The sequence below is a fragment of the Mycobacterium gastri genome, from assembly GCF_002102175.1.
Lineage (GTDB): Bacteria > Actinomycetota > Actinomycetes > Mycobacteriales > Mycobacteriaceae > Mycobacterium > Mycobacterium gastri.
In genome coordinates, this window is record NZ_LQOX01000111.1 from 1 (window position 1) to 57671 (window position 57671).

At 65.9% G+C, this 57671-nt stretch carries 51 protein-coding genes and 3 pseudogenes; 28 read left to right on the forward strand and 26 right to left on the reverse strand.

Going from position 1 to position 57671, the window contains the following annotated elements; genetic code table 11:
* From AWC07_RS13795 to AWC07_RS13815, 5 genes are all read right to left on the reverse strand, one after another.
* A partial coding sequence (locus AWC07_RS13795; protein WP_085105107.1) for a PPE family protein occupies positions 1 to 666 on the reverse strand: 666 nt, incomplete at its 3' end.
* Between the two features lie 262 nt (positions 667 to 928).
* A complete protein-coding gene (locus tag AWC07_RS13800) occupies positions 929 to 3316 on the reverse strand; it encodes a cation-translocating P-type ATPase (RefSeq protein WP_036415589.1) in 2388 nt (795 codons plus the stop codon).
* Positions 3313 to 4905 (reverse strand): serine hydrolase, encoded by a 1593-nt coding sequence (locus AWC07_RS13805; RefSeq protein ID WP_036415586.1) that lies wholly within the window; start codon positions 4903 to 4905, stop codon positions 3313 to 3315. The genes AWC07_RS13800 and AWC07_RS13805 overlap by 4 nt, the downstream gene beginning before the upstream one ends.
* A 76-nt stretch (positions 4906 to 4981) precedes the next feature.
* Positions 4982 to 6100 (reverse strand): MBL fold metallo-hydrolase, encoded by a 1119-nt coding sequence (locus AWC07_RS13810; RefSeq protein WP_139829695.1) that lies wholly within the window; start codon positions 6098 to 6100, stop codon positions 4982 to 4984.
* A gap of 5 nt (positions 6101 to 6105) precedes the next feature.
* A complete protein-coding gene (locus tag AWC07_RS13815; RefSeq protein WP_036415583.1) occupies positions 6106 to 6837 on the reverse strand; it encodes an enoyl-CoA hydratase in 732 nt (243 codons plus the stop codon).
* 26 nt (positions 6838 to 6863) lie between these two features.
* On the opposite strand from AWC07_RS13815, the gene AWC07_RS13820 reads away from it, so the two are divergent.
* Positions 6864 to 8390 (forward strand): carboxyl transferase domain-containing protein, encoded by a 1527-nt coding sequence (locus tag AWC07_RS13820; protein WP_051508085.1) that lies wholly within the window; start codon positions 6864 to 6866, stop codon positions 8388 to 8390.
* Between the two features lie 140 nt (positions 8391 to 8530).
* Here AWC07_RS13820 and AWC07_RS28750 read toward each other — a convergent pair.
* Positions 8531 to 8698 (reverse strand): annotated as a pseudogene (locus tag AWC07_RS28750) (ABC transporter transmembrane domain-containing protein); the annotation flags it as partial.
* A gap of 445 nt (positions 8699 to 9143) precedes the next feature.
* On the opposite strand from AWC07_RS28750, the gene prrA reads away from it, so the two are divergent.
* Together prrA and prrB are read left to right on the forward strand one after the other, a co-directional pair.
* Positions 9144 to 9854 carry a two-component system response regulator PrrA gene (gene prrA / locus AWC07_RS13830; protein ID WP_084293606.1) on the forward strand — a complete coding sequence of 237 codons (711 nt, stop codon included), beginning with the start codon at positions 9144 to 9146 and terminating at the stop codon, positions 9852 to 9854.
* Entirely contained in the window at positions 9855 to 11195 is a 1341-nt protein-coding gene (gene prrB / locus AWC07_RS13835; RefSeq protein ID WP_036415577.1) for a two-component system sensor histidine kinase PrrB, read from the forward strand.
* Between the two features lie 13 nt (positions 11196 to 11208).
* Here the strand turns inward: prrB and arfC are convergent, their stop codons facing one another.
* The 3 genes from arfC to arfA are packed head-to-tail and all read right to left on the reverse strand — an operon-like array spanning position 11209 to position 12965.
* Positions 11209 to 11802: a channel accessory protein ArfC, sunset domain variant gene (gene arfC / locus AWC07_RS13840; protein WP_036415574.1), complete on the reverse strand. Its 594-nt coding sequence runs from the start codon at positions 11800 to 11802 to the stop codon at positions 11209 to 11211.
* Complete coding sequence (arfB, locus tag AWC07_RS27605; protein ID WP_167380074.1) at positions 11799 to 11954, reverse strand: channel accessory protein ArfB; 156 nt, start codon at positions 11952 to 11954, stop codon at positions 11799 to 11801. Before arfB ends, arfC begins: the two co-directional genes overlap by 4 nt.
* A 12-nt stretch (positions 11955 to 11966) precedes the next feature.
* On the reverse strand, positions 11967 to 12965 hold the full coding sequence (gene arfA / locus AWC07_RS13845; protein ID WP_084293605.1) for a channel-forming protein ArfA/OmpATb: 999 nt from the start codon (positions 12963 to 12965) through the stop codon (positions 11967 to 11969).
* 104 nt (positions 12966 to 13069) lie between these two features.
* On the opposite strand from arfA, the gene AWC07_RS13850 reads away from it, so the two are divergent.
* Together AWC07_RS13850 and AWC07_RS13855 are read left to right on the forward strand one after the other, a co-directional pair.
* Entirely contained in the window at positions 13070 to 13333 is a 264-nt protein-coding gene (locus AWC07_RS13850; RefSeq protein ID WP_036415571.1) for a DUF2630 family protein, read from the forward strand.
* Positions 13334 to 13363: 30 nt separating this feature from the next.
* The gene (locus tag AWC07_RS13855; protein ID WP_036420249.1) at positions 13364 to 14929 is read left to right on the forward strand and encodes a phytoene desaturase family protein; all 1566 of its coding nucleotides are present in this window, start codon (positions 13364 to 13366) and stop codon (positions 14927 to 14929) included.
* Between the two features lie 39 nt (positions 14930 to 14968).
* On the opposite strand, the gene AWC07_RS13860 is transcribed toward AWC07_RS13855, so the two are convergent.
* The gene (locus tag AWC07_RS13860; protein ID WP_036420243.1) at positions 14969 to 16264 is read right to left on the reverse strand and encodes a citrate synthase; all 1296 of its coding nucleotides are present in this window, start codon (positions 16262 to 16264) and stop codon (positions 14969 to 14971) included.
* A 464-nt stretch (positions 16265 to 16728) separates the two neighbouring features.
* Entirely contained in the window at positions 16729 to 17355 is a 627-nt protein-coding gene (gene pdxH, locus AWC07_RS13865) for a pyridoxamine 5'-phosphate oxidase (protein WP_139829697.1), read from the reverse strand.
* Positions 17356 to 17446: 91 nt separating this feature from the next.
* Between pdxH and AWC07_RS13870 the strand changes: the two genes are divergently transcribed.
* Positions 17447 to 18568, forward strand: a complete 1122-nt coding sequence (locus AWC07_RS13870) for a citrate synthase 2 (protein WP_036420246.1) — start codon at positions 17447 to 17449, stop codon at positions 18566 to 18568.
* A 112-nt stretch (positions 18569 to 18680) separates the two neighbouring features.
* Here the strand turns inward: AWC07_RS13870 and AWC07_RS13875 are convergent, their stop codons facing one another.
* Positions 18681 to 20210 (reverse strand): Ig-like domain-containing protein, encoded by a 1530-nt coding sequence (locus AWC07_RS13875; RefSeq protein WP_036412090.1) that lies wholly within the window; start codon positions 20208 to 20210, stop codon positions 18681 to 18683.
* A gap of 1034 nt (positions 20211 to 21244) precedes the next feature.
* Positions 21245 to 21424, reverse strand: a complete 180-nt coding sequence (locus tag AWC07_RS13880; protein ID WP_036412088.1) for a hypothetical protein — start codon at positions 21422 to 21424, stop codon at positions 21245 to 21247.
* Between the two features lie 253 nt (positions 21425 to 21677).
* On the opposite strand from AWC07_RS13880, the gene AWC07_RS13885 reads away from it, so the two are divergent.
* Entirely contained in the window at positions 21678 to 22136 is a 459-nt protein-coding gene (locus AWC07_RS13885; protein WP_085105108.1) for a VOC family protein, read from the forward strand.
* 1 nt (position 22137) lies between these two features.
* Here AWC07_RS13885 and AWC07_RS13890 read toward each other — a convergent pair whose 3' ends face one another.
* Complete coding sequence (locus AWC07_RS13890; protein WP_036415366.1) at positions 22138 to 23832, reverse strand: 4Fe-4S binding protein; 1695 nt, start codon at positions 23830 to 23832, stop codon at positions 22138 to 22140.
* A gap of 6 nt (positions 23833 to 23838) precedes the next feature.
* Positions 23839 to 24864, reverse strand: a complete 1026-nt coding sequence (locus AWC07_RS13895; RefSeq protein WP_036415369.1) for an AurF N-oxygenase family protein — start codon at positions 24862 to 24864, stop codon at positions 23839 to 23841.
* Between the two features lie 219 nt (positions 24865 to 25083).
* On the opposite strand from AWC07_RS13895, the gene serC reads away from it, so the two are divergent.
* Both serC and sepH read left to right on the forward strand, forming a co-directional pair.
* Complete coding sequence (gene serC, locus AWC07_RS13900) at positions 25084 to 26214, forward strand: phosphoserine transaminase (protein ID WP_036415372.1); 1131 nt, start codon at positions 25084 to 25086, stop codon at positions 26212 to 26214.
* A 120-nt stretch (positions 26215 to 26334) separates the two neighbouring features.
* Positions 26335 to 27090 carry a septation protein SepH gene (gene sepH / locus AWC07_RS13905; RefSeq protein ID WP_036415375.1) on the forward strand — a complete coding sequence of 252 codons (756 nt, stop codon included), beginning with the start codon at positions 26335 to 26337 and terminating at the stop codon, positions 27088 to 27090.
* Here sepH and AWC07_RS13910 read toward each other — a convergent pair.
* The 3 genes from AWC07_RS13910 to AWC07_RS13920 are packed head-to-tail and all read right to left on the reverse strand — an operon-like array spanning position 27087 to position 28635.
* On the reverse strand, positions 27087 to 27383 hold the full coding sequence (locus AWC07_RS13910) for a DUF2537 domain-containing protein (protein WP_036415377.1): 297 nt from the start codon (positions 27381 to 27383) through the stop codon (positions 27087 to 27089). The two genes, sepH and AWC07_RS13910, sit on opposite strands and share 4 nt — an antisense overlap.
* Positions 27380 to 28207 carry a TrmH family RNA methyltransferase gene (locus tag AWC07_RS13915; RefSeq protein WP_036415379.1) on the reverse strand — a complete coding sequence of 276 codons (828 nt, stop codon included), beginning with the start codon at positions 28205 to 28207 and terminating at the stop codon, positions 27380 to 27382. Before AWC07_RS13915 ends, AWC07_RS13910 begins: the two co-directional genes overlap by 4 nt.
* Positions 28204 to 28635, reverse strand: coding sequence for an Rv0880 family HTH-type transcriptional regulator (locus tag AWC07_RS13920; protein ID WP_036415381.1), 432 nt, complete (start codon positions 28633 to 28635; stop codon positions 28204 to 28206). Before AWC07_RS13920 ends, AWC07_RS13915 begins: the two co-directional genes overlap by 4 nt.
* 222 nt (positions 28636 to 28857) lie before the next feature.
* Between AWC07_RS13920 and AWC07_RS13925 the strand changes: the two genes are divergently transcribed.
* Both AWC07_RS13925 and AWC07_RS13930 read left to right on the forward strand, forming a co-directional pair.
* Complete coding sequence (locus AWC07_RS13925) at positions 28858 to 29133, forward strand: DUF2530 domain-containing protein (protein WP_036415386.1); 276 nt, start codon at positions 28858 to 28860, stop codon at positions 29131 to 29133.
* A gap of 40 nt (positions 29134 to 29173) precedes the next feature.
* Positions 29174 to 29629 (forward strand): SRPBCC family protein, encoded by a 456-nt coding sequence (locus AWC07_RS13930; RefSeq protein ID WP_036415383.1) that lies wholly within the window; start codon positions 29174 to 29176, stop codon positions 29627 to 29629.
* A 467-nt stretch (positions 29630 to 30096) separates the two neighbouring features.
* Here the strand turns inward: AWC07_RS13930 and AWC07_RS13935 are convergent, their stop codons facing one another.
* Both AWC07_RS13935 and AWC07_RS13940 read right to left on the reverse strand, forming a co-directional pair.
* Positions 30097 to 31179, reverse strand: a complete 1083-nt coding sequence (locus AWC07_RS13935; RefSeq protein WP_084293498.1) for an IS110 family RNA-guided transposase — start codon at positions 31177 to 31179, stop codon at positions 30097 to 30099.
* A 124-nt stretch (positions 31180 to 31303) separates the two neighbouring features.
* A complete protein-coding gene (locus AWC07_RS13940; RefSeq protein WP_036412778.1) occupies positions 31304 to 32107 on the reverse strand; it encodes a DUF3027 domain-containing protein in 804 nt (267 codons plus the stop codon).
* Positions 32108 to 32301: 194 nt separating this feature from the next.
* On the opposite strand from AWC07_RS13940, the gene AWC07_RS13945 reads away from it, so the two are divergent.
* The 5 genes from AWC07_RS13945 to AWC07_RS13965 all read left to right on the forward strand — a co-directional run bounded on the left by AWC07_RS13945 (position 32302) and on the right by AWC07_RS13965 (position 36400).
* Entirely contained in the window at positions 32302 to 33897 is a 1596-nt protein-coding gene (locus tag AWC07_RS13945) for an MFS transporter (RefSeq protein WP_036417615.1), read from the forward strand.
* Positions 33894 to 34385 carry a DUF2771 domain-containing protein gene (locus AWC07_RS13950; protein ID WP_036417611.1) on the forward strand — a complete coding sequence of 164 codons (492 nt, stop codon included), beginning with the start codon at positions 33894 to 33896 and terminating at the stop codon, positions 34383 to 34385. Before AWC07_RS13945 ends, AWC07_RS13950 begins: the two co-directional genes overlap by 4 nt.
* Before the next feature lie 42 nt (positions 34386 to 34427).
* Positions 34428 to 34727: a hypothetical protein gene (locus tag AWC07_RS13955; RefSeq protein ID WP_036417613.1), complete on the forward strand. Its 300-nt coding sequence runs from the start codon at positions 34428 to 34430 to the stop codon at positions 34725 to 34727.
* A gap of 3 nt (positions 34728 to 34730) precedes the next feature.
* Positions 34731 to 35912, forward strand: coding sequence for a hypothetical protein (locus AWC07_RS28760; RefSeq protein ID WP_051508189.1), 1182 nt, complete (start codon positions 34731 to 34733; stop codon positions 35910 to 35912).
* Positions 35913 to 35983: 71 nt separating this feature from the next.
* On the forward strand, positions 35984 to 36400 hold the full coding sequence (locus tag AWC07_RS13965) for a hypothetical protein (protein ID WP_051508190.1): 417 nt from the start codon (positions 35984 to 35986) through the stop codon (positions 36398 to 36400).
* 353 nt (positions 36401 to 36753) lie between these two features.
* Here AWC07_RS13965 and ltrA read toward each other — a convergent pair whose 3' ends face one another.
* The gene (ltrA, locus tag AWC07_RS13970) at positions 36754 to 38004 is read right to left on the reverse strand and encodes a group II intron reverse transcriptase/maturase (RefSeq protein WP_036417621.1); all 1251 of its coding nucleotides are present in this window, start codon (positions 38002 to 38004) and stop codon (positions 36754 to 36756) included.
* A gap of 657 nt (positions 38005 to 38661) precedes the next feature.
* On the opposite strand from ltrA, the gene AWC07_RS13975 reads away from it, so the two are divergent.
* The 6 genes and pseudogenes from AWC07_RS13975 (at position 38662) to AWC07_RS14000 (ending at position 42924) form a co-directional block, all read left to right on the forward strand.
* A complete protein-coding gene (locus AWC07_RS13975) occupies positions 38662 to 39774 on the forward strand; it encodes a CDP-glycerol glycerophosphotransferase family protein (RefSeq protein WP_139829693.1) in 1113 nt (370 codons plus the stop codon).
* Between the two features lie 55 nt (positions 39775 to 39829).
* On the forward strand, positions 39830 to 40549 hold the full coding sequence (locus tag AWC07_RS13980; RefSeq protein WP_036410076.1) for a phosphocholine cytidylyltransferase family protein: 720 nt from the start codon (positions 39830 to 39832) through the stop codon (positions 40547 to 40549).
* Positions 40550 to 40605: 56 nt separating this feature from the next.
* On the forward strand, positions 40606 to 41409 hold the full coding sequence (locus tag AWC07_RS13985) for a glycerophosphodiester phosphodiesterase (protein WP_051507807.1): 804 nt from the start codon (positions 40606 to 40608) through the stop codon (positions 41407 to 41409).
* 164 nt (positions 41410 to 41573) lie between these two features.
* Positions 41574 to 41720 (forward strand): annotated as a pseudogene (locus AWC07_RS13990) (ISNCY family transposase); the annotation flags it as partial.
* Between the two features lie 95 nt (positions 41721 to 41815).
* On the forward strand, positions 41816 to 42016 hold the full coding sequence (locus AWC07_RS29820) for a hypothetical protein (protein WP_036410078.1): 201 nt from the start codon (positions 41816 to 41818) through the stop codon (positions 42014 to 42016).
* 35 nt (positions 42017 to 42051) lie between these two features.
* Complete coding sequence (locus AWC07_RS14000) at positions 42052 to 42924, forward strand: 5-oxoprolinase/urea amidolyase family protein (RefSeq protein WP_036410097.1); 873 nt, start codon at positions 42052 to 42054, stop codon at positions 42922 to 42924.
* Positions 42925 to 43262: 338 nt separating this feature from the next.
* On the opposite strand, the gene AWC07_RS14005 is transcribed toward AWC07_RS14000, so the two are convergent.
* Both AWC07_RS14005 and AWC07_RS14010 read right to left on the reverse strand, forming a co-directional pair.
* Positions 43263 to 46856 (reverse strand): hydantoinase B/oxoprolinase family protein, encoded by a 3594-nt coding sequence (locus AWC07_RS14005; RefSeq protein ID WP_036410079.1) that lies wholly within the window; start codon positions 46854 to 46856, stop codon positions 43263 to 43265.
* 196 nt (positions 46857 to 47052) lie between these two features.
* Positions 47053 to 47949 (reverse strand): phosphate uptake regulator PhoU, encoded by an 897-nt coding sequence (locus AWC07_RS14010; protein ID WP_208622418.1) that lies wholly within the window; start codon positions 47947 to 47949, stop codon positions 47053 to 47055.
* A 23-nt stretch (positions 47950 to 47972) separates the two neighbouring features.
* Here AWC07_RS14010 and AWC07_RS14020 point away from each other — a divergent pair, with 23 nt between their 5' ends.
* Both AWC07_RS14020 and AWC07_RS29825 read left to right on the forward strand, forming a co-directional pair.
* Positions 47973 to 48116 (forward strand): integrase, encoded by a 144-nt coding sequence (locus AWC07_RS14020; protein WP_084293353.1) that lies wholly within the window; start codon positions 47973 to 47975, stop codon positions 48114 to 48116.
* Positions 48113 to 48472: a hypothetical protein gene (locus tag AWC07_RS29825; RefSeq protein ID WP_084293354.1), complete on the forward strand. Its 360-nt coding sequence runs from the start codon at positions 48113 to 48115 to the stop codon at positions 48470 to 48472. Before AWC07_RS14020 ends, AWC07_RS29825 begins: the two co-directional genes overlap by 4 nt.
* 73 nt (positions 48473 to 48545) lie before the next feature.
* On the opposite strand, the gene AWC07_RS14030 is transcribed toward AWC07_RS29825, so the two are convergent.
* Positions 48546 to 49550 carry a glutathione S-transferase family protein gene (locus AWC07_RS14030; protein WP_036410098.1) on the reverse strand — a complete coding sequence of 335 codons (1005 nt, stop codon included), beginning with the start codon at positions 49548 to 49550 and terminating at the stop codon, positions 48546 to 48548.
* A gap of 250 nt (positions 49551 to 49800) precedes the next feature.
* On the opposite strand from AWC07_RS14030, the gene AWC07_RS27610 reads away from it, so the two are divergent.
* The 3 genes from AWC07_RS27610 to AWC07_RS14045 all read left to right on the forward strand — a co-directional run bounded on the left by AWC07_RS27610 (position 49801) and on the right by AWC07_RS14045 (position 53972).
* Positions 49801 to 51204 (forward strand): PPE family protein, encoded by a 1404-nt coding sequence (locus tag AWC07_RS27610; RefSeq protein WP_084293355.1) that lies wholly within the window; start codon positions 49801 to 49803, stop codon positions 51202 to 51204.
* A 109-nt stretch (positions 51205 to 51313) separates the two neighbouring features.
* Positions 51314 to 52501 carry a PPE family protein gene (locus tag AWC07_RS14040; RefSeq protein WP_036410100.1) on the forward strand — a complete coding sequence of 396 codons (1188 nt, stop codon included), beginning with the start codon at positions 51314 to 51316 and terminating at the stop codon, positions 52499 to 52501.
* Positions 52502 to 52505: 4 nt separating this feature from the next.
* A complete protein-coding gene (locus AWC07_RS14045) occupies positions 52506 to 53972 on the forward strand; it encodes an amino acid permease (RefSeq protein WP_051507810.1) in 1467 nt (488 codons plus the stop codon).
* A gap of 15 nt (positions 53973 to 53987) precedes the next feature.
* Here the strand turns inward: AWC07_RS14045 and AWC07_RS14050 are convergent, their stop codons facing one another.
* Positions 53988 to 55952, reverse strand: a complete 1965-nt coding sequence (locus tag AWC07_RS14050) for an acyl-CoA dehydrogenase family protein (protein ID WP_036410083.1) — start codon at positions 55950 to 55952, stop codon at positions 53988 to 53990.
* A 288-nt stretch (positions 55953 to 56240) separates the two neighbouring features.
* Here AWC07_RS14050 and AWC07_RS27615 point away from each other — a divergent pair.
* Positions 56241 to 57086: pseudogene (locus AWC07_RS27615) on the forward strand (transposase family protein).
* Between the two features lie 79 nt (positions 57087 to 57165).
* Here AWC07_RS27615 and AWC07_RS14060 read toward each other — a convergent pair.
* Complete coding sequence (locus tag AWC07_RS14060) at positions 57166 to 57570, reverse strand: cold-shock protein (protein ID WP_036410085.1); 405 nt, start codon at positions 57568 to 57570, stop codon at positions 57166 to 57168.
* Between the last annotated feature and the right edge of the window lie 101 nt (positions 57571 to 57671).

Sequence of the window (57671 nt, forward strand, 5' to 3'; positions counted from 1 at the left end):
CACATTCCCATCACCCACACTCCCAAAACCAACATTACCCACCCCCACATCCGCCAACCCCGCATTAAAAACACTCACCCGGCCGGCGGGAGGGTAGACGGCTGCTTGCAGGGCCGCGACGAGCGCCTCGCCGGCGGCGACGGGGTTCTGCACCAATTGGATGAACGGCGTCAACGCCGACGCGGCCGCCGAAGCACCGGCGTGATACCCGAACATGGCCGCCACATCCTGGGCCCACATCTGCTCATATGCGGCCTCGACGGCGGCGATCGCGGGCGCGTTGAAGCCGAGCAGGTTGGAGGCGACCAGCGAAACCAGCTGAGAACGGTTGGCCCAAACCGCTGCCGGGTGCACCGTGGCTGCGCGGGTCGCCTCGAATGCGGCCGCGGCGATCCGAGCCTGACCACCCGCCTGCACCGCTTGCGCCCCGGCCGAGGACAACCATCCGAGATAGCTTCCGGCGACGCTTGCCATCGCCGCCGACGCCGGGCCCTGCCAGGAAGAACCCACCAGCGCCGAGGTCACTGACGAGAATTGGGATGCGGCCGATCCCAGCTCGCCGGCCAGCTGGTCCCAGGCCGCCGCCGCGGCCAGCATCGGGCCTGGTCCGGCACCGCTGAATATGCGGGCCGAATTGATCTCCGGTGGCGAGACCGAAAAATTCATTCGCGGCAACCTCTCCCAGGTGGCCGTCGCATCGGGGCCACCCATCGATCACTGCCTGCGACAATCCGGCGGTCACCGGGATTCAGCCGGTTGCCGTCAAGCGGATTTTCCCGTCAGCATACGGCGAGCGCGGCAAGAATTTCGCGTTTCCGGCAAAATAGACGTCGACAAAGAACATTTTTGGATAGCCCCGAAATGTAAAGTCTTTATACACCCGTCATGCCACGCCTTTGACGTCCGTCCATATTGACGTGCCCGTCGCTTACTTTTCCGGTCGCCGCCATACCTGCGGTTTGATACCAAGCACCCTGGCCCGAATCCACCACGTCGCCTCGATCGCCCCGGCCCCCAGCACGCCGATACCCAAGGCAATCGACGTCACAACGAGATTCGACGGGTCCAGGAAAAACTTCTGCTGCGCCAGCGGAAGGCTGAAGATCACCAAATAGGCCGCGCCCGAGGCCACAACCAGTCCCAGACGCCACCATTGGTAGGGCCGTGCCACCACGGCGAGTACCCATAGCGCGGTCACGAGCAGCGTGATCAGGGCCGCGGTTGAGGCTTGCGTCCGTTCAGGCCATGTCGAGTGACGGCCAGGATAGGCCACGAGGTAGGAAACGAAAGTCGCCGTGCCCACGACAAGTCCGGACGGCAGCGCAGAGGTCAACACGCGTCGAACGAAGCCGGGATAGGCGCGCTCGTTGTTGGGCGCCAGGGACAGGATGAACGACGGAATGCCGATGGTGAACCACGCCGCGATGGTCACATGGATCGGCTGGAACGGATACAACAGCGGATCGGCCCCCAGTGGCTTGGCAAGCAAGCACTCGATCCCCACCAGCAAGGCCAGCAGCGCCGAATACACCGTTTTGGCCAGAAACAGATTCGCGACCCGTTCGATATTGCCGATCACCCGGCGGCCTTCGGCGACAACGTAAGGCAGGGTGGCAAACCTGTTGTCCAGCAAGACGATCTGCGCTACCGCGCGCGATGCCGGGCTACCCGCCCCCATCGCCACCGCGATGTCGGCGTCCTTGAGGGCCAGCACGTCGTTGACGCCGTCGCCGGTCATCGCCACGGTGTGCCCGTGCGACTGCAGGGCATGCACAATGGCTCGCTTCTGGTCGGGACGCACCCTGCCGAACGTGGTGAAGGATTCCAACGCATCGGCCAGTTCCGCGGGCTCGGTGGGGAGTTGACGCGCATCCAGCACTTCGCCGCGCAGCCCGAGCTTGCCGGCGACCGCCCCGACCGACACGGCGTTATCGCCGGAGATCACCTTCACTGAAATGCCTTGGTCGGCAAAGTATTCAAGCGTTTTGCGGGCGTCGGGCCGGATCTTCTGCTCGAGCACCACGAGAGCGACCGGGGTGACCCGTCCGGGTGCATCGGGGTGGTCCACGGCGACGTCGGATGCACCCAGCAGCAGCACCCGCAACCCCTGCGCCCCAATGCGCTCCGCCTGCTCAGCCGCCGCCGATCCCGAGTCGAGCAGCACATCGGGCGCGCCGATCACCCAGTTGCCGTGGTCGCGATACGAGGCACCGCTCCATTTGGTCGCAGACTTGAAAGACGCGGTCGCAGTCAGGATCCAGCCGGGCGGCGACTGGCAGGCCGCCGCGATCGCCTGCATGCTGGCGTTGGGTCGGGCGTCAGCGACAGCCAGCGAAGCCAGCACGTCCCCCAAACAGTCCTCAGCGCCGCCCAGTCCACGGACCTCCGATACCCGCATACCGGTCTCGGTCAGCGTGCCGGTCTTGTCGGCACACACCACGTCGACCCGGGCCAGCCCCTCGATGGCGGGCAATTCCTGCACCAGGCATCGGCGTTGGCCCAACCGGATGACGCCGACCGCGAACGCAATCGACGTCATCAACACCAGACCTTCGGGCACCATCGGCACCAGGGCGCCAACCGTCCGCAACACCGATTCCCGCCACCCGGCCTTCGTGGTGAACAGCTGCGTGTAGACGGTCAGCAGTCCCGCCGGCACCAACAGATAGGTGATGAACTGCAGAATCCGGTTGATACCGTTGCGCAGTTCGGATTTCACCAAAGTGAATTTGCTGGCCTCGGCGGCCAACTTGGCCGCGTACGCCTCCCGGCCCACCTTGGTCGCGCGGTAGGCCCCGGTGCCGGAGACGACGAAACTGCCCGACATCACCGTGTCACCGGGATCTTTGGCGATCGGGTCCGCCTCACCGGTCAGCAGTGATTCGTCAACCTCGAGGTTGCTGTCCTCGACGACCTCACCGTCGACGACAATCTGGTCTCCCGGACCGAGTTCGATGATGTCGTCCAGCACGACTTCGCTTGGCAACCGGCTCTGAGTACCGGATCGCCTGCGCACCAAGGGTTTCGCCTGCCCCAGGATCGCCAGGCTGTCCAGCGTCTGCTTCGCCCGGAGCTCCTGGATCATGCCGATGATGCTGTTGGCGATGATGAGCAGACCGAACAGCCCGTTGATCACCGAGCCCGTCGCCAACACGATCACCAGCAGCACGCCCAGGATCGCATTGATCCGGGTGAACACGTTGGCCCGGATGATCTGCGCGACGCTGCGGGTGGTCCGTTCCGGGATGTCGTTGCTCTTGCCCTCGGCTAACCGTTGCGCTACTTCGGCATCGGTCAAGCCGGGCGCGGCACTCATCGGGTAAACGTTCCCAGCTTGTCGGCGTCGTAGTATTCGAGGTTCAGGGCGGCCACGGGAAAGCCGGAAAAGACAGCCTTGGAAATGGATCCGGGTAAGGCGTTTTCGGTCGACAGCGGGAAAGCGAAAGTGTCGGCGTCCCAATGCGTCAACGTGAATGTTTGGTCCTTCGGCCCCAGCGCCAGCTGCAGCTGGCCGTCATGTTCGGTCACGGTGGCCGGACCCCAGTAGTCGTTGGCATAGACCCCGACGTAGTCGCTCAACGGCCGCGCCGGCGCGGGGCTGACCGGAGGCTGTTTGCCGACCAGCGCCCCCTCCGGGTTGTTCAGCGGGGCAAGTTGCTGCCGGTACAGGTTCGCCCAATCCTCGCGCACCTGCCCGTACTGCAGCAGGTCCATGAATTCGGCCGTCAGCGTTTCCGGCACTCCGTACGGCGCGGCATTGGTCAGGGCGATGATGCCGACGTCTTCAGAAGGCATCACCGTGAAATTAGTCGCGGCCCCCAACCCGAATCCGCCGGAATGACCGTACTGGGTGCGACCCGACGAGTTCACCGACACATTGAATCCGTAACCGTAGGTGCCCGCCCGCGCCTTCGGCAGCCGCGCGGGCGTCGAGATCACTTGCGGTGTGATGGCCGGCAAGAGCGCCTCCGGCGACGTGATCTGCTGGCCGTTGTAGGTGCCGTTGGCCAGCACCATGGTCAGCCAGCGAGTCATGTCGTTGAGCGAGGAGCTGACCCCGCCCGCGGGCGTTTGGGCATCGGGATCCCGCTGGAAACGGGCCTCCCATTTGTCGCCGACCTTGATGTGGGTGACCGCGTGGTTGGGTCTGGCCAGGAAATCGGCGAACCGCGAGCTGGTGGACGTCATTCCCAGCGGCCGGTAGAGCACCTCGTCGGACAGCTCCGCCCAGGATTTGCCGGCCGCAGCCGCGACCGCGTCGGCCGCGGCGGTCACGCCGAAGTTGGTGTAGGCGTAGCTGATCCGAAATGGGGCCAGCGGCAGGTACTTTAGCCGCTCCAGCACCTGCTGCCCGTCGTAACCCAGATCCTCCAGCGGGTCACCGGCATGGTCCGGCAATCCGGAGCGATGGGAGTAGAGGTCGGCGATGGTCACCTGGCTGGTGACATAGGGATCGCCGAGTTCGAACCACGGCAGTTTGGCGACGACGGGCGTATCCCAGCTGACCACGTTGCTGCTGACTTCGTGTGCCACCACCGTCGCACCCACCGACTTGGACACCGATGCCAGCTGGAAGACGGTGTCGGCGTCCACCCGGTTGTCTTGCCCGTCGGCCTTGCTGGCATCCTTGATACCGAAACCCTTCGCGTACAACGTCTTTCCACCGTGGACAACGGCCACGGCCATACCGGGGATGCCGCTGGTCTTCATCAGCTCGCCGATCAGGCCGTCGAGCTTGGCTACCGCCTCATCGATGCGCCCGGCCGGAATGTCCAGGCCCGAAACCTCATTGGGCGGGACTTCCGACAGCGCCGACGTCGGGCCGGATGCCCGCTGCGCGGGCCCGCATGCCACCAGCGCCAGCAACATCCCAACTAATGCGGCCGTCGCCGCGCGTCTCGTCATGGCCGCTCACTCTAACCCGGTGCCGAATCGCGCCGCGGGAGCGACGTGACACGCGGCCGGGCGCAACGCGCTCGAGCTAAAGCCGCCACCACGGGTTGGATCTCAACGGCCCGGCCGGATCTACCCGCTGACCCGGCAGCGGCACCGCCACCTTGACCCGCTCGGGCTCGGCAGCCGCCAATAGCCGCTCGACCGGCTCTGACCACGGGTGCGGAGCCAGCCGGAAGGTGCCCCAGTGCACCGGCACCAACAGCCCCGCGCCGGAATCGGTGACGTCCAGATGCGCCCGGATCGCCTCCTCGGGGTTCATGTGGATATCCGGCCATGCGGTGTTGTAGGCGCCGATCGGCATCAGCGTCAGGTCGAACGGCCCGTGGTCCGCGCCGATCTGGGCGAAGCTCTTGGTGTAGCCGGTATCACCGCCGAAGTAGGCGCGATGGCTGGGACCGATGAACGCCCACGACGCCCACAAGGTGTTATCCCGGCTCAGGAAGCGTCCCGAAAAGTGCCGTGCCGGCATACAGACGATCCTGAGCTGGTCAACCTGGCCGCTCTGCTGCCAATCGAGTTCGACGATGCGCTGCTCGGGAATGCCCCACGCCCGCAGATGGGCACCCACCCCGAGCGGCACGAAGAACGGCGCGCGCTGGGTGCGGGTCAGCGCGATGACGGTGTCGATATCGAGATGGTCGTAATGGTCATGGCTGATCACCACCGCATCGACAGCCGGAAGGCCCTCCACTTGCACCGGTGGCGGATGCAGCCGCTGGGGCCCGACGAGATCCGAGGGCGAGCACCGGTTGCTCCACACCGGATCGGTCAGCACCCGGTATCCGTCGATTTCCACCAGAGCCGTCGAGTGACCGAACCAGCTGACGGCGAGCCGGCTGGCGTCACCTTTGTAGACCTCCGGGGCGGCCAGCGGGATCGGTTTGGCGGGCCGGCTGCCAGCGCGATTACCCACGAACTCCCAAATGATGAGCCGCAGTTCCTCACGACCCATGACGTAGATGGACCCCGGGTCGAGGTTGACGAAGCTGCCGTCCCGGTAGTGTGGCGACCCCTCCGAAACAGCGCGGATGGTCGCGGGGTTTGCCCCCAGCGCAGCCGGCGCGCCGTGCAAGGCCCGTACCAGCCAGCCACCGGCCGCCAGCGAGGCCGCGCCGGCGGCCAGTCGCAGCGCTCGGCGCACCACCACGACTATTCCCCCTGAAACCTCGGCGGGCGCTTCTCCACGCGCGCGACCTGCGCCTCGATCACATCTTGACTTCCCCAGGCCTTGTCGAACAATTCCTTGTGCTCCGGCCAGGGCTCCTCGATGGAGCCGTCGTCGTTGAGCACCCGCTTGGCGTGCTGAATTGCCAGCGGCGCCAGGCCGGCGATCTCGGCGGCCCAGGCCTGCGCGTCGGCCAGCATCCCGATCCGGTTGGCCATTCCGGTGTGCAACGCCATCTCCGCGGTCAGCTTCTCCGCGGCCAGCAGCATCGCGCGGGCGCGTCCGTGACCGACCAGCGAGGAGAGCCGGCGGATGCTCCAGTTGTCCAGCGCCAGACCATATTTGGACGTCGGAAACTGAAAGAACGCCTCCGGCGCGACAACCCTCAGGTCGCACTGCATGGCCAGCTGCAGGCCCGCGCCGATGGCCGGACCGTTGATGGCGCCGATCACCGGTATCAGAGTTGCGTCCATGACCCGGTGCAGCTCGATGAGCCGGTCGGGGTAGTCGGCGGCGAATGCGTCTCCGGACAGGTCTGCTCCGGCGCAGAATGCCGTGCCCTGGCCGGTGAGCACAATTACGCGGATCGACCCGTCACCGGCTTTGAGAATGGCCTCGCGCAACTCCTCCACCAGTTGGGAATTCAGGGCGTTGCGGCGCTCCGGGCGCTGCAACTCAATTGTCATCACGGCCTCGGCCAGGGTGATACCGATCATGGCGCCAGCCTATATAGCCTCATCGGGTGAGTCGTATCACGACCGATCAACTGCGCGACGCGGTGCTGGACGAGGGCTCGTTCACCAGTTGGGATGCCGACCCGCTGCCGGTGCCGGTGTCGGAGTCTTACGCACGTGATCTGGCCCGGGCCCGGGCCGCCACCGGCCGCGACGAATCGGTGCTGACCGGCGAGGGACGTATCTTCGGGCGCCGGGTCGCGGTGGTGGTGTGCGAGTTCGACTTCCTCGCCGGATCGATCGGGGTTGCCGCGGCGGAACGGATTACCGCCGCCGTCGAGCGAGCCACCGCCGAGCGCCTGCCGCTGCTGGCGTCGCCGAGTTCCGGCGGCACCCGGATGCAGGAGGGCACGGTCGCCTTCCTGCAGATGGTGAAGATCGCCGCGGCCGTCAGGCTGCACAAGCAGGCGCACCTGCCCTACCTCGTCTACCTGCGCAATCCGACCACCGGCGGGGTTTTCGCGTCGTGGGGCTCGCTGGGTCATATCACCGTCGCCGAACCGGGAGCCCTGATCGGTTTCCTGGGTCCCAGGGTGTACCAGCTGCTCTACGGCGAACCCTTTCCCTCCGGTGTCCAGACCGCGGAGAATCTGCAACGCCATGGCGTGATCGACGGCGTCGTCGCGCTCGACGAGCTGCGCCGCACGGTGGATCGGGCGCTGACGGTGCTCACCGATGCTCCCGAGCCGCCGCCGGCGCTGGCGCAGCCCGAGCCGGTGCCCGACGTGCCCACCTGGGACTCGGTGGTGGCGTCACGACGGCCCGACCGGCCGGGTGTGGCGCGGTTGTTGCGCGATGGAGCCACCGACCGGGTGCTGCTCTCGGGTACCGGTTATGGCGAAGCGGCGACGACGCTGCTGGCGTTGGCTCGCTTCTGCGGCCAGCCGGCGGTGGTTCTGGGCCAGCAACGAGTCGTCGGCGGTCTCGTCGGTCCCGCGTCGCTGCGCGAAGCCCGGCGAGGCATGGCGCTGGCCGCCGAGTTGCGGTTGCCGCTGGTCCTGGTGATCGACACCGCCGGACCCGCGTTGTCGGCCGAAGCCGAGCAAGGTGGCCTGGCCGGACAGATCGCCCAGAGCCTTGCCGACCTCGTCACACTGGACACCCCGACGGTGTCGGTGCTGTTGGGCCAGGGCAGCGGTGGACCGGCGCTGGCGATGGTGCCCGCCGACCGGGTGCTGGCCGCGCTGCACGGCTGGCTGGCCCCGCTGCCGCCGGAGGGTGCCAGCGCGATCGTGTTCCGCGACACCGCACACGCCGCCGAGCTCGCTGCGGCCCAAGGTGTCCGGTCGGCAGACCTGCTGGCCGCCGGCATTGTCGACGTCATCGTGCCGGAGTATCCCGACGCCGCAGCGGAGCCGGTCGAGTTCGCCCGAAGGCTGTCGCGCGCCATCGCGGCCGAGATCTATGCGCTGCGGTCGGTTCCCGACGCCGAACGCATGGCCGCCCGGTTGGCGCGCTATCGGCGCATCGGGTTGCCGCCGCGACACGTAAGCCACGCACCCGACACACCGCCGCACAACGACGCCGTGGTATGAGTCTCGGCGCCGGGTACCAGCTATCTCGGGTGGCCGTGCCCCACGACATTGCCCGGCACGTCGTCGGCGACGATCCGGCCCGATTCGTCGAGTAACAGCACCCGGTCGGCGCCCTCGGCCGCGTCGAGCCGATGCGAGATGATCGGCCAGTACATCACCAGCAGACACACCGTCGCCACGGTGATCTGGAGCAGGTTGAGCATCATGAATACCGCGCCGAATGACAGCAAATCGCGAATTGTGCTGAGATCGTTCATAATCCGCGCCACCAACTGGCCGGACTGCCGTCGCTGGTGAAACGACATGGCGATGGCGGGCGACGAACGCCGCACCGCCGCCCCCGGCGCGCACCTCACTTCAGCCACGACGAATTCGTCTACCGATCCCGGTGCGAAAAGATGGCGCCGAAATGTCGAACCTGCAACGACAAATGCCGGTTAGTGCCGGTTAGGACGCCGAATGTCCCAACCTGCCACGTGGTTTCGATGATGACATGCCGGCACTTCGCCCAGCCGGTCAGGTGTCACCCGATCCCACAGCGCGATGAACCGTGCCGCCGTTGCGGATTCGCCCGCGCCCAGCACGGTGACCCGGTGTCCGCGGGCGACGAGAGTGTCGGCGAGGTCGGCGGCACCGCCGCCGCGGATCGGCGTCGTCGTCGAGGTGAGTCGAGCAGGCTGGCGGTAAGCCGCCGGACCGGCTCAAGCGACCCGGCGGGCGGCGTCCCACCGCCACGCGCAACAATCAGGCAAAATGAGCGGCATGGAGACTGGTGTGAGCTCACCTCGGGTCTTGGTGGTCGACGACGACTCCGATGTCCTGGCCTCGTTGGAACGCGGCCTGCGGCTGTCGGGGTTCGAGGTCTCGACCGCCGTCGACGGCGCCGAGGCCCTGCGCAGCGCCACCGAGACCCGCCCGGACGCGATCGTGCTCGACATCAACATGCCCGTGCTGGACGGCGTCAGCGTGGTCACGGCGCTGCGCGCGATGGACAACGACGTGCCGGTCTGCGTGCTGTCGGCGCGCAGCTCGGTCGACGACCGAGTGGCCGGCCTGGAGGCCGGTGCCGACGATTACCTGGTCAAGCCGTTCGTGCTGGCAGAACTGGTGGCACGGGTGAAGGCGCTGCTGCGCCGCCGCGGCTCCACCGCCACGTCCTCCTCGGAAACCATCACGGTAGGCCCGCTGGAGGTGGACATCCCCGGCCGCCGGGCCCGGGTCAACGGCGTCGATGTCGACCTGACCAAACGCGAGTTCGACCTGTTGGCGGTCCTGGCCGAGCACAAGACCGCGGTGCTGTCCCGCGCGCAGCTGCTGGAGCTGGTGTGGGGCTACGACTTCGCGGCCGACACCAACGTCGTCGACGTGTTCATCGGCTACCTGCGCCGCAAGCTGGAGGCCCACGGCGGGCCCCGGCTGCTGCACACCGTGCGCGGCGTCGGCTTCGTGCTCAGGATGCAGTGAGTGAACATCCTGTCGCGGATCTTTGCCCGTACGCCTTCGTTGCGGACGCGGGTGGTGGTCGCGACGGCGATCGGCGCCGCGATCCCGGTGCTCATCGTCGGAACGGTGGTCTGGGTGGGGATCACCAACGACCGCAAAGAGCGGCTGGACCGCCGCCTGGACGAGGCGGCGGGCTTCGCGATCCCCTTCGTGCCGCGCGGCCTCGACGAAATCCCGCGCTCCCCCAACGACCGCGACGCCCTCATCACGGTCCGCCGCGGTGACCTGGTCAAGTCGAATTCCGACATCACCTTGCCCAAACTGCAAAAGGACTACGCCGACACCTACATCGGCGGAGTGCGCTACCGGGTGCGGACGGTGGAGATCCCGGGGCCCGAGCCGACGTCGGTGGCGGTGGGCGCGACCTATGACGCCACCATCGCCGAGACCAACAACCTGCACCGCCGGGTGCTGTTGATCTGTGCCTTCGCCATCGGCGCGGCAGCGGTGTTCGCCTGGCTGCTGGCCGTGTTCGCGGTGCGGCCGTTCAAACAGCTGGCCGAACAAACGCGGTCGATCGACGCCGGGGACGAGGCGCCGCGGGTCGAGGTGCACGGCGCCAGCGAAGCCATCGAGATCGCCGAGGCGATGAGAGGCATGCTGCAGCGCATTTGGAACGAGCAAATCCGCACCAAGGAGGCACTGGCGTCGGCTCGCGACTTCGCCGCGGTGTCCTCCCACGAACTGCGCACTCCGTTGACCGCGATGCGGACCAATCTCGAGGTGCTGTCCACCCTCGACCTGCCCGAAGACCAACGCAAAGAAGTGCTCAACGACGTGATCCGCACCCAGTCGCGCATCGAAGCCACCCTCAGCGCACTCGAGCGGCTGGCTCAAGGGGAATTGTCCACTTCGGAAGACCATGTGCCGGTCGACATCACCGAATTGCTCGACCGCGCGGCCCACGATGCGATGCGCATCTACCCGGACCTCGACGTGTCGCTGGTGCCGTCACCGACCTGCATCATCGTGGGGCTGCCGGCCGGGCTGCGGCTGGCCGTCGACAACGCCATCGCCAACGCCGTCAAACACGGCGGCGCCACCCGGGTGCAGCTGTCGGCCGTCAGTTCCCGGGCCGGCGTCGAGATCGCCATCGACGACAACGGCAGCGGAATACCCGAAGAAGAGCGCGAAGTGGTATTCGAGCGGTTCTCCCGCGGATCGACGGCGTCCCACTCGGGATCCGGTCTCGGGCTGGCGCTGGTGGCGCAGCAGGCTCAGCTGCACGGCGGGACCGCATCTTTGGAGGACAGCCCACTCGGCGGCGCGCGCCTGCTGCTGAAGCTTCCCGGCCCGAGCTGAACGGACGCCGATTTCACTCCCGTCGCGCGCTCTTGCGCCACGGCGTGAAAAAGGCCCGTGCCGCGGCGCCCTCGTCCTGGAACCAGACCTGGGCCACGGTCGCGTCGTAGTCGGGATCGTCGGAGGTGTAATAGAGCCTGGTATCCGTGCGGCCCTTGACCAGCCATCCCTTCGGTCCGCTGCCGTCGGCGCCGGCGCGCGCGGAACCCGGGCCATAGGGGGCAAACCGCGCCGGGGATTGCGGCGAAGATTCCCCGATTACCACGGCCTGCTCGGCCGACGACTCCGCCGCGTCCGGGACCTGCTGCGCCGGGGAGACTTTCGCAGCTGCGATCTCTTGCATTGCCGCCTTTTCCGCATCGGCGGTCTCGGGTCTTGGCACCTTCTTGGCGGTCGGGACCTTCTTCGCCGGTGCGCCTTTGCGGGCGACTGCCTTTTTTGACGGCGCTTCGGCGCCAGCGGCCTTCTTCGCCGGCCGTTGCGGCATGATGCCCGACTTGTGTTGTGGCTGTTGGTCTTTGACGGGACCGACCATCAGTGTGAAAGTCAGCAGCATGCCGAGGGCGAAAGCCAGGCCCACCAGCCACCAGTGCACGTGGGCCGTCACGGCGCCGCCTCCGTCTCATGGGGCTCGTGTACTTGCCGTTCTTGCTGTTCTTGGCCGACGGGCTTGAGGAAGACGGTGGCGATCACCCATGCCAGAGCCGAACCTGCCACGAAGGCAGCCAGGTAGTACAACCATTGGATCACGAAATCCACGCTGGATTCTCCTTAGCTGACCACGATTTCGACGCGGCGATTCTTGGCGCGGCCCTCAGGTGTGTCGTTACTAGCTATGGGATTGGCGGAACCGTAGCCCTGGGCGGTGATGTGATCGCGGGCAACTCCCTGGGCAGCGAGGAAGTCGGCGACGGTGGTGGCTCGCTGAACACTCAACGGAAAGTTGATGCCCTCGCCGCCGCCGTTGTCGGAGTAGCCGTTGACGGTCACGTGTGCGTCCGGACAGACCTTGAGTTTGGCGGCTACCTGGCTCAGGATCTGGTTGTCGGCGGGGGTCAGGCTGACCCCATCGTTCTTGAAGGCAATCGCGCCGCCAGTCAGAGCATTGATGACCGCCGGCAAGTCGGTACAAGGGCCGGGGGCGCCGGAGGCTGGCGGTGGACTGGCGCCTGGCGTCGGAGCCGGCGCCTTGACCTCGATGTTGTTCGCGACATTGACTCCGGGCCAAGCGGTTTTGGCCGCACGCTCCACCGCGTCTTTCTGGTCGGGCGACGCGGCGGTTCCCGACAAGGTCACGGTGTTGCCCCCGACCTTGACGCTGAAGTCCGGGATAGCGGCACCGGCGGTGAAAACCGGTTCTGCGTTTGCGAAATCGAGGGCATGGACCAGGGGATCGATACGGATTTGGTCGATGACGGTGACGCCCGGTGTCAGCACGTTTCTGAGCGCCGCCAGTAGCGCCGCCTTGGAATTGTCGTCGGGAAAATCGCCGATAAGCGTAATGGTGTTGCCGCTGCGGCTGATTGAAAGCAGCGACCATGACACGTCGGAGGCGCTGGACGTGCTACTGGTCGTTGTCAGGGTGGGCAGGTCACCGGCCGGCCCGGTGACCGACGTGGGGCGCTCGAATGCGCCGTAACCGATTGCCGCGATCAGCAACGGAATAACCGCCAGCGCGATCAGCCAGGCGACACCGAGCGGGCGCCGACGCAATCTCCGCGCGTGGGTGGGTGCGGGCGGTATGTCTGAGACCGGCTGGGTACCCACCATCGCCCTGCCTCTCGCCGTTGAAAAGTATCTGTCCCGCCCTCAGGCGATATGCAGCCTACCGACTGTCCAGCGGCGAAACTGCCAATGTCAGGCACACTGGAGCAATGGCTGGCGGGAGCAAACCAACGGACAGCGAGACCCTGGCGCAGATCCGCGACCTGGTCGCCGAGGAGAAAGCGCTGCGTGCACGGCTGCAGCAGGGTGACATCACCGAGTCCGATGAGCATCAGCAACTGCGCCGCATCGGAATCGAACTCGACCAGTGCTGGGACCTGCTGCGGCAGCGGCGGGCATTGCGCGAAACCGGTGGTGACCCGCGCGAGGCACACCTGCGGCCCGGCGGCCAGGTCGAGGGCTACCTCGGCTAGCACCGATCCGTGCTGCCTGTCGACACCACCATGCGGCAATTCGATGTCGTCGTCGTCGGCGGCGGTCACAACGGCCTGGTCGCGGCCGGTTACCTGGCCCGGGCGGGGCTTTCGGTGCGGGTGCTGGAGCGGCTGTCCCACACCGGCGGGGCCGCGGTGTCGGCGCAGGCCTTCGCGGGCGTCGAGGTCCGACTATCGCGGTATTCGTACCTGGTCAGCCTGTTGCCGAAGCGCATCATCGACGACCTGGGCGCGCCCGTGCGGTTGGCCCGTCGACCCTATTCGTCGTATACGCCGGACCCGGCTATAGCCGGGCGTTCCGGTCTGCTCGTCGGGCCGAACGGCGCGCGCACATTCGCTGCGATCGGCGCCGCGGCTGATGAGCATGGCTTTGCCGCCTTCTACCGCCGTTGCCGACTGGTAACCGAACGGCTCTGGCCGACGCTGATCGAGCCGTTGCGCACCCGCGAGCAGGCACGCCGCGACGTCGTGGACCGCGGCGGCCGTGTAGCGGCGAGCGCCTGGCAGGCCATGATCGACGAGCCGATCGGGCACGCCATTACCGACACGGTGGCTCACGACCTGGTCCGGGGGGTGATTGCGACCGACGCGCTGATCGGCACCTTCGCCCGACTGGATGACCCGTCGCTGACGCAGAACATCTGCTTCCTGTATCACGTGCTGGGCGGGGGGACCGGAGACTGGGACGTTCCGGTCGGCGGCATGGGTTCGGTGACGTCGGCCCTGGCCGCTGCGGCCGCCCGACACGGTGCCGAAATAACCACTGGCGCAGAGGTTTTCGCGGTGGAGCCCACCGGGGAGGTGCGCTACCGCGCGGGCGGCGACGAGCATGCGATCCGGGGCCGGTTCGTGCTTTCCGGCGTCACACCGGCAGTGCTCGCCGACCTCCTGGGCGAACCGGAGCCCTCGCTGGCCCCCGGCGCACAGGTCAAGGTGAACATGGTGGTACGCCGACTACCCCGGTTGCGGGACCCCAGCGTCACCTCGGATCAGGCCTTCGCCGGGACCTTGCACGTCAACGAGACCTTGACCCAGCTGGGCACCGCGTATTCACACGCAGCCGGCGGGCGGTTGCCCGACCCGTTGCCGTGCGAGGCGTACTGCCATTCGCTGACCGATCGCAGCATCCTGTCGGACCGGCTGCGCGACGCGGGAGTGCACACCATGACCGTGTTCGGCTTGCATACGCCACATTCGCTGTGCTCCGGCGCCGACCCGGACACCGTCCGCGGCCAGCTGACGCGGTCCGTGCTCGCGTCACTGAATTCGGTTCTGGCCGAACCTATTCAGGATCTCCTGCTGGCCGACGCGGACGGCCGGCCATGCATCGAGACCACCACCACGCTGGACCTGCAGCACACGCTGCACATGACCGGCGGCAACATCTTCCACGGCGCCCTGTCGTGGCCGTTCGCCGAGGACGACGAGCCGCTGGACACACCGGCCCGGCAATGGGGGGTGGCCACCGGCCACGAACGGATCATGCTGTGCGGCTCGGGTGCCCGCCGCGGCGGCGCGGTGTCGGGCATCGGCGGGCACAACGCCGCCATGGCGGTGTTGGCATCACTCGACTAGCACTCGACTAGCACTCGACTAGCACTCGACTAGCGGCACTTACCGCCCGTCGATGGCCACGTAATCGCGCGCCGTATAGCCGGTGTAGATCTGACGTGGGCGACCGATCTTGCTGTCGCCCTCGTCGTGCATCTCCCGCCAGTGCGCGATCCAACCCGGGAGCCGGCCGAGCGCGAACAGCACGGTGAACATCCGAGTCGGGAAACCGAGTGCGCGGTAGATCAGGCCGGTGTAGAAGTCGACGTTCGGGTAGAGCTTGCGCTCGATGAAGTAGTCGTCGGTCAGCGCCGCCTCTTCGAGCTCCTTGGCGATGCCCAGCAGTGAGTCGTCGCCGCCCAGCTTGGACAGGATCTTGTCGGCCTGTTCCTTGACGATCCGGGCGCGTGGGTCGTAGTTCTTGTAGACGCGGTGGCCGAAGCCCATGAGTTTGACGCCGGCCTCGCGGTTCTTCACCTTGCGGACGAATTCGCTCACGTCGTCGCCGCTCTCGCGAATCTGCTCGAGCATTTCCAGCACCGCTTGGTTGGCGCCGCCGTGCAGCGGGCCCCACAGCGCGTTGATGCCGCCGGAGATAGAGGTGAACAGGTTGGCCCGCGACGAGCCCACCAGCCGCACCGTCGATGTCGAACAGTTCTGCTCGTGGTCGGCGTGCAGGATGAACAGCATGTCCAGCGCCCGCACCACCTCGGGGTCGGCCTGGTAGGGCTCGGCCGGCAAGCCGAACGTCATCCGCAGGAAGTTCTCCACCAGCGTCAGCGAGTTCTCCGGGTAGAGGAAGGGCTGGCCGACCGACTTCTTGTAGGCGTAGGCAGCAATGGTGGGCAGCTTGGCCAGTAAGCGGATGGTCGACAGCTCAACCTGGTTGTTGTCCATCGGGTCCAGGGCATCCTGGTAGTACGCCGAGAGCGCGTTGACCACACTGGACAACACCGGCATCGGGTGCGCGTTGCGCGGGAAGCCGTCGAAGAACCGCTTGAGGTCCTCATGCAGCATCGTGTGCCGCTGGATGCGGCCGGTGAACTCGGCCAGCTGGTGGGGGGTGGGCAGTTCGCCGTAGATCAGTAGGTAGGAGACCTCGATGAAGGTCGATTTCTCCGCCAGTTGGTCAATCGGGTAACCGCGGTAGCGCAGAATGCCGGCGTCCCCATCGATGTAGGTGATGGAGCTCTTGCAGGCGGCGGTGTTGACGAAGCCGACGTCAAATGTCGTGTGTCCCGTCTTGGCGAGCAGCGGACCGAGCGCAATACCGTCCGCACCTTCGGTGGCATGGACGACCTGCAGGTCGATCTCGCCACCCTGGTACTTCAGAGTTGCGGTGTCATCGGTGTCGGCCACGAGAACCCCTTTGCGCTCTGGCTGATATGGCAGCCCCACTCGGTGCGTATAGGTGAAGGTAGCCGTTAACACGACGGTGCGCCTGCCCGGGGTCGAATCTACCGGTCACGCGGCGCTTGTCGGGTCTTTCCGGGCTTGTCCGCGCATGCGGGTAGGCCTTCGCGCACTTGCGGCGTCTCGAGCATGCGGTCACGGCGGCGAGCGTGCGCTTGCGACGACGAGTGCGCTTGCGACGACGAGTGTGCACCTACGGCCTCGAGTGTGCATCCATGGCGTCGAGTGTGCGCTCCGGGCGACCCTGAGGCCCTTGGGCCACCGTCAGCTCACAGTCAAAACCACCAGTGCACACTCGGCCCGCCAGCGGCTTGATTATGAGAGCTATCCGCCCCTATGCCGCTTCGCGGGTCGCGTCGTCGGCGCGCATCGCACACCTCGCCGCTGCGCCGCGCGCATCGTCCGGCCCGCTAGGGCTGCAGCCGCTCGATATGACCGCCAGTGACCCGGATCCTGTTGTGTACCCGGTTTTCCCGGCCCTGCCAGAACTCCACCACCTCAGGACCAATGAGGTAACCGCCCCAGTTCGGCGGAACCGGAATGCGCTCCACATCGGCGAACCGCGCAGTCACTTCCGCAAGTTGATCGAGCAGCGCCGCGCGCGACGCGATCGGCTGCGACTGGTGCGACGCCCATGCTCCCAGCTGCGACCCGCGCGGCCGCTCGGACCAGTACTCCTCGCTCACTCGGGGATCAACCCGACTCACCGGGCCGCGGATGTGGACCTGTCGGCCCAGCTGAAACCAGGGAAACGTCACCGACGCATAAGGCACAGCCGCCAGCTCGGCGCCCTTGGCCGACTCGTAGCTGGTGAAAAAGGTGACCCCCATCTCGTCCACGCCCTTGCACAGCACCGATCGGCTGACCGGGCGGCCCGCTGCGACGGTAGCCAGCACCATGGCATTCGGCTCGGCGACGCCGGCGCGTTCAGCCTCGGCAAGCCAGGTGCGGAACAAAGCCAGCCATCCGTCGGCAAGCCAGGCTTCATCCAGGTCGGGACTTCCGTCCTTCTCCACGGACCCGTACTCCACCCGCATTCCAGCCAGATGACCTGTCATCGTGTCAACGCTACCGGTGTCGTTACCAGCCGGTAGCGTCCGCTGGGAGGTGGGGTGCAAGAATTTGCCTATGACTGTGGTCCCGGAAGATTTTATCCCTGGTCTTGATGGCGTGGTGGCCTTTACCACCGAGATTGCCGAGCCGGATAAAGACGGCGGCGCGTTGCGCTACCGCGGCGTCGACATCCAAGATCTGGTGAGTCAACGGGTCGCATTCGGCGACGTGTGGGCACTGCTGGTGGACGGCGAATTCGGCCGTGGGCTGCCGCCCGCCGAACCGTTCCCGTTGCCCATCCACACCGGCGATGTGCGGGTCGATGTGCAAGCGGGACTGGCAATGCTGGCCCCCATCTGGGGGTACGCGCCATTGCTCGACATCGACGATCGCACGGCCCGCGAACAGCTGGCCCGTGCGTCGGTGATGGCGTTGTCCTACGTCGCACAGTCCGCGCGGGGCATCTACCAACCGGCCGTGCCGCAGCGAGTCATCGACGAATGCTCAACTGTGACAGCGCGTTTCATGACCCGGTGGCAAGGCGAGCCGGACCCCAGGCATATCGAAGCCATCGACGCCTACTGGGTGTCGGCGGCCGAGCATGGTATGAACGCCTCGACGTTCACCGCACGCGTGATCGCCTCCACCGGTGCAGACGTCGCAGCAGCGCTGTCCGGAGCGATCGGCGCGATGAGCGGACCGCTGCACGGCGGGGCGCCGGCGCGGGTCCTGCCGATGCTCGAAGAAGTCGAGCGCACCGGCGACGCACGCGGTCTGGTGAAGAAGATCTTGGATCGTGGCGACAAGCTGATGGGCTTCGGGCACCGGGTCTACCGCGCCGAGGACCCGCGGGCGCGGGTGTTGCGAGCAACGGCCGAGCGGTTAGGCGCACCGCGCCACGAAGTCGCCATGGCGCTGGAGCAGGCTGCGCTGGCCGAGCTGCGGGAACGCCGCCCGGACCGGGCGATCGAGACCAATGTGGAGTTCTGGGCCGCCGTCATCCTAGACTTCGCCCGGGTGCCGGCCAACATGATGCCGGCAATGTTCACCTGCGGGCGCACCGCGGGCTGGTGTGCGCACATCCTCGAGCAGAAGCGACTCGGCAAGCTGGTCCGGCCGTCGGCCATTTATGTCGGGCCGGGCCCGCGCAGCCCGGAATCTGTCGCAGGGTGGGACCAGGTTCTCACCAGCGCCTGATTCGACGCCTGATTCGACGCGAAGGGCCGCCCTCACACCTCGCAGCCGCTCCCCCGGTTGCCCGCTGTCGTCAGGCGCCGAAAGTCACCAGCCGCCACCGACAGTTGCGTCGCTAGGGACCCACGTTGTCCGCGGTGTACTGGAAGGTGACCATGGGCGGACTGTGATCCGACAGCGGCTGTCCGTTGGAATTAAAGAACTTCGGCGCCTCGTTGCTGTAACCGATCGCCTTCAACGTCACTCCCTGACCGCTTCGATAGAAGATCTTGTCCAGCAACTCGCACTCGTTCCCCACCAGGCACGTGGGCGCGAAGGGTGGGCTGGTGGGGCCACCCTGCACCAGCACCCACGCGTCGGTGAGGGAGTTGTTCGCGGCGAATTGCAGAAGGGCACTTTGGTCGTCGGAGTACAGGGCGTTGAAGTCGCCTGTGACGATGACCGCGCGGCCCGCCGAATTCTGCTGGATGTAGTTGGTGATCTGATCGAGGCTGGCATTGGTGAACGCGCCGCCGCCGGTGTTTGTATGCATGTTGTAGAGGTCGATAGTCTCACCGCCCGGAAGCTGCAGCTGGCTGTAGCTGAAGCCTTTTGCGGTGAGGCAGTTGTCGGCGCTGCACTGCCACCACGTCTGCCGGTCGAGCCTTTTCACCTTGAACTGCGCGAGGGTGTTAAGTCCGTCAGAGAAGGGCACTCCGATAGGCCACAGCAACGTGGGCGGGCTGGGCGGTGTCTGGCTGGGCATATCCGATTTCTTGACCAGGAAATCGTGGTAGGCGAAGTCTTCCTGGACGTTGGCGACATAGTAGGAATTGAGCCGCTGCCCAATCTGTTTGGTGTACAGAAAGCGCGGCAAGATTGCGCTGGACAGCGGGAAGGGCAGCCCGGCAATGTTGTACGTGAGCATGCTGAAGACACCGCTTATCGTCGTGGTCGGGATGCCACCCACGAAGACGGTCACGGTCGCGACGTCGTCGTGCCCGTGGAAGGGACCCAGGTATCCCGCCAGACCATGCACGTGCAGGCTGGTGTCGTCACTGACGGCGACGGTGAAGGTGTCGTCGCCGACGAAACCCGGATCGGCCGTATAGGTGAAGCTGGCTGTTTGTTGGTTGATGCTGACAACGCCGTGCTGCGGTCCGCCGGGTGTACCCCGCGGATTGACCTTGAAGGTCATCCTGTTGCCGTCGGGGTCAAAGGCCGTGAATGCGACGGGGCCGGTGCTGCCGTTCAGGGGAATACTGACCTGTTGGGGGGTCGCGACCGGAGTCCGGTTGAACAGGACGGGCACCACCCCGTTACGAATCGCGGCCAGAAAATCGATCACGGCGTTGAGCAGGTCATCGGGAATGCTGCCGGGGTCGACCGGTTGCGCACTGACGCCTGGCAGGGCCGCGCCCGGCACCGCAGCCGCCGCGCCCGGCACCCCGGCTGTCGCGCCCGGCACCCCGGCTATCGCGCCCGGCAGCGCAGCCGCCGAGGTGTCCGACCCGGCTGGCGGTGACGGCACGTCGGCCCACTCGCCCGCTGATGAACCCGAATCCGTTGGCGCAGCGTAGCCGACCGTAGGATTGGTCGGCGTGGTGCCAGCCAGCAGAACAGCGGTTATCGCCCCGACGCCGCCGATACGCCTGGCATAACCCATGGATTCTCCTCGTGCATCCATTAGTGAGCCGGTGATTGTTGAACTGCCAGTGGATAATTCGGGTGCTCGTGGTCGCTTGCCGTAGCATTTCGGGTCGCATTTCGCATCGGACATCAGCGGTGTTTGACCCCTAGGTGCGAATGCCGAGCGAAGTTTGCCGCGCCGCGAGAGCTATTGTCAATATCCGACTTTGGGTTAGCTGACCTAATCGCCTTCGGGTGTCCCGCCGGCACTTTCAATCAGTTTCCGAGTTCGACGAGGCACCCGCTCGGAGGCGAGGCGATGCGTCCCGCGCCGCGAACGGCGCACCGTCGCAACTGCCTGCCTTCGATGATCTCGGCGCCAGGACCAACCCTCCACTCTTTCGACGAGCCCTTTGAAAGGTGACCGAGAAATCGTTATGCCTTCGCCAAAGGTGTTGACATGCAACGGCATTTCTATCGTACGTTTGAAGAGAGCGGACCGCGCACGCATTCGAACCTGCCGCTTATTCACTCGGGGCGATCAACGGTGGACAGCTGTCGATTGGCTCCCCGCAATCCGAAACTCCGTGGCGAGCAGCTGATATCGCTGCGCACTCCGTCGAGAGCCAGCGTTTTCACAGGCGATGAGCATCGTTTCAATGGAAGCCTCCGCCTATGTAGGTGAACCCGTGCCCGGTGGACGTGCCAAGTGTGAACAGTGGCCGAGGTACTCAGCCGCACAATGAGTTTCGCTGCGCTACCGTTCTGGTAGCCCGTGGTTGTTCGACATTCTTTTCAGCATTGCCCAACCAGGCACGGAGCCGGCCCGGGTTGCCGATTCGTGGTAGCCGTCCAGTCTTGGCGGAACACTCCTGTCGAGCATTGGCCAGGGGGCCGGTTGGTCGCTCACAAAGACGATGTGAGGCAGGACCGTCGGGGTATTCAGCACGGCTTGTGGTGTCGCTCGACCCGACGTTGTGATGCAAAAGTATTCGTGTTGACACCGAAAAGCACCCGTGTCGAGATCCAATAGTGCTCATGGTGATACCAAAAGTATCCGTAATCAACTGATCACGCGCCGTCGGTCAACCAGGTATCCGCCGCCGACATGAGTCGCAAAGACCGGCAGCGTCGGCGCGGCAGCGGGACGGCGGCCGTCCAGACGTGGAACATGGCGTGCAGCACGAACAGCACAACGGCCGCGCCGACGGCCGCCTTGGCCGAAATCCGCCGGTAGTTCGCGACAGCCACTATCGAAAGGCCGAGTCCACTCCTTGTGGTGGCGAGTAGTGCCAGTCAGTAAGCGCTGCGCCGCCGTCCGCAGTTCCTCGATGCACTGCTCGACGCTGATATCGCCGACACCCATGCTTCCCCCACCGCCTGGGCTCGTGACGGCAGGCGCTCCTGCCGTCGCCGACGCTGCGCGATGAAAATCGCCGCCACGTTCGGTCAGTACCTGTGAGCCCCGCGCGGGCGATACCAACTATCCAAAGGAGCGAACAAAGTGGCAATCACCGTGGAACCCGCATTGTCCCCCCACCTCGTCGTCGACGACGCCGCGGCGGCGATCGACTTTTACGTCAAGGCCTTTGACGCCGTCGAGCTGGGTCGGGTACCAGGCCCCGATGGCACGCTCATCCATGCCGCGCTGCGCATCAACGGCTTCGTGGTGATGCTCAACGACGACTTCCCGGAAAGCTGCGGTGGCAAGTCGACGACACCGAGGTCACTGGGCGGAACCCCGGTCACCATCCACCTGACTGTCACCGAGGTCGATGCCAAGTTCCAGCGGGCAGTGGACGCCGGTGCCACCGTGGTAATCCCGTTGGCAGACCAGTTCTGGGGCGATCGATACGGAGTAGTCGCCGACCCGTTCGGCCACCACTGGTCACTGGGGCAACCCGTCCGGGAGCTCAGCATGGCGGAGATTCAAGAGGCCATGTCCGCGCAGGCAACCGGCTAGTTCAGGCCAGCTCACGCAGCCGCGTCAGCAGGCGCCGTCGCAGTGGCGCCGTCTGCTGTTCGCCGGTCGCCGCCGCAAGCATGTCGGTGACGTCGGTGAATTTGTTGCGCGGCCGCCCGTCGCGGCTGCCGCGGGCGACCTCGGCGGCATCGATGGCACACCAGCCCGCGGCGTCGATGACGTCGGGCTGACGCGTGGTCACCAGGTGGTCCAGCGCCGCCGGCTTGCCCACCGGATCGGTGAGCTTGCCCGCATTGAAGTCGGCCACCAACCCCTGAACGGTTTGCCAGGAACAGGATTTGTTCGTACCGATGAACCCGGTCGGCCCGCGCTTGATCCAGCCCGCGACATAGGCACCCGGCACCGGCTGCCCGGTACCCGGATCGACGACCCGGCCACCGTCGTTGGGCACGACGGCCGCCGCCTCGTCGAACGGCAGATCACGAATCCGCTTGCCGCGGTAACCGATCGACGTCAGCACCAGACCCGCGTCAAGCCGGCGCATCTCGTCGGTGCCGGTGACGGCGAACTCGACGCCGGTGGCCCGTTGGGATCCCAGGACGCGGCGGGGTGTGAGCTGATAGGCCAGCCGGATTCGCGGCTGCGACGCCGGGCTCGACCCGTCGCCCAGGGTGCTCAGGATCTCCAGCTTGGCTTTCGTCAGCGGCTCCGAGACGGTTGCCAAGTCCTCGAGGACCCGCTTGTGGTCGTCGCGGTCGAGCACCACGTCGGACGCGGCGGTAAGCCCGATCAACTCGGGCAGGGTGAACGCCGAGTGAGCGGGTCCGCGGCGGGCAGCGATCACCACCTCACGGACCGCCGAGCCGCGCAGCGCCTGCAGCGCATGATCGGCGATGTCGGTCCGGGCCAGGTCACCCGGGTCGGCGGTGAGCACCCGTGCCACGTCGAGAGCGACATTGCCGTTGCCGATGATCACGACGCGGTCGTGACCGAGATCGACCGGGAGATCGACGAAGTCGGGATGGCCGTTGACCCACGCGACCAGCTCCGTCGCGGTACCGGTGCCGGGTAACCCCATTCCGCCGACGTCGAGGCGACGGTCGTCGGGGGCGCCGACTGCGTACACCACGGCGTGGTGGTGGGCCAACAGATCGGCGTGCGTCAGGTGCTTGCCGATCTCGAGGTTGAGGTAGAACCGGAACCGGTCATGGCGCGCGACCCGGTCGAACAGTGTGGTGACCCGCTTGGTGTTCGGGTGATCCGGCGCCACCCCGGCGCGCACCAGCCCGTAGGGCGTGGGCAGCTTCTCGAAAACGTTGACGTGCACCCCCGGTTGGACCAGAAGCTCGTCGGCGGCATACATCGCGGCGGGTCCGGATCCGACAATGGCAACGGTCAGCGGATGGCGGCGGGCATGCACCTCGGCGGCCGGGATCACGGGGGCCAGTTTCGACGTCGGCGGCAGCTTCGCATCGGCGGGCCGCTTCGGATAATACGAGGCGTTGATCTCGACGAACGGCAGTTGCCGCGATTCCAGCCTGCTATCCGGTGAAATCGCTCCCACCGGGCAGGCGCTCACGCAGGCGCCACAGTCGACGCACGCCACCGGATCGATATACAGCATCTCCGACGTGGCAAACCCCGGCTCGTCCGGCGAGGGATGGATGCAATTGACCGGGCAGGCAAAGACACAGGACGCGTCATTGCAGCACGACTGGGTAATAACGTGCGGCATAAAGGATTACGCGGCCGGGGCAGCAGCCAGGTGCTGACGCTGCGGCTCGCTGCGGTAGCGCGACGGCTCGCCATTGATCTTGCACAGCCGCCACATGAGCCGGGCCAGGCGACTTTCCATCAACCCGGTGTCGTAAGCCAGCATCCGTACGTCGGCGAACATGTCGCGCAACCACTTTCGCGACTGCGGCGACCGGAAGAACAGCTCCTTCTTCACCTCACGCGGGATGTCGAATTCCTCCCAGAACGCCTTGGGCGGCACCACGATTGCGTTACACAACATCCGCATGGTCAGCGGGAAGTACAACGACGTCCAGAATCGCTGCCGCTTGGTCAACTGCGGCAACCGCTTACGTAGGAACTCATGCGCGAAGGAGATGTGCCGAGCTTCCTCGGCCACGTGAATGGACATCACCCGTTCCATGATCGGATGCAGCGTCTTACCCTCACGCAACACATTCTTCTGGGTGTGGTCGATGGGCTCCTCGCCGGCGAGTACCCCGATGAAGAAGGCCACCGGCAGCGGGCCGGCCACCAGCGGGATGAACGGCGAAACCCAGCGCAGCCGCCGCGGCATCCCCGCAACGTCGGCGCCGACACGGTTGATCATCTCCTGGAACATCATGGTGTGGTTGCACTCTTCAACCGATTCATGCAGGCAATACCGATATTCCGGTGACCCGTTGGGCATCCAGAACGTGTAGTTCATCAGGCCGCGGATCAGGATGGACTCGAAGTGCAGCCCGACCTTGGCCACGTTGGCCTGACGCCACATCCCGATCTTGATCTTGCGCTCGTCGGGCTGCGCCAGATACCAGGGGTGGCGGCCCAACGGGTCCGTCGCCGGCAGTATCCACCGCGGATCGTTGTCGGTGACAGCGAATTCCGGTGACTCCCAATCGATGTCGGTGTACGGATTGAAGTTTCGCCGCACCGACCCCTCGGACAGTGTGGCGAGCATCTCCACGTACTCGGTGTCGTCCCGAACCTCCATGTTGCGGCGCCAACGCCGAACCATGCGCGTCTTGTCCACTGAGAAGCCTCCCCGATGAGGTTTGTGTTGAGGTTTACCCTCGGACGTCCGATAAACACGGTACCGCTGGTACCGGGAATTATCCAGACCCGCCGGCGGGCTGTGTCCTGGTCCGCATCGATCGATTGGGTGTGACGCTGCTCACGGCGGGCGGCTTGCCGCGGCGTTATCCGGCCCGCATGGTCGCCGGCCCCCCACCGCTTCACTACCCTGAGTGCCATGGCCGACCAGCTGACGACTGCCCTCGAGATTCCCGCTGACCTCAAACCCCGTGACGGGCGCTTCGGGTCGGGCCCGTCAAAGGTGCGGCCGGAGCAATTGCATGCGCTGACCACCACTGCGGCGGCATTGTTCGGCACCTCGCACCGGCAGTCGCCGGTCAAGAATCTGGTGGGCCGGGTGCGCACCGGTCTGGCCGAGCTCTTCTCGCTGCCCGATGGTTACCAGGTGATTTTGGGCAACGGCGGCGCGACGGCGTTTTGGGACGCCGCCGCGTTCGGGCTGATCGACAAGCGCTCATTGCACCTGGCCTACGGCGAGTTCAGCTCGAAGTTCGCCTCAGCCGTCACCAAGAACCCGTTCGTCGGCGACCCGATCGTCATCAAGGCGGACCCGGGCGGCGCGCCGCGGCCGCAGGCCGACCCGTCGGTGGACGTGATCGCCTGGGCTCACAATGAAACGTCGACCGGGGTGGCGGTACCGGTGCGACGTCCCGCCGGCTCGGGCGACGCGCTGATCGTCATCGACGCCACCTCGGGTGCCGGCGGTCTGCCGGTCGACATCACCGAGGCTGACGCGTATTACTTCGCGCCGCAGAAGAATTTCGCCAGCGACGGTGGCCTGTGGCTGGCTCTGATGAGCCCGGCCGCGCTGGCCCGCGTCGAGGCCATCGCGGCCTCGGGGCGCTGGGTTCCCGACTTCTTGTCGCTACCGATAGCGATCGAGAACAGTCTGAAGAACCAGACGTACAACACACCGGCGATCGGCACGCTGGCGCTGCTGGCCGAACAGCTCGACTGGCTGCTGGGCAACGGCGGGCTGGAGTGGGCGGTCAAGCGCACCGCGGACTCCTCGCAGCGGTTGTACTCGTGGGCGCAGGAGCGGCCGTACACCACGCCGTTCGTCACCGACCCGGAGCTGCGCTCGCAGGTGGTGGGCACGATCGACTTCGACGACGACGTCGACGCCGCGGCCGTGGCCAAGACCTTGCGGGCAAACGGCATCGTCGACACCGAGCCGTACCGCAAACTTGGCCGCAACCAGTTGCGGGTGGCGATGTTCCCCGCCGTCGAACCCGACGACGTCAGCGCCCTCACCCAGTGCATCGACTGGGTGGTCGAGCGGCTCTAACCTGCTCGTTATCCGCCCGCAACCGTCCCGCGTGTCAGCGCGGGTTGCGGGATTGGCTGCATTAAAGTGCGCACGTAACAGGTCTGGTGCTCAGCTGCACGGAACCTGCGAGGAGAAGCCATGCGGGAACTCAAACTGGTTGGGCTGGACGCCGACGGCAAATACCTCATCTGCGAGGGCGCCAAACCGGCCGAAACATTCAAGCTGGCGGCCGACGACCGATTGCGGGCGGTCTTGAGCGGCAATACGGCGCACCCGGTTCAACCACACCTGGACATGGAAATAACGAATATGTTGAGCCCCAAGGAAATTCAGGCCAGGATCCGCGCCGGAGCATCGGTGGAGCAGGTGGCCACCGCGTCGGGCTCCGATCTGGCGCGCATCCAGCGGTTCGCCCACCCGGTATTGCTGGAACGGTCGCGTGCCGCTGAGCTGGCAACGGCCGCGCACCCGATGCTGTCGGACGGCCCCGCGGTGCTGACCCTGCTCGAAACCATCACCACTGCGCTGCTGACGCGTGGCCTCAACCCGGAGAAACTCAGCTGGGACGCGTGGCGCAACGAAGACGGCCGCTGGACGGTGCAGCTTGCGTGGCAGGCCGGCCGTTCCGACAACCTCGCGCATTTCCGCTACACACCGGGCGCGCATGGCGGCACCGTCACCGCGATCGACGACGCGGCCAGTGAGCTCATCGACCCGGACTTCAAATCACCGCTGCGGCCGGTGGCTCCGGTGGCACACCTCGCCTTCGACGAACCACCCCGGCCGGCGCCGGCCCCACCGGTCGAAGCACCGGCCAGCAGCCGGCGGGCCAAGCCGGCCATCCCGGCCTGGGAGGACGTCTTGCTCGGGGTGCGCTCCGGCGGGCAGCGCTAAGCACGCCCCAACCCGGTCATCGCGAGCAGCGTCAACCACGCCACCGCGACCCCTACTCCCGCACCCAGGACAAACCAGCGCAGCACCGGAGTGCGCCGCCAGCCCCAGAGGGTCGGCGCCAGCCCACCGACCGCCACCACATTGAGCCCGACCGCCAGCAACGGGTGCACCCGGATCAGCCCCAGGCTGAGCACCGCCATCCCTACCCCGGTCACAGCGGCGACGAAACCGGCTACCACCAAACCCGTTGCCCACGGCACAGATTCGTCGCGCGCTTCGAGCTCCCGGCTCACCGGCCAAGCCTAGCCCGCTCGTAGAAAGCCAGCGCGGCCGCCGTCGCCACGTTGAGTGAGTCGGTGCCCCGCGACATCGGGATCCGCACCCGCAGATCGCTGATCCGCAAGGCGGCGGCGGTCAGTCCCGGGCCCTCGGCACCGACCAACAACGCAATCGGTTGTTCGCGCACCGCGTCCATCGCCTCGCCCAGCTGCCGCGCGTCGCCGCGCGGAGTCATTGCCAACAACCGAAAGCCCTTTTCTTGCAGCATCACCAAGTCGGCCGGCCAGTCGGCTGCTCGAGCGTAGGGCACCAGCAATGCGTGACCCATGGACACCCGGACCGCGCGACGGTACAGCGGGTCGGCACAACCGCTGCCGAACACCACCGCATCTACCCCCAACCCCGCGGCGTTGCGAAAGATCGACCCCAGGTTTTCGTGATCGTTGACCCCCTCGAGCACGACCACGGTGCGAGCGCCGTCGACCACCTCGGTAACGCTGGGCTCCGGTAACCGGCTTGCCGAGGCCAGCACCCCCCGGTTGAGGTGAAACCCGACAGCCTGCGCCATGACGTCCGCGGAGGCTCGGTAGTAGGGCGCCGGGCTGCCGGCCAAGTCGTCCCTGAGCTCGGCCAGCCTGCGGTCGGTGCCAAGCATTGCCCGCGGGGTAAAGCGCGAAGCCAGCATGCGCTGCACGACCAGCACACCCTCGGCGATCACCAGGCCTTTCCCGGACGGCAGGTCAGGCCTGCGGTCAACGCTGTTCAGGTCGCGGAAATCGTCAAGGCGGGGATCGTCGGGATCGCTGATGTCTTGAACGTCGACGTCGGGGACGGTCACGGGCTTTCGTCGACCAGGGCCACCATGATGTCGGCGGCGTGCCGCAGGGTGTCACGTTTGCCGCTGTCGAGCGTCGCGAGCCGTTCGGCCAGCCACTCCTGACGGGCTCGCCGCGCGGCTCTGACCAACTCCGCGCCGGCTTGGGATACCGATACCAGCACCTGACGGCCATCCACGGGATGCGGGGTGCGGTCCACCAGACCCACGTCGGCCAGCGAGGCGATCACCCGGGTCATCGACGGTGGGCGGACCCGTTCCCGGACGGCCAGTGCGCCGGGCGTCATCGCGCCCTCGTTGGCCAGCGTTGTCAATGCCGACAGCTGCGATAAGGACACCGGAGATGACGGGTTCCGGAATCGAAGTTGGCGCGCCAAGCGCATGACCGCCAGCGACAAGTCGCTCGCCAGCTGCGCATCGCTGTCAGGCACAGCGCGAGGTTACAACGGAACCCCAGTGCTCGCGATCAGAACGACGGCAAACCGCGCCAGGCCACGATTTTCATCTCCCCGCATCGGGGCGCACCCCCTCAACGCTCCTGGCGACAACCTCCGCGCCGTCGTTACGCACACTCGGCCGCTAAGTCCGGCGCCGCGACCGTGCGCTGCTGTGTACCCGGCTGGCATCGTCGCGGGCTATGTTGAAACCCGATGATGAGTGACGAACCTGACCACAATCCCGAGCCGCCACCATTACCGGCAGCGCTACTGGAAGTGTGGCCGGTCATCGCGGTCGGCGCACTCGGCTGGGTGGCCGCGGCGGTGGCCGCATTCGCCGTACCCAGTCTTCAGACATGGCGTCCGGTGACAGTGGCCGGGCTAGCGGTGGGGATGCTCGGCACGGGCATCTTCGTCTGGCAACTTGCCGCCGCCCGCCGCGGTGCTCGCGGCGCTCAAGCCGGACTCGAGACGTATCTGGACCACCAGTAAGACCAAAAATAGTGGCGCAAAACACATCTGGGAGGACAAATTGGTAGCTCCGCTGCTACAGGCGCAGGTTGACATCGATGCGCCGCCCTCGAAAGTCTGGGCGCTGATATCCGATTTGCGGCGAATGCCGCAATGGAGCCCGCAATGTCGCTGGACGCACCAGTTCGGTCCGCTGCGCCGTGGCACCCGCACCATTAACCTCAACCGTCGCAACCGGTTGTTCTGGCCGACAACCTGCACCGTCGTCGAAGTAATCCCGGAGCAGAAGCTGGCGTTCCGGGTCGACACCAACCGCAGCATCTGGAGCTACGAGCTGGAGCCGAATGGCGAGGGGACCCGGGTCACCGAGAGCCGCCACGCCGAAAACGGGGTCAGCGCGTTTTCCAACTTGTCGGTGAACGCACTCTTGGGAGGCACCACGAACTTCGAACGCGAATTGGTCGACGGCATGAACACCTCGCTGGCAAAGATCAAGGCGGCCACCGAAAAAGTCTGATATGTAGGGACGGTTTGTCAAGGGGACACGGCGAATTGACCCTGATTTCGTTGCAGGGCAGGGATTTTCCTGTTCCCCGATGGCTGCTGTTGTGGACGTCGCCCGGAGCCGAGGTCAGGGCTGGGGCCGCGAGGCCCCACCCCGGGAGGGGCTTGGCCTTGACCGCGGCGAGGACGACGTCATCGTGTTGCGGCTATAGGGGAATCAGGGAATTGGGGAGAACCGTGGGGGGATCGAGGGGTCGAGGTCAGCGTGTCGTTTCGCGACGCGTGGTCAAGGCTGATATGCGCGGGTTGGTTACCGCAGGACCGGGTGTTCGGCTGGGAGCGTAGCGCGGGTCTAAGGACGAGCGTGGCCAGGCAAGCCTCGGCGGCCACCGGTTGCTCATAGCCTGAGGACGCGTTGCTCCTCGCGCTGTGACCTGGATGATCCGATCCCTCCACGGTTCGGTTCGGGGGCCAAGGGTTTCAGTCGGGCAACACCGCCAGCGACCAGCACCAGCCGGCAAGTTCGCGGGCCACAGCGACGTTGGCGATCACCGCTCGTTTCCTGCGTAGGTTCAAGTCGACCCAGCGGGCATGCAGCCGCTGGTTGCCGGCATGGGCCCGGGCGCGGGCCGCGGCCGGGGCCTGATCCCAACGGCGCCGCAGTGCCACGCCGGGTCGGTAGGCGCTGCGATGGTGCCAGGCAGCTTCCACCAGCAGCCGCCGCACATGAGTGTTACCGGTCTTGGTGATCGCGCCCTGCGCCCGGCTGGTCCCGGAGGAATGCTCGCTGGGAACCAGCCCGACATAAGCGCCGATGCTCGCGCCGGTGAAGCGGTCCCAGTCGCCAATCTCGACCGCCAGCGTGAACCCGGTCAACGTCGAGATGCCGCGCAGACATGCCAGCCGCCGCGTCATCGGGCCGAACTCGCTGTCAGCGGCCAGCGCGGTGATCTTCTCATCAAGGCGAGCACGCCGCGCGGTAGCGAGCACCACCGCCTCGTAGGCATCCTCGAACGCCGACTGTGTGGGGGCGGCGTCGAATCGCTGGTGGTGCAGCCACCGGTCGTGACGTTCAGTCCACGCCTTGCCGTCGTAGTAGACGATCCCGTGACGCAGCAACAATTTCGACAACCGATGTCGGACCCGCATCAAATCCGCTCGGGCGGCTTCCCGGGCACGGACCAGATCCCGGGCGGCCTCCTCGGCAGAACTCGGAATCCGCACCGGCACAACCTCGTCCAACCGCAACAGCCGCGCCAAATTCAGCGCGTCGCGCGCATCGGTTTTCACCCGATCACCCGCCGGGCGAAGCAACTTCGAGGACGCCGCGACCTCGCATCGCAACCCTGCCGCCGACAACGCCCGCGCCAACCCGAAACCCGTCGGACCGGCCTCGTAGACCACCGCGCACGGGCCCGGCAGCTTGCCCACCCACTCGATGACCTCCGCGTGCGACGGCCTCAACCGCGCCCGAAACACCTCCCCGCTTCGCCCATCAATCGCCGCCGCCACAACCGAACGCGCGTGCACATCCAAACCAACACTTGTACGCTCGCAAAACACCGGGGCCTCCTTCACACCTGTCGGAAAGGCCGAGCACAGAACCGCACTCGGTAACCCACGAGATTGCGTGAGCGAGGCCCCGGCCAGCAACTACTCCACTCCGCGAGCAGTCACCACATACGGTCTAATCGGACGCTTCCGGCAGCTTCTCCCAGATATCGAGCACCCCGTCGTCGTACGGGTCATACATCGGGGAGCCGCTGCCCGCCGGCGCCGGGGTGTCGGAATGCGCGCCGCAACCGTAATGCTTGTCGACGACATGGCCGTCGGCCGACATTTCGTTACCACACACCCCGAACATTGCGCCCAGCGCTCCGGCGAGCGGCAGGAAGAACCCGCAGTCGCGGCACACTCGTTTGGTCGACCGCGCCATTGGCGAGTCGGGTCCGTAGTCGCCGTCGTGCCAGCGTTGCGCCGCCGCGGCGCGGCCCCACGCGCTCATCACCCAGCGTCGGCCGAACCCGATCTCGGCAGCGGTCTCGTCGATCTGCGCGTCCCCGCTGGCGCTGTAGCCCGGTACCAGCCGCGGGTCGTCCTTGACCGGCGCCAGCAGGTCTCCCGGGCTCAGATCCCCGGGCCGTACCCGCTGCTCCCACGGCACCCAGGCCGGCGCCAGCAGGGCCGTTGGGCCTGGGACCAGCACCACCTCGCTGATCGTGGCGTGGTCGGCACCGGCATAGGCGGCAACGACGACGGCCCACTGCCATCCCTGGTAACCGGGCAGATGCGCCAGGAATCGGTGTGTCGCCGCATTGGGATCTTCGTAGCCGACACCGAGATAGTCTCCGACCGCATCGGGCCCGCTGAACTCGGCGACCGCCGCCCTGGCCTGGTCCACCGCGCCGGTGAGCACCGACGCCAAGTCTTGCGGCCACTCGGCCACGGTCGCCACGGCGGATTCCGCCGATTCCTCCAGGGGTCCGGTCACACTCTTCCCTCTCTGCAATGCAGTATCCATACTGCCGGAAGACACGGTGGACGAGCCACACCCGGTTGCCTACGCGTGGAGACGGGATAAGCCAGAATTGATGCGTGTCTGCACGGCGGCGTGATCACCCGGGCCGTACGGCTCCGGCTGCGGGCCGCCGGAGCCGGAACGGAACGGTCAACGAGCACCCCGGCATGGCCAACTATCCCGCTGACGACGCCGACTATCGACGCCCGCGCCGTCCGCCGCCCATGCCGAGCGCCAACCGCTACCTCCCGCCGCTGGGCCAGGAGCAGGAACGCCAGCGCGACAGCCAACCGCCGCCGCACGAGTTCAACGGCGGCGAACGGATCACCGTCACCCGCGCCGCCGCGATGCGCAGCCGCGAAATGGGCTCGCGGATGTATTGGATGGTGCAGCGCGCCGCCACCGCCGACGGCGCCGACAAGTCGGGCCTGACCGCACTGACCTGGCCGGTGATGGCCAACTTCGCGGTCGACTCCGCGATGGCGGTTGCGCTGGCCAACACGTTGTTCTTTGCCGCGGCAAGCGGTGAAAGCAAATCGCGGGTCGCTCTTTACCTGTTGATCACCATCGCGCCGTTTGCCGTGATCGCGCCGCTGATCGGTCCCGCGCTGGACAAGCTGCAGCACGGCCGACGGGTGGCGCTGGCACTGTCGTTCGGACTTCGGACCGCGTTGGCACTGGTGTTGATCATGAATTACGACGGCGCCACCGGCAGCTTCCCGTCGTGGGTGCTCTATCCGTGCGCGCTGGCCATGATGGTGTTCTCGAAGTCATTCAGCGTGCTGCGCAGTGCGGTGACCCCGCGGGTGATGCCGCCGACGATCGATTTGGTACGGGTCAACTCCCGGCTGACGGTGTTCGGTCTGCTCGGCGGCACGATGGCCGGCGGCGCCATTGCCGCCGGAGTCGAGTTCGGCTGTACTCATCTGTTGGAACTTCCGGGCGCGTTGTTCGTCGTCGTCGCGATCACGATCGCCGGCGCCGTTCTGTCGATGCGGATTCCAAGCTGGGTCGAAGTGACCACCGGCGAGGTCCCAGCCACGTTGAGCTACCACCGCGACAGCGGCAGAAGAAGCTGGCCCGAGGAAGTCAAGAACCTCAGCGGTAGTCTGCGGCAACCGCTGGGCCGCAACATTATTACCTCGTTGTGGGGCAACTGCACCATCAAGGTGATGGTCGGTTTCCTGTTCTTGTATCCGGCGTTCGTCGCAAAGGCTCACGACGCCGACGGGTGGGTTCAGTTGGCCATGCTGGGCCTGATCGGCGCTGCCGCCGCGCTCGGCAACTTCGCCGGCAATTTCACCAGCGCACGCCTGCAACTGGGCAGGCCGGCGGTGCTGGTCGTGCGCTGCACCGTGGTGGTGACGATGTTCGCGCTGGCGGCCGCGGTGGCCGGCAATCTGGTGGCGGCCGCCGTCGCGACCCTGATCACGTCGGGCTGCAGTGCAATCGCCAAAGCCTCGCTGGACGCCTCGCTGCAAGACGATCTGCCCGAGGAATCGCGGGCATCGGGGTTCGGCCGTTCGGAGTCGACGCTGCAGCTGGCCTGGGTGCTCGGCGGTGCGGTCGGGGTGTTGGTCTACACCGAATTGGGGGTCGGCTTCACCGCCGTCAGCGCCCTGCTGATCCTGGGTCTGGCGCAGACCGTCGTCAGCTTCCGGGGCGACTCGCTGATCCCGGGCCTCGGCGGTAATCGGCCGGTGCTGGCCGAGCAGGAGCGCACCCGCCGCGCCGCTTCGGCAACCGGAGCGATGCCGCAGTGAAACGTTGGGGCGTTGCGCTTCTCGCGGTCGTGGTGTTGCTGTTGTCCGTCGGGGCGGGGCTTGGCGCGTGGCTGCTGGTGCGCGATTCCGGTCCGCAGCGGCCTGAGATCAGTGCGTACTCGCACGGGCACCTGAGCCGCGTCGGCCCTTACATGTATTGCAACGTGCTGCGGCTCGACGAATGTGAGACGCCGCAGACCCAGGGCGAACTGCCGGTGAGCCAGCGCTATCCGGTGCAGCTCTCGGTGCCACAGGCCATTTCGCGGGCGCCGTGGCGACTGCTGCAGCTCTACGAGGATCCCGCCGATACCGCCGCCACCATCTTTCGGCCCGACAGCCGGCTCGCGGTTACCATTCCCACCGTCGACCCGCAACGGGGCCGACTGACCGGGATAGTGGTGCAATTGCTGACGTTGGTGGTCGACCCCTCCTCGGGCGAGTTGCGCGAGGCACCGCACGCGGAATGGTCTGTGCGCCTGGTCTTTTGACGCCGAAGTGCCGGCGGCGAAGAGGACGGCTACACTGCCGCCATGCAGCAGAATCTGCGCGTCGATAGCGGTGGTCTGCAGACCATGGCCACCCGCTGGGACGCTTCGGTGGGCGAATTGAACGCGACGGCGGCTCCGACGGGGCTGGGTTTGCCGGGTCAGGCCAGCGCTGTCGCAGTCGACGGCGCCCACGCCGATGTCACGGCTTTCTCGGCGGCGCTCGCCGCACGGGTAATCGCCCGGGCCATCCATGTCGTCGAGGCTGATACTCGCTACGTTGCCAACGAGACCGATTCGGCGAACATGCTGGCCGCCGTGGCCAGTCCGGTGATCCGCGCCTAGCACATGTCAGCGGTCGCCGCGTTTCCCACCCTTTCGCAGCTGTTGGCCTGGCCCACCGAGCATCTCACCGAGGCCGCTGACCACTGGGAGGATGTCGCCGGGCGTTGCTACGGGGTAGCCAACCAGGTCTGGCGAGACGCGCTAGCAGTGGATTGGCGAGGCGCGGCAGCCGACACGCTGCGCACCGAGACGCATTCCGACATGCTGACGACCAGCGCGGTGGCCGACCAGTTGCATGAGGCGGCCAAAGTGGCCCGCAGCGGAGCCTCGGATCTGTATGCGGCGCGCTCGCGGGTGCGCTACGCGGTCCAGGATGCCCGCGCGGCGGGATTCGATGTCGGCGAGGACCTGTCGGACACAGATCGAAGCAGTGGCGGGTCGGCCGCGCAGCGGGCCGCCCGGCAAACCCAGGCACAAGCCTTCGCCGGCGACATCCGCCAACGAGCCGTCCAACTGGTCGGGCTCGATCAGCAAGTCGCCGCCAAAGTCACCACCGCCGTGGCCGGCATCCGACACGCCGTCCCGCCAACGCCTGTCCCCGCCGCACCGGCACAGGGCAACCGCGTCCAGGCCGTCGACAACCGCACCTGGAAACAGGACCCGACGCCGGCGCCGCCGCCGGAACCTGCCACCGGTCCGAGCGCCGACGATATTCGCAAGGTGCTGGACAAATTGCCCCTCGGTAATTCCCCTGATATCAGGGAGATCCGCTCACCAGAAGACCTTCAGAACCTGTGGAGGTGGGCCCAACAGAACGGGGTAGAAATCCCGAATGGCTATGGCGATCCTAGCAAAGGCACCCGATATCGACTTCCGGACGGCACAACGATTGGGCAACGCTGGGCTGCCGAGTCGACCGGAAAGCCCGTCCTCGATGTCCGGTTCCCCAGCAAAGGTGACTACACAAAGGTGCATATCAACCCGCAAGGGGGCGTGCCAGACATTCCCGCACCTGTCAGGCCAGCACCACCCGAGGTGCCACCGGTCCAAGCGCCGGTCGAACCCCCGGCCGCGACGCGCCCACCAGCCGCGCCGACGCCCGGTCGCGCACCGCCACTAGTCGGGATCGGCCCGGTACCGCCGGAATCCGTGCCACACCCTGTTCACCCGCCCCACAGCCACCACGGGCCCCCGGTGCTGGGCAAGGACGAGCTACCTGACCTCGACGAATTCAACCCCGGATGACGCACCTGACGTTGACTCCGACCGGTCGCCGACCAGCGAAAGCCAAAGCACACCAACAAAGACGGAGAATTATGACTCGACCCGACGAGAATAGACGGCCGGAGACCCAGCCAATTGAAACGGCACAAGACCGGCTGCGGGCGGAACTGTTGATCAGTGCGCTGTACGACCTGGTGCCGCTGGCTCAGATCGAATCGGCCATCACCCGCGACAACCTCGCTACCACCATTCCCGCCCGACAACAGTTCGCCCTGCGAATCATCCGATCGCTCTTGGAAGACGGTCTCATGCAAATTGGGGACCTGCCCTACCCGGGCGAGAAGTTCGCAGGCTGGGACCTCTCGGTCGATGCTGCCATGCAGCGCGTCTCCAACCTGTTCGTCGGCAAATATAATGAACCTGATCTGTGGGAATTCACTATCTGGCTGGGCCTCACTCCCGCCGGAGAACGACAGGCCCACAAGCTCAAAGGTGACGTAACGGATTGATTCGTCAGGCGCGGCAGCCAGCCATACCAGGGCGGCATGCACGTCAACAATTTCGAATTGGGACACCTGCGGAATCGCGAACAATGACTCAACCTAACGATGACCGCCGCCAACAAGGCCAGACCGGGCGGAGCGCCCAAGGGATCTTGCGCCGCCAATTGTTGTTTGGTGCGCATGGCAACTGCCTGCCAATGGCACACGTAGCGGGGGTCATATCACGCGAGAACCTCGCCGACAGCCTCACGGCGCAACAGGACCTAGCCCGCCGGGTGGCCCCGGGGGATCGCACCCCGGGGCTCCCACAGAACGGAGCGTGACAGTCTCCCATCACTCCGCTCTTCTCACCCAGTCCGTCAGAACTCGGTCATCCACGCCCAGTGGGCGAACAGACCTGGTTGACGTTGCACCAGGTCTTTCCACCATCGCTGGGCCTTTTTGAATGACCCAAGCCGTTTGAACCTCCGTCGCGCCCATCGCACCAGGTAGGTGTTGATGCGTCGCAGCAGGGGGAAGATCTCGGTCCGGTAGAAGTGGCCGTAGTAGTTCATCCAGCCGCGAACGACCGGGTTGATCCACCGTGCCAGCTCCGCCAGATCGGTCGTGGTGCGTAGATGCAGCCGCCAGGATCGGATAACCGCGCCCATGCTTTTGACAGCCTCGGCGCTGGCGGCGGGCAGGAACGCCGAGAACATGCTCGTCTTGTCCCGCGTCGGGGCCTTCCTGGCCCGAAACGTGTACCCCAGAAACGTAAACGTGGTGTTCTCGCAATCGAGACGCCTGTTCCGGTCCTTGCAGTAGACGATCTTCGTTTTGGTCGGATGCAGTTGCAACCCGACCTGCTCCATCCGTGTTTCCAACGCGGCCAGCACCTTTCGGGCTTGCCACTCGGTCGCACAGTGCACCACAGCGTCATCGGCATAGCGTTCGAACGAGACTGTCGGGAACTCCCTTTCCAGCCACGAGTCGAACGCGTAATGCATGAACAGGTTCGCCAAGACGGGGGAAATCGCCGACCCCTGCGGAGTCCCGCGTTCCCGCTCGACAAGCCTGCCCTCGGGTGTGCGGATCGGCGCGGCCAGCCATCGCTTCACGTACAGCACGATCCAGCGCTGCTCGTGAGTGACGTTGGCTTGCACCGCCTTGACCATCAAATCCCAGGCGACGCTGTCGAAGAATTTGCGGACATCCAAATCGATGACCCACGACGTCGACCAGCACCGTTCCCGGCATTTTGCCACCGCGTCCAGCTGCCCACGCCCCGGCCGATACCCATAGGAATCGTCATGAAAGATCGACTCCGTCCGAGGCTCCAGCGTCAGCGCGGCCACCGTCTGCGCCACCCGATCCCCCACGGTGGGCACACCTAAAACCCGTGTCCCACCATCGGCCTTCGGTATCTCCACAGCCCGCACCGGCGGCGGGAAGTACGTCCCCGATGACATCCGATTCCAGATCTTGTACAGATTGTCCTTCAGATCGGTCTCGAACTCCTCGATGGACACCCCATCCACCCCGGCGGCACCCTTGTTTGCCTTGACCTGCTTCCACGCCCTCCACACCAGGCGTTTGGAGATGTCGAACGGTTTCCCGCCCGGACCTGACATGCCCACTCGTCTCCTCCCGGGCGTTCGCCCGGTTGCTCGAACAACCACGTCCAGATGAGCCGGCCCCTTCGCTCCACCCCGATTACGGGGGCTTCACCGCTACTACGAGCCGGTCCGCCGGCGCGCACCGCGACGGTACTCACCACCTCCGGTTTCAGCCGTTCGGTGTGCTCCCTCTCGCCCACCACCCCCAACAGGGGCGGTCGACAGTGTCGACACGCGCCTTCCCACGTTCCGCACAGCAGCAGCAGACCGGACTCACGCCACCTGCACGCCGGACACCGCCTGGCCAATAACTCGGGCACCCGCCAGACTCGTCCCGGGATTGCATTGAGGCCCCGGTTTCGATGTCGCTTCCTAAACTTAACGCAGTCGCCGACGCCCTCGGCCCATGTCGCGGGACTGCATCGCGGTCTTACCAACCGGCATATATCGCCCGAAGGGCGGCCGAGCAAGAGGGGCAGGGGCTACCGCACCGACACCGCACCATGACCTCGGCGACATCGAGGCGAGTCTCCCTGGTGTGAACGTTGTCGGAAAGGTGAACTGAGGGCAAACTAGTCTCACCCCCGACGTGTTGGGAGGTGTCTCGTGTGCTCCCAGGTTCCTTCCACCACGGGCTGGGTCACTGGCGAGCCCGTGCCGGGAGAGGTGGTCGTGTATTTCGCGGATGACCCCTGCCGGCTCTACCAATTGCGCCAGTGGGTCCCCGTTTTCGAGCTGCTCGATCAGGCTCATCCGGTCCTGGTGGTGACCCGCCACCCGCAGACGTACGTCGCGGTGGGCCGGCTCACTCGGCTGCGCCGCGTGTGCGTGCCGAAGCTGGCGGACCTAGTCCAGCTGTACGACGATAGCGACCTCAAGGCCGCGATCTACGTCAACAACTCCGCGCTGAACTTCCACTCGCTGGCCGCCACCCGGATGATCCACATCCATGTGAACCACGGCGAGAGCGACAAAGTGTGCATGGCGAGCAACCAGGCCAAGGCGTACGACCGCGTCCTGGTGGCGGGCGAGGCCGCGCTGCGGCGCTACCGGGCGGCGCTGATCGAGTTCGACGAGCGCCGGTTCGTCCCGGTCGGCCGGCCGCAGCTCGACCTGCGCCCCGAGCCCGTCCTGCCCCCGACGGCCCGGCGCACCGTTCTCTACGCCCCCACCTGGGAGGGTGAGAACGCCGCGAACAACTTCACCTCGGTCGACGTCCACGGCCCGGCCATCGCGGCCGCCGCGCTCGCGCTGCCGAACGTCCGCGTGGTGTACAAGCCGCACCCACGGGTGGCGAGCAGTACGGACCCCGGCATGGCGACGGCGCACCGACGGATCGTCGGGCTGGTAACCGAAGCCGCGCGCCGCGAGCCCGCCGCGGGTCATCGGGTCCTGATCAACGCCGACATCCTGGCCGTCTTCCCTGGATGCAGCGTGCTGATCACGGACATCTCCTCGGTCGGCCTGGACTTCCTCTACCTGCACGTCGACAAGCCGCTGTTCGTCACCGACCGCCGCAACGACCGTGCCCGGCTGGACGCCGAGGCTCCGGTGAGCCGCTGCGCCGACGTCGTGGACGCCGCCACGGTCGGTTCGCTCACCGGCACGCTCGCCCAGCGGCTGGCCCGGGACGCATACCGCGCCGAGCGGGAGGCCATGCGCCGCTACTACTTCGGCGACCTGGCGCCCGGGGAGAGCACCAGGCGTTTCCTGGGGGCCGTCGAGGAAGCCCTGGCCGCACGGCAGACGGACCGGCGGCACCTGGCCCCGGCAGAAGCCCCCTGAAGCCACGTAGCCACGGGTACACCGTTCCACCACGGACCACAAGGAGAGGGTTGGCATGAGGGAGATCCAGATCATCATCCTGGCCGCAGGACTCGGCACGCGGCTCGGCCTGCCGCTGCCCAAGCCGCTCACCCCTCTTGTCGACGGCCGGAGCATCCTCCGCCACCAGCTGGACAACCTCCGCCAAGCCTTCGCCGACGCCGCCCGGATTGCCGTGGTGGTCGGCTTCCGGTACGACCTGATCCTGGAGGCCGAGCCGGAGGTCCGGTTCGTCTACAACGAGCGGTATGACGAAACTAACACCGCGCGCAGCCTGCTGAAGGCGCTGCGCAGCTCGCATTCCGGGGGCGTTCTATGGCTCAATGGTGACGTGGTGTTCGACCCTCGCCTGCTGGAGCGGGCCCAGGCGCTGATCGAAACCGATCGCACGTTCGCCTGCGTGAACACCGCTGCCGTCGGCGAGGAGGAGGTCAAATACCGCACCGATGCCGACGGGTACCTGACAGAGCTCTCCAAGTCCGTCATCGACGGGCACGGTGAAGCAGTGGGAATCAACTACGTGGCGTCCACCGACAAGGCGGCGCTGATCGAGCACCTCGAGCGCTGCACCGACCAGGATTTCTTCGAACGCGGCATGGAATCCGCGATCATGGAGGGCCGGCTGCGTGTTCAGGCGTTGGACATCTCGGATTACTTCGTCGTTGAGGTGGACTTCGCCGATGACCTCGAGCGTGCGAACACGGAGGTGAGCAGGATCGTCACGCCCGCCGCGTGACCCCGCCCCCGGGTGCGACCCGGGCAGGGTGCGGCACCGGGCCGTGACGGCACGTTATGAACGGCAACAACGTCTTCCCGAACGGCTCCGAGCCGGTCTTCGGCCCCTCGCCGGCGATCCTCGGCCACCGCGGCTGCGGCCGAGGAAGCGTCGACGGGCTCCTGGAGAACACGCTCGAATCATTCCTCGCGGCAGTGCAGCACGGCGTCGACTGGCTCGAGGTGGACGTCCGCCGCACCTCCGACGACCTCCTGGTCGTGGCGCACAACCCGGCCGATGATGACGGCGTCTTCTACGCCGACATCACCGGGCACGAGGCGGCCGACCGGGGCTCGCTACGCCTGGAGGAGCTGCTCGAGGCGCTGCCACCCGGGGTCGGCGTCGACTTCGACGTCAAGACCTCGATGGAGGACGCGACCCGCGACCGCGACCGCACCACCATGGGACGGTTGGCCCCTCTCGTGGTGCGTGAGAGCCGCAGGCGGCCGGTGCTGGTGACCTCGTTCGACCCCGGGGCGCTGGACATCGCCCGCGAGCTGGCCCCGGGCGTGGCGCGCGGTCTGCTCACCTGGCTCCGCTTCCCGATCGGTCAGGCGGTCGCGGCGGCCGGGCACCTGGACGTCCAGGTACTCGCCCCGCACTGGGGCTCGCTGCGCCCCAACCAGAACGAGCCGGAGGCGCTGCAGCGCCCCCTCGAGTACATCGTCGACCTGGTCCACCGCAGCGGACGGGAGTTCCTCGCCTGGTGCCCGCCCCTGGAGTTCACCCCGGAGCTGCTGGCCGCCGGGGTCGACGCCCTCTGCGTCAACGACGTCCCCGAAGCGCTCGCCTCTCTTCCACCGAGTCCTGCACCGACCTGAGGGTGCCCGCTCGTGCGGCTACCAAAGATGTTGTGCGGCAAAGGCAATCACAGGCGTGTGCACGACGGGGCGCTCTGCGTGAAGTCTGGCCTACTTGAGCGGCTGGTGAGCCGCTAACTACTTCGACCTGAAAAAGTCGGCGCGTTGATCCGTTGTGGGAGTCGATGCTGCCCGAGCAGGTGCGGCGCTTGCCCGAGGAGTTGGCGCGAGTGGACGCGCTGTTGGATGATGCGGCGTTCTTCGAGCCGTTCGTGCTGTTCTTCGACCCGCGGATCGGTCGGCCGTCGACACTGGTGGAGACCTATCTGCGGTGGTGGCCGGCTGTCGCCCCGAGCTTTCGGTAAGGCACTTCTGGCAAGGCTCGAAGGTTGCGGCGCCGACGGCTACGCAGCGGTAAGTTCAATGTATGGCCGTCGTGGCGCGTTTGAAAGAACTCGACGATGGCGACCATGCCCTGCTGCTGGACTTCGACAGCACCGCCGAGGTGCTCGGATGGGCCGACAGGCAGCTGATCGAGCACACTGATGCGGTGGTGCGGGACGTCCACTGCCCCGATCCGGCGGCGCTGACGCCCCGCAAGTGGGTGCAATTCTGGGAGGCCCGATGACGACCGACCTCACCACCCCGTCGCGTCGCACCGGCCTGCCGACGCTGGAAATCGTGCATACGGGGCCGCTGGCCTTGATCGAAGACCTCGGACGGCCCGGCCTGGCGAATCTTGGGGTCACCCGCTCCGGCGCCGCGGATAGGCACTCGCATGCGCTGGCCAACCGGCTGGTAGCCAACCCCGCCGACCGGGCCACGATTGAGGTGACCTTCGGCGGGTTCACCGCACAAGTGCGCGGCGGCGACATCGCAATCGCCATGACCGGCGCCGACACCGACCCTGTGGTAAACGGAATCCACTTCGGCATCAACAGCATTCACTACGCACATGACGGCCAGGTGATCTCGATGGGCCCGCCACACTGCGGGCTGCGCACGTACCTGGCGGTGCGCGGCGGAATCGATGTCGACCCTGTGCTCGGCTCGCGCAGCTCCGACGTTATGGCGGGGATCGGTCCGCAGCCGCTGCAGCCCGGTGACGTGCTGTCGGTCGGCGAGCACACCGCGGGCTTTCCCGAAATGGACTACGCCCCGGTGGCATCGTTGACCGAGGACCCGATCGAGCTCAACGTGGTACCCGGGCCGCGCGACGGCTGGTTCATCGATCCCGACGCATTGGTGCACACCGAATGGGTGGCCTCCAACCGCAGCGACCGGGTTGGCATGTGGCTGGAAGGCCGAAAGCTGCAGCACCGCTGGCCGGATCGCCAGCTGCCGGGCGAGGGTGTGACCCGCGGCGCGATTCAGGTGCTGCCCAACGGGTTTCCGGTGATCCTCGGCCCCGATCATCCGGTGATCGGCAGCTATCCGGTGATCGCTGTGGTTACCGACAATGACATCGACCGGGTCGCGCAGATCTGCCCCGGTCAGCGGGTGCGCTTGCACTGGTCGCGACCACGCCGGCGATGATAGACGCCGACTTGAGCGCACGCAGGTACAAAGCGCCCGCCTCATCCGCACCGCGTACCTCCACAACGAGTCCGGCACAATACCCACCGCCTGTTGGCGGACGTGTTCGAGGGAGATTTCACCGTTCCATCGCCTGTGGTGCTGATTGAACGTCCAGACAGCGAAACATGCTGCGTTGGAATATAATTGGTGGCACCCGACCGCCGACTACCGCAGCGGCGAACGCGATCACGTTCCGCGGGGACGCCTCGGTCAAGTGCCGATATCGCTACGCGATTCCTCCCCAGCTCACACGGCGCGCGAGGACCCGCCCATCGATACCTACGCGATCGATGCGATCAGGGTGTGCCGTAACCGCCGCCGCCGGGGGTTTCGATGACCAGTGTGTCACCAGGCTGGACTTCAGCCGAGTCGCACCCGGCCAGCTCGACGGTGTTGCCGTCCGCGCGTTCTACGCGGTTGCGTCCCAGCGCCCCGGGTGAGCCGCCAGCCATACCGTAAGGCGCGACATGCCGATGGCCCGACAATGTGCTCACAGTCATCGGCTCGGTGAACTCGATCCGACGCAAGGCGCCGTCGCCACCGTGCCATCGCCCCGCCCCACCGCTACCGTGCCGGACGGAAAACTCGCGCAGCAACACAGGGAACCGCCACTCGAGAACTTCGGGATCGGTGAGCCGGGAGTTCGTCATGTGTGTCTGCACGACCGACGCGCCGTCGAACCCGTCGCCAGCCCCGGAGCCGGATCCGACGGTTTCGTAATACTGGTGCCTCTCGTTGCCGAAGGTGACGTTGTTCATCGTCCCCGCGCCCTCGGCCTGCACACGCAGCGCGGCGAACAGCGCCCCGGTGATCGCCTGCGAAGTTTCGACGTTGCCAGCGACAACCGCGGCCGGGTAGGTCGGCGCCAGCATCGAGCCGTCGGAGATGATGATGCGCAGCGGACGCAGGCAGCCGTCGTTGAGCGGAATGTCGGCGGCGACCAGGGTCCGGAACACGTAGAGCACCGCGGCCGTCGCTACCGAGGACGGCGCGTTGAAGTTCGTATCCAATTGGGGTGACGTTCCAGTGAAGTCGATCGTCGCGCTGCGCGTCGGGCGGTCGACGATGACGCGGACGGCGATCGTCGCGCCCGAATCCATCCGGTAGCGGTACTCGCCGTCGTCGAGCCTGTCGATGACGCGGCGGACCGCTTCCTCGGCGTTGTCTTGGACATGACGCATGTAGGCCTGCACGACATCGAGGCCGAAGTGGTCGATCATCTTGCGGACCTCGTCGACACCCTTCTGGTTGGCGGCGATCTGCGCGCGCAGATCGGCGAGGTTGGTGTCGGGATTGCGGGACGCGTAGGGCGCTTCGGTGAGCAGCCGCCGGGTTTCGGCTTCGCGGAACCGTCCGTTCTCCGCGAGCAGCCAGTTGTCGAAAAGCACGCCCTCTTCGTGGATTTCGCGGCTGTTGGCGGGCATGGAGCCGGGGGTTATCCCGCCGATTTCGGCGTGGTGCCCGCGCGAGGCGACAAAGAACAGAACCTGTTCGCCCGCCGCATCGAAGACCGGGGTTATGACAGTGATATCCGGCAGGTGGGTGCCGCCGTGGTACGGGTCATTGACCGCGTACACGTCGTGTGGCTTCATATCGACGGCGCGCCGGCGGATCACCTCCTTAACAGTGGTACCCATCGAGCCGAGATGCACAGGAATATGCGGCGCATTTGCGACGAGATCGCCGTCCGGATCGAACAGCGCACACGAAAAATCCAGCCGCTCACGGATATTCACCGACTGGGCGGTCGCTTCCAGCCGGAAGCCCATCTGCTCGGCGATCGACATGAACAGGTTGTTGAAGATCTCCAGCAGCACCGGATCGGCCTCGGTGCCCGCATCAGGCGCCGTGGGGGCAGCTACCCGCTCGACAAGCAGGTGCCCGGACTCGGTCAACGTCGCCTGCCACCCATCGTCGACGACGGTGGTGGCGTTGGCCTCGGCGATGATCGCCGGGCCCGTCACCGTGTCCCCCGGCCGCATCCGCTCCCGGTGACGCAGCGGCGCGTCGCGCCACGATCCGCCCAAGTAGACCCGGACGGTGTCTGACGAGCCTGCGCTGTCGGCAGCCGGCTCGCCAAGATGGGACAGATCTGGTTGCTTGGTGAGCCCAATCGCCTCGACCGAGACCGCTTCGGCGATCAACGGACGATCCATCAGGAATGAGTACGTCGCGCGATGGCCGGCTTCGAATGCGGTGGTCATTGCCTCGAGGTCTGCTAGTTCGACCGGGAGGGCTGTGTCGGTTCCCTCGTAGCGTAGATACACCCGCCGAACCACCCGGATCCGCTCGGCCGGAATGGCCTCGTCGAGCAGCTCGGTGCGCGCGGCCTGCGCGAGCGAGTCCGCGACCGTGACCAACCGCTCCAGGGCGGCGGTCTCGAGCCGGATCTCCGTGGATTGCTCCCGCATCGCCGTGGTGTCAGCGAGGCCGATCCCGAGCGCGGAGAGGACGCCTGCCATCGGTGGAACGAGCACCGTGCGGATACCCAGCGCATCGGCGACAGCGCACGCGTGCTGCCCACCGGCGCCGCCGAACGTGGTTAGCACGTAACGGGTTACGTCGTGTCCCTTTTGCACGGAAATCTTCTTGACCGCGTTGGCCATGTTGGCCACGGCGATCCGCAGGAACCCCTCGGCGACTTGCTCGGGCGTACGGTCGTCGCCGGTGGCCGCCCGGATTTCGGCGGCCAGCTCGGTGAACTTCTGTTGCACAACGACCGCGTCAAGCGGCTCGTCGCCGCCGGGCCCGAACACGGCCGGAAAGTGTGCGGGCTGGATGCGGCCAAGCATCACGTTGGCGTCGGTGACTGCGAGCGGACCACCGCCGCGGTAGCACGCCGGGCCCGGGTCGGCGCCGGCCGAGTCCGGTCCGACCCGGTAGCGGCTGCCGTCGAAATGCAAGATCGACCCGCCGCCCGCCGCCACTGTGTGGATGTCGAGCATCGGAGCGCGCAGCCGAACCCCGGCCATCTGAGTGGTGAACACCCGCTCGTAGTCGCCGGCGTAGTGCGACACGTCAGTGGAGGTGCCGCCCATGTCGAAGCCGATGACGTGATCGAATCCGGCGAGTGCGGACATCCGCACCATGCCGACGATGCCGCCAGCTGGGCCGGACAGGATCGCGTCCTTGCCGCGGAAGTGCCCCGCCTCGGCCAGGCCCCCGTTGGACTGCATGAACATCAGCCGCACACCACGCATCTGGCCAGCCACCTGGTCGACATAGCGGCGCAGGACCGGAGACAAGTAGGCGTCGACGACGGTGGTGTCGCCGCGCGGTACCAGTTTCATCAGCGGGCTGACCTCTGAGGACAGCGAGATCTGGCTGAACCCGATCAGCTCGGCCAGCTTGCCAATCTCCCGCTCGTGCGCCGGGTACAGGTAACTGTGCATACACACCACCGCGACCGCAGGGATCCCGTCGGTGTGCGCCTGCCGCAGCTGTTCGCCGAGCAGTTCGAGATCGGGGGCACGCAGCACCGTGCCGCCGGCTGCGATCCGTTCGTCCACCTCGACGACCCGCTCGTACAGCATCTCCGGCAGCACGATGTGACGGTCGAAGATGCGTGGGCGATTTTGGTAGCCGATGCGCAGCGCGTCGCCGAAACCGCGGGTGATCACCAGCAGCGTGCGCTCTCCCTTGCGCTCCAGCAGCGCATTTGTCGCGACGGTGGTACCCATGCGCACCGCCTCCAAATGCGCGACCGGCACGGGCACACCTCCGGTGGTCCCGAGGAGCGCACGGATCCCGGCAACCGCCGCATCGCGGTACCGGGTAGGGTTCTCCGACAGCAGCTTGTGCGTCAGCAGGCGCCCGTCCGGCCGGCGTGCCACGATGTCGGTGAACGTACCGCCCCGGTCGACCCAAAACTGCCACCCCGCACGAGGCACCAGGACTCCCTTTCCTCTCGTCGTGTACCAACTCTATCGGCGCGCTGGGGTACTCCCCTGCGGAGCGGGGCCCCACCCGCTTGCGGGGGAGTGAACCACCGGGACGCCGATGCGTTGATTACCACCCGCCAGGCGTCTGAACGGCGGTGTCGGGTCTATTTGATCCTCCCCGAGACCGGCGGTTGCCGTGCTGCCCTTAGCCCCTCGGCGCCGCCACGGCGAGCAGCGAACCACTTTGCGCGACCGCCTTTGCATGCCCCGCAAAACGTTCGTAGCAGCGCGCAGCCAACGTGAGGTCGATCGCAGCGCCGACGTCGATCGCATCGGAGCTCGACAACAGCTGCTGATACAGCAGGTCCAGTAACCGATTCACATCGTGCCCACCCTCGGTCAGCTCCACCGCGCCAATCGAGGTGTGGGACTGCAAAACATCGGCTGCCTTTGCAGCTGCGTCGAGGCAACCCTCGCTCAGCTCACGAAGCACGACCAGAAGTGGGGCCGGTATCGATGCCCAGGCACGCCGAGTCCGGGCGATATCGGCGGCCTCCCACGCCAGTTGCCCCATGCGCTCGGCTTCGGCGTTGACGAGGACAGCCGTAATGGTTGTCGGCAACTCCGCCACCCTCGCCTGGGAACGAAGTTCCAAAATCCAGGCGGCATGGTCCTCGAGCTCATGACGGAGCGCCGACACCGTCTCATAGGCGGCAGCGACGCTGTCGGTCGCAGAAGGATCAGTGCTGAACAGGGCGGCCGTCGCGAGGCCCATCGCGGTGCTCGCAAGTCGAATGAGGTCGACGAGCGGACCAGTCATGCTCCCGAGCTCCTGGGCCCGCGCTTCCCGCATCATTTGACGTCCCGGTTCGCCCGCCGCCATGGTCAGTAACAGTACCCGCAGGCGAGCCCACAAACGCTGGCTGCGACCCGCATGGCCGGCGGATACTGCCTGCGAACACTGCCCAAACTTTCGCACCGAAGCCTGCCCATCCTGGCCGCCCAACGCGCCGACGCCGATGCGCTGGCCGCCGACGCCGAGGCACGCGGCTGGGACCAGGAAGCCACCCGCCACCGGCGCCTCGTCGAACGTCTCGACCAACTCATGAACCAAACAGACATTCAGTGACCGCCCACGACGAGCAGCTACGACACGACGAACGCATCGGATACCACGCCCTCTACGGCGATGACAGCGAAATCCCCGGCCAGCCATCCATCGATGACATCGAGAACAACATAGACTCGCAAGGAGAGATGTCGGCATGAGTATTCAACGGCTGCAATCGAATTGGAGATTTACACGGATGCCGTTCGGGCGTGACCTGGCACCGAGCATGCTGCACCGCCCTAGCGGCTACGGTGAGGCGGCCCAACAACAGTTCGCTTTGCGAACCATCCGATCGCTCTTGGAAGACGGGCTCATGCAAATTGGGGACCTACCCTACCCGGGCGAAAAGTTCGCAGGCTGGGACGTCTCGATCGACGCTGCCATGCAGCGCGTCCACGACCTCTTCGTCCGCCGCTATGACGACCGTGCCTCGTGGGACCTCACTATCTGGCTGGGACTCACTCCCGCCGGAGAACGACAAGCCCACAAGCTCAAAGGTGACGCCACGGATTGAACCGAATTGTACCGAATTGAACCGTCAGGCGCGGCATCCCAAGGCGGCATGCGCTCTTAAATTTCATAAGACCTCACGCCCCGTGACCTGCGGGCACCCGCTCGCCCTCGACAGGCGGACCGGCCGGCACCCCATCACCGAAAGGCCTGCCGCCCAAAGACTCTCGTCCATGTGGCGACAACCAACCGGCCAAGTCCGGGCCCCTGGGCACAATGCCGGTGGGATTGATGTCGGCGTGTACCAGGTAGTAGTGCTGCTTGATCTGAGTGAAGTCGACGGTATCGCCGAACCCCGGTGTCTGGAACAAGTCTCGGGCGTAGGCCCACAGCACCGGCATCTCGGCGAGCTTGTGCCGGTTGCACTTGAAATGCCCGTGATACACCGGGTCGAAGCGAACCAGCGTGGTGAAAAACCGCACGTCGGCCTCGGTAATGGTGTCGCCCACCAGGTATCGCTGTGCGGCCAGTCGATCGCTCACCCAATCCAGCGCGGTGAATAGCCGGTCGTAGGCGGCGTCGTAGGCCTGCTGTGAGCCGGCGAAGCCGCAGCGGTACACCCCGTTGTTGATTTCGGCGTAGATCCTCTTGTTCACCTCATCGATCTCGGACCGCAATTCGTCGGGGTACAGCCGCGGCGCACCGTCTCGGTGGTACGCGGTCCACTCCGTAGAAAAGTCCAGGGTTATCTGCGCGAAATCGTTGGTGACCACCGACCCGGTGGGGACGTCGACGATCGCCGGAACAGTAATGCCCTTGGGATAGCCGGGAAAACGCTTGAAATAGGCATCCCCCAGCCGGGGAATCTTGAGCACCGGGTCGACGCCCCCAGGATCAAGATCGAATGTCCAACTGCGCTCGTCATGGGTGGGCCCGCAAAAACCAATGGACAGAACGGGTTCCAGGCCCAGCAGCCGCCGAACAATGATCGCGCGGTTGGCCCATGGACAAGCGCGGGCCACCACAAGCCGATACCGGCCCGGCTGCACCGGATAACCATCCCGACCGTCGGCGGTGATGCGGGTGGTGATGTAGTTGGTGTCGCGGGTGAATTCGCCATTTCCTGCGACATAAGCGGCCATGACAACCATCATGCCTGGGCGGCCCCACCCGGCGACGCAGTCGGCACATGACGGCCGAACATGCGGGCGGCGGTCGCCACGGGCCAAACCCTGCAGATCACGGCGTCCCAGAGAAGTAACACGAAGAAAACATTTGTAGGAAATTATTCCTGCCATACAGTTGTGCACCCATGAACTGTTTTCCTCTGCAACTGTCGCTCTGCTCCGGCAACGGTGCCGTGCAAGCGACCCATACACGTGGTGAGGCTTGATGACCCTTTGCGTTCCAGGGGACGTAGACTCCGTCCCGGCCCTCGCAAATGCGGGGCAGTGGATCCTTGACGGCGGTAAAACCGGTGCCAACCGGGTGGCGCTGGCCGGTGTCAGTAACCTCGAGGGCGCCGGTTCAGCGGCTCACTTTGCGGCCCACGTACCCGGTGTGTCTGCCGCGACCAGCGCGGATCACACCGGAGACAGCCAGGCGATCGTGCCGCAGCTGCTGGCCCACGGTCGAGGGGTCGTCGATTTCGGGGCAATACCCCCCGAGATCAATTCGGCTCGAATCTACAGCGGCCCCGGATCGGGGCCGTTGATCGCCGCGGCGACAGCATGGGACGCGCTGGCCGCAGAATTGACCGCCGCGTCGGCGGGCTACCTTTCGGTGGTTTCGGAACTGGCCAGCTCACAGTGGTTGGGGCCCGCGTCGATGGCCATGGTGGCCACCGTCGTGCCGCACCAAGTCTGGATCAGCGCCACCGGCAGGAATGCCGAGCTGACCGGAATACAGGCACGGACAGCCGCTGCAGCCTTTGAAACTGCGCACGCGATGACCGTGCCCCCGCCCGTCGTCGCGGCCAACCGGAGCTTGCTGCTAACGCTGATTGCGACAAACTTCTTCGGCCAGAACACCCCGGCGATCGCGTCCACCGAGTTCCACTACGCCGAGATGTGGGCGCAAGATGCCGCCGCGATGTACGGTTATGCCGCATCCTGCGCGGCGAGCGCCTCGATGCTGACTCCGTTCACCGCGCCGCCCCGGACCGCCAACTCCAATGGTCTGGCCACGCAAGCCGCCACGGTCGGCAGCACCGCGTCCGCGATATCGAAAATGACCCCGAAATTGATCGGCGTTGCCGCGGCAACCCAAGTGTTGCAACAGATTTCGTCCCCGCCCTGGTACATCAGAATCTGGGACTTCCTCAAGAGTATCCCGATCCCGGTGTGGGACCAGCTGCTGAACCTGGAATACATGTACGGGGCCCTGATCTACGACACCCAAGGTTACGAACTGAACGTCCTGCAGCTCATTCAGTCGCTAGCATGGGCACCCGCGCAAGCAGCGAGCGGTGCTGCCGCAGCATCAACCGGTGTCAGCGGGCACCCCGTCGGCTCCGGCCTTGCCCGCCTAAGCGCAGGTGAAGTGTCGGCGAGTATGGGCAAAGCCGACAAGATCGGACTGATGTCGGCGCCGACCAGCTGGGCTACCTCGGCTTCAACTTCGCACCCCGAAGTCTTGCGGATGGCGCCGATGGTGGTCAACGACGCCGCGCCGGGCAATGGACCGACCGGCCTGATTCCCGGTATGCGAACGGGCGGTATGCGCGAAGACACACACTTCGTCAAACGCCAACAGGGATCACGCATTACGGTGCTCAGCCCGAAGGCGATCGGTTAGCTGGATGCATACCCGGGTGCCATGAGCGAGTGATCAACCAGAGCACGCGGGCCAGAACGTAGTTCACACATAGCAGCGACGGAAATGACGTAAGGAGTTCAGAGCGATGATTGATTTTGGCGTTTTACCGCCAGAGGTCAACTCAATCCGAATGTATTCCGGCCCGGGGTCAGCGCCGATGTTGGCCGCTGCGTCGGCGTGGAGCGGATTAGCTGCCGAATTAACCTGTACCGCAGACGATTACGAGACAGTAGTGAACAGACTGCAGAGCGAGGACTGGATCGGCCCGGCGGCGACGTCAATGGCCGATGCGGTCCAACCGCACCTGGCGTGGATCAGAAGCACTGCGGCACAGGCTGATCAAGCTGCCACCAAGGCACGCATGGTGGTCGCCGCCTACGAGGCCGCGGTAGCGGCAGTCGTTCCCCCGCCGCTGGTTGCGGCCAATCGCTCCCAGGTGGCCTCGCTGACCTCGACCAACGTCTTTGGCCAAAACACCGCGCGGATCGCGCTTCTTGAAGCCGAGTACGGCGACATGTGGACTCAGGATGCGACGGCCATGTATGTGTATGCCGCCGCTTCAGCGAATGCCGCCCGACTCACGCCGTTCATGTCGCCAACGCAGACCACCAGCCCGTCCGCTTCGGCCTTGCAAGGCGCCGCCGTCGCGAAGGCCGCCGGCACCGCAGCTGGAGGGATACAGAACCTGCTGTCGAAGCTGGTTTCTCAAGCACCGAACGCCTTGCTGGATCTGGCCACGCCACTCTCGTCCCTATTGGCTTCCGCCGGAGCGGCCCCGACGCCACCCACATGGGTGGTGTGGCTAGAAGATTTCCTGAACCTGATTTCTCCGTTGACCGGTACCTGGTACAACGTCACGGGCCTGCCCTATTTCGGGATCGGTATCACCAACAGCCTTGCTTCCACGGCAAGAGCCGTCGGAGCGATCGGTCCGGACGTAGGTGCAGCGGCGGCTTCCGCCGGCGCCGCCGCGACCGATGCAGCGGGGACGCTGGGCCGCGGAGCACCGATAGCCGCGGGTATGGGTAATGCGCCGGCCGTCGGCAAGTTATCGGTACCGCCCAGTTGGTCGGCGACCGGCCCGGCACCAGCTCCGTCGGTAGGTTCGGTATCGGCGCCCTTGGTCAGCAATATCGCCTTGCCCGAGGCCGCTTCGGAAAGCAGCAACATGCTCGGCGGCATGCCGCTAGCCGCCCCAGGAGTCAACGCGGCAGGCAGCGCTCCCCGATACGGTTTTCGTCCCAAGGTGATGCTGCGGCCACCGTTTGCGGGTTAGTGCAATGACGAAAAGCACTGCTGTGCCGAAGACTTCACCGATCGTCGGCCGGGTTGCCGCCGCCGATGCCGCACAACTGCATCGAGGTCTTGCCAACCGGCATATTCAGTTGATCGCGATCGGCGGCGCCATCGGCACCGGTCTGTTCATGGGTTCCGGACGAACGATCTCGCTGGCCGGTCCGGCGGTTGTGGTGGTGTACGGGGTTATCGGGTTCTTCGTGTTTTTCGTTCTGCGGGCGATGGGAGAATTGCTTCTTTCCAACCTGAACTACAAGTCGTTTGTCGATTGCGCGGCTGACCTGTTAGGGCCGGCGGCGGGATTCTTCGTGGGTTGGTCGTACTGGTTGGCATGGATCGTCACCGGTGTCGCCGATTTGGTGGCGATCACCGGATATTCGAAATTCTGGTGGCCCGACATACCGGTCTGGCTACCGGTTGTGTTCACGGTTTCATTGATCTTGGGCTGCAACTTGTTCAGCGTCAGCAGCTTCGGGGAGATCGAGTTCTGGTTCGCGTTGATCAAGGTGGCCGCGATCGGCTGCCTGATTGTTCTCGCCGTGATCCTGGTCGCCACACATTACGTTTCTCCGCACGGTGCCCGGGCCGAGATCGCCAATCTCTGGAATGACGGCGGGTTCTTTGCCACCGGCTTCATGGGTCTGGTCAGTGGCTTCCAGATAGCGTTCTTTGCCTACATCGGTGTGGAACTCGTCGGCGCCGCCGCAGGCGAGACAGCCAACCCGGCACGAACCCTGCCCCGCGCGATCAATGCGGTCCCGCTGCGCGTAGCGATCTTCTACATCGGCGCACTGCTGGCAATCCTGGCCGTCGTCCCCTGGCGGCAGTTCAGCAGCGGCCAGTCCCCCTTCGTGGTGATGTTCTCCCTTGCCGGAGTCGCCGCAGCAGCATCGGTGGTCAACTTCGTCGTCGCCACCTCAGCCACCTCCGCGGCCAACTCCGGGGTGTTCTCTACCGGACGAATGCTGTTCGGGCTGGCCGACGAAGGTAGCGCCCCAGCGATTTTCGGCAAACTGAATCGCGGCGGCGTACCGGCGCCGGCGCTGCTGCTGACCGCCGTGCTACTGCTCACCGCCATCCCGCTGCTTTACGCCGGCGGTTCGGTGATCGGCGCTTTTACCCTCATCACGACCATCTCGTCGTTGCTGTTCATGTTCGTCTGGGCAATGGTCATCGTCAGCTACCTTGCCTATCGCCGCCGACACCCACAGCGTCATTCGACCTCGGACTACCAGATGCCCGGTGGCGTGTTGATGTGTTGGGCCGTGCTGGCTTTCTTCGTATTCGTGCTCTGGACGCTCACCACAAACCCCGAAACATTGGTCGCATTGGCGTGGTTTCCGTTGTGGCTCATGCTCCTAGCGGCCGGTTGGCTGGTCGTCCGGCGCCGGCCTGGCCGCGCCGAACGATACCGCCGATTTCAAGCCAACCTAGAGCCGATTCGATGCTGAGCTTCTCAGCGGGACTCAGGCGCTCTGCGTTCGCCCGAGAGCTTCGGACGACGACACTGTCGAAATTCGCCGTGCCACATCGGTTTCGGTGGACGGCCCCGGCTCCCATTGGGCAATCCACGGTCCGGTTCCCTCCGACTGATCGATGATCCCCTGCTCCAGCCAGGTGTAGCGGCCGTCCAGCACATCGTTGGTCAGGCGAACGTCGCTGCTGTCGGTGTTGGCCCACAATGCGTGGAACAGCGCCTCGACGCGAAGGGTCGCTTGCTCACAGAAGATTTCGGCCAGCTCGTACGCCTGGTGACCGACGACCGGATCAGCAACCCGCTGGGCCTCGGCCCGAACGCATGCCGCGGACATGGCGAACAGCTCTGCACCGATATCGACGATGCGCCCGAGGAACCCTTGCTTCTGCTCCAGCCTGGCCTGCCAGCGTGCCATGCCGTAGAACGTGTTGCGCGCCAGCTTGCGCGTGGAGCGTTCGACGAATCGCAGATGCGACGCCAGCGGGCCAAACTCCTGATATGCCGTGGGCCGCTGCCCCTCACCGAATACGAGCTGCGGCAACCACTTTGCGTAGAACCCGCTTGCGCCGACCGCAGCTGCGGCCTTCTGGCGCAGATCGGCGTCGGCTTTGGCGAGATCACCGGCGGCGGTTAGGTGAGCGTCTACCGCCTCCCGGGCGATGAGCAGCCGCATGATCTCACTCGATCCCTCGAAGATGCGGTTGATCCGCATGTCCCGCAGCGACTGCTCCACTGGTGCCGCGCGCTCACCTCGCGCCGCCAGCGACTCGGCGGTCTCGTACCCTCTCCCGCCCCGTATCTGCAACAGCTCGTCGGCAATCCGACAGGTCATCTCACTTGACCACAACTTGGCCAGCGCCGCCTCGATCCGAATGTCGTTGCGACCCTCGTCTGCCATCTGACCAGACAGCTCGACCACCGCGTCCAGCGCGTAGGTGGTGGCGGCGATGAATGCGACCTTGCCGGCCACCGCTTCGTGTTTGCCAACCGGTTTGCCCCACTGCACCCGCTCACGGGACCATTCACGCGCTATCTTCAGCGACCATTTGCACGATCCGGTCACCATCGCCGGTATCGCCAGCCGTCCGGCGTTGAGTGTGGTCAGCGCGATCTTCAGACCGTCCCCCTCCCGACCGATCAGATTTTCGGCGGGGACCCGCACGCGGTGCAGCCTGGTGACGCCGTTCTCGATACCGCGCAGCCCCATGAACTTGTTGCGCCGCTCCACAGTGATCCCGGGTGAGTCGGCCTCGACGACGAACGCGCTGATGCCGCCCCGATGCCCCTCGCTCTTCGGAACCCGCGCCATGACGACCAGCAGTTCGGCGACCACACCGTTGGTGGTCCACAGTTTGAGGCCCTCGAGTTCGTAAGCCTTGCCGTCTTCGACCGGTGTAGCCGTTGCGGCCAGGCGCGCCGGGTCCGAGCCCACGTCGGGCTCGGTGAGCAGGAAAGCGGACAGGGCGCCAGCGGCGCACCGCGGCAAGAACTTCCGCTTCTGCTCCGGGCTCCCGGCCAGCTTCAACGGCTCGGGCACCCCGATCGACTGATGGGCCGACAGCAGTGCGCCCAGGCTCGGATGAACCGTCGATGCCATCATCAGCGCGCGGTTATAGGCGACTTGCGACATGTTCAATCCGCCATATTCGGCCGGGATTTTCATGCCGAAACAACCCAGCTCGGCCAAGCCCTTCACATATTCGTCGGGAATCTGGGCATCACGCTCGATCACGCTGCCGTCGACGGTGGTGAGGAATTCCCGCAACTGGCCCAGGAACGCCTCGATGCGGGCCTCTTCGGTTTCCGAGGGTTTCGGAAACGGGTGAATGAGTTCGAGCGGGAAGCGGCCGAGAAAAATCTCTTTGGCGAAAGATGGCTTCTCCCAACCACTTTCGCGCGATTCTTCGGCAAGCGCTCTCGCCTGCTGTTCGGTGACTTGCACTTGCTGCGCCATCGCGGCCTCCTCGCTGATGAACCGACATGGGGGTTGATTACCCGGTTCCTGCCCGATAGTACGACGACAGACGGTCCGAATGACCCTTACCGGCCTCGGCAAAAGCTGTGCGATCGCCCAGCGCAGCCCCGCGCTCCTAGTTGAGTTATTCCCAACTGCTCATCGAGTGTGCACCGGCTGCGTCGAGCGTGCACTGGCGGCGGCGACACGCCGGGCGGTGCCGCCGTGGTTGCACTCTCGGCGTGGCGGCTTGTGAGGGATGTGGCTGAAGGACACCGATGGGCAGTTGTGAAGACAGACCTCGATGCCCTGCTGACCGAACTGTCTGTGACGATCGATGACCACGTGGTGCACCCCGACCGGCGGCGCGCCCGGCGGCCGAAGCAATCGACCGACGCCGGAGCTGGTGCGCCTGGCCGTGACTCAGGCGCTGCACTCAGCGCCCGCAGCGAACACCCCTGGCCGCAAATGTGTTACGGCCGACTCGGGCACCTACTTCCCTACCTGCCGAAACAGCCCGGATACCACAAGCCGGTCAAGGCTGCGACACCGCTATTGGCAAGGCCACGCTGTACCTGGCCACCCAGTGGTCTGTCATGGGCCGACGATCTAGGCCTGATCGACGGCACCCCAGTGCCGTGCGATGCGCCGCGGGAGACCGCGAAACGCTTCGAACTGGCCGGTTTCGCCAACTACGGGTACTGCGCCGCGCACTGCCGCTGGTTCTGGGGGGTGAAGCTGTATCTGATCACCACCGCCGACGGCAGGCCCGTCGCGTGGTGTCTGGCCGACCCCAAAAACGGCGAACGAGAAGTCGCCGCAGAGCCTTTCGCGCACACCCGAGACCTCGGCGCGCTGCGCGAGAAGATGATTGCGCTGACCGACAAGGGCCTACCCAGCACCGAGTTGCAACGCCACTGCGCCGACCCGCTGAACGTGCCGCTGGTGCGCCCCGACCGCAAGGACGAAAAACAACGCCGCTACGGCAACCTCGCCGGCATGCGCCCACAGACCCAAGCCGTCTACGACACCTACAAGCATCAGCACAATCTCGAACGACATGGCGGGCCCACACTGCACGGCGGCCACGTCCGCGTCGCCCAACGCCTGCTCGCACTTGCCGCTGCGATCTGACACAACGGGAAGATCAACAACCCAGTCAAGAGGCCACTAGATCGCCTACCACCACTAACCAAGGCTGGGAACTACTCAACTAGGCGTCCAACTCCCGCGCCACCGCCTTGACCACCTCGGAGACCCGCCGAGCCGTCTTGCGATCGGGGTAGCGGCCCTTACGCAACTCGGGCTGCACCGTGCTCTCCAGCAAGGTGATCATGTCCTCGACCATGCCGTGCAGTTCGTCGGGACTGTGCTTGTGCTCGACCACCTCCCGCCGGGTGCGGGAAAGGCTCGGAGGCGGGTCGATCAGCTTGAGGCTCAGCGCCTGCGGTCCGCGCCGCCCGGATGCGATACCGAACTCCACGCGTTGCCCCGCTTTGAGTCCCTCGACACCCGCCGGCAACGCCGAGGAACGGACGTAGACGTCCTCGCCGTCCTCCTGCGACAGGAAGCCGAACCCCTTTTCGGAGTCGTACCACTTCACCTTGCCGGTCGGCACTGCTCTCACCTGCTTGTCTGACGGATCACTGGGTTTTCCACACCAAGACGCGCCCCGCATGCGCAGGACGCGATGACGATCTCAGATCCTACTCGGATCGT

What these genes read in the sequence shown, in the direction of transcription:
- AWC07_RS13800 (WP_036415589.1), bottom strand. Translation starts at nt 3,316, where the DNA reads ATGAGTGCCGCGCCCGGCTTGACCGATGCCGAAGTAGCGCAACGGTTA.
- AWC07_RS13805 (WP_036415586.1), bottom strand. Translation starts at nt 4,905, where the DNA reads ATGACGAGACGCGCGGCGACGGCCGCATTAGTTGGGATGTTGCTGGCG.
- AWC07_RS13815 (WP_036415583.1), bottom strand. Translation starts at nt 6,837, where the DNA reads ATGATCGGTATCACCCTGGCCGAGGCCGTGATGACAATTGAGTTGCAG.
- prrA (WP_084293606.1), top strand. Translation starts at nt 9,144, where the DNA reads ATGAGCGGCATGGAGACTGGTGTGAGCTCACCTCGGGTCTTGGTGGTC.
- arfA (WP_084293605.1), bottom strand. Translation starts at nt 12,965, where the DNA reads ATGGTGGGTACCCAGCCGGTCTCAGACATACCGCCCGCACCCACCCAC.
- AWC07_RS13850 (WP_036415571.1), top strand. Translation starts at nt 13,070, where the DNA reads ATGGCTGGCGGGAGCAAACCAACGGACAGCGAGACCCTGGCGCAGATC.
- AWC07_RS13855 (WP_036420249.1), top strand. Translation starts at nt 13,364, where the DNA reads ATGCGGCAATTCGATGTCGTCGTCGTCGGCGGCGGTCACAACGGCCTG.
- pdxH (WP_139829697.1), bottom strand. Translation starts at nt 17,355, where the DNA reads ATGCGGGTGGAGTACGGGTCCGTGGAGAAGGACGGAAGTCCCGACCTG.
- AWC07_RS13870 (WP_036420246.1), top strand. Translation starts at nt 17,447, where the DNA reads ATGACTGTGGTCCCGGAAGATTTTATCCCTGGTCTTGATGGCGTGGTG.
- AWC07_RS13875 (WP_036412090.1), bottom strand. Translation starts at nt 20,210, where the DNA reads ATGGGTTATGCCAGGCGTATCGGCGGCGTCGGGGCGATAACCGCTGTT.
- AWC07_RS13890 (WP_036415366.1), bottom strand. Translation starts at nt 23,832, where the DNA reads ATGCCGCACGTTATTACCCAGTCGTGCTGCAATGACGCGTCCTGTGTC.
- serC (WP_036415372.1), top strand. Translation starts at nt 25,084, where the DNA reads ATGGCCGACCAGCTGACGACTGCCCTCGAGATTCCCGCTGACCTCAAA.
- sepH (WP_036415375.1), top strand. Translation starts at nt 26,335, where the DNA reads ATGCGGGAACTCAAACTGGTTGGGCTGGACGCCGACGGCAAATACCTC.
- AWC07_RS13925 (WP_036415386.1), top strand. Translation starts at nt 28,858, where the DNA reads ATGAGTGACGAACCTGACCACAATCCCGAGCCGCCACCATTACCGGCA.
- AWC07_RS13945 (WP_036417615.1), top strand. Translation starts at nt 32,302, where the DNA reads ATGGCCAACTATCCCGCTGACGACGCCGACTATCGACGCCCGCGCCGT.
- AWC07_RS13955 (WP_036417613.1), top strand. Translation starts at nt 34,428, where the DNA reads ATGCAGCAGAATCTGCGCGTCGATAGCGGTGGTCTGCAGACCATGGCC.
- AWC07_RS28760 (WP_051508189.1), top strand. Translation starts at nt 34,731, where the DNA reads ATGTCAGCGGTCGCCGCGTTTCCCACCCTTTCGCAGCTGTTGGCCTGG.
- AWC07_RS13965 (WP_051508190.1), top strand. Translation starts at nt 35,984, where the DNA reads ATGACTCGACCCGACGAGAATAGACGGCCGGAGACCCAGCCAATTGAA.
- ltrA (WP_036417621.1), bottom strand. Translation starts at nt 38,004, where the DNA reads ATGTCAGGTCCGGGCGGGAAACCGTTCGACATCTCCAAACGCCTGGTG.
- AWC07_RS13980 (WP_036410076.1), top strand. Translation starts at nt 39,830, where the DNA reads ATGAGGGAGATCCAGATCATCATCCTGGCCGCAGGACTCGGCACGCGG.
- AWC07_RS13985 (WP_051507807.1), top strand. Translation starts at nt 40,606, where the DNA reads ATGAACGGCAACAACGTCTTCCCGAACGGCTCCGAGCCGGTCTTCGGC.
- AWC07_RS29820 (WP_036410078.1), top strand. Translation starts at nt 41,816, where the DNA reads ATGGCCGTCGTGGCGCGTTTGAAAGAACTCGACGATGGCGACCATGCC.
- AWC07_RS29825 (WP_084293354.1), top strand. Translation starts at nt 48,113, where the DNA reads ATGAGTATTCAACGGCTGCAATCGAATTGGAGATTTACACGGATGCCG.
- AWC07_RS14030 (WP_036410098.1), bottom strand. Translation starts at nt 49,550, where the DNA reads ATGGCCGCTTATGTCGCAGGAAATGGCGAATTCACCCGCGACACCAAC.
- AWC07_RS27610 (WP_084293355.1), top strand. Translation starts at nt 49,801, where the DNA reads ATGACCCTTTGCGTTCCAGGGGACGTAGACTCCGTCCCGGCCCTCGCA.
- AWC07_RS14045 (WP_051507810.1), top strand. Translation starts at nt 52,506, where the DNA reads ATGACGAAAAGCACTGCTGTGCCGAAGACTTCACCGATCGTCGGCCGG.
- AWC07_RS14050 (WP_036410083.1), bottom strand. Translation starts at nt 55,952, where the DNA reads ATGGCGCAGCAAGTGCAAGTCACCGAACAGCAGGCGAGAGCGCTTGCC.